This window comes from Pseudomonas sp. zbq_18 (assembly GCF_043102245.1).
Taxonomy (GTDB): domain Bacteria; phylum Pseudomonadota; class Gammaproteobacteria; order Pseudomonadales; family Pseudomonadaceae; genus Aquipseudomonas.
Genome location: NZ_JBICIT010000017.1, coordinates 163,458 through 216,377, shown reverse-complemented (window position 1 = coordinate 216,377; position 52,920 = coordinate 163,458). Strand labels below are relative to the sequence as shown.

General features: G+C 64.1%; 57 protein-coding genes (2 of these 57 running past the window's edge). 26 read left to right on the top strand and 31 right to left on the bottom strand.

Annotated elements, in window-relative coordinates:
* Together ACF8C6_RS14540 and ACF8C6_RS14535 are read right to left on the bottom strand one after the other, a co-directional pair.
* Nucleotides 1–82, bottom strand: partial view of a bifunctional diguanylate cyclase/phosphodiesterase gene (locus tag ACF8C6_RS14540; protein ID WP_392499941.1) — the 5' portion only. Its footprint begins 1,679 nt before the window's first position; 82 of the gene's 1,761 nt are visible here — the first part of the coding sequence; its start codon is at nucleotides 80–82; its stop codon lies off the left edge, out of view.
* Nucleotides 83–174: 92 nt separating this feature from the next.
* Nucleotides 175–2,253 (bottom strand): carboxy terminal-processing peptidase, encoded by a 2,079-nt coding sequence (locus ACF8C6_RS14535; protein ID WP_392499940.1) that lies wholly within the window; start codon nucleotides 2,251–2,253, stop codon nucleotides 175–177.
* Nucleotides 2,254–2,408: 155 nt separating this feature from the next.
* Between ACF8C6_RS14535 and ACF8C6_RS14530 the strand changes: the two genes are divergently transcribed.
* Nucleotides 2,409–3,371, top strand: a complete 963-nt coding sequence (locus tag ACF8C6_RS14530; RefSeq protein ID WP_392499939.1) for an NAD(P)H-quinone oxidoreductase — start codon at nucleotides 2,409–2,411, stop codon at nucleotides 3,369–3,371.
* Nucleotide 3,372: 1 nt separating this feature from the next.
* Here ACF8C6_RS14530 and ACF8C6_RS14525 read toward each other — a convergent pair whose 3' ends face one another.
* Genes ACF8C6_RS14525 through ACF8C6_RS14500 form a run of 6 tightly spaced genes read right to left on the bottom strand, consistent with a single transcriptional unit; the run spans nucleotide 3,373 to nucleotide 8,543 of the window.
* On the bottom strand, nucleotides 3,373–4,026 hold the full coding sequence (locus ACF8C6_RS14525; RefSeq protein WP_392499938.1) for an HAD family hydrolase: 654 nt from the start codon (nucleotides 4,024–4,026) through the stop codon (nucleotides 3,373–3,375).
* Nucleotides 4,026–5,015, bottom strand: coding sequence for an ABC transporter ATP-binding protein (locus ACF8C6_RS14520; RefSeq protein ID WP_392499937.1), 990 nt, complete (start codon nucleotides 5,013–5,015; stop codon nucleotides 4,026–4,028). Before ACF8C6_RS14520 ends, ACF8C6_RS14525 begins: the two co-directional genes overlap by 1 nt.
* Nucleotides 5,012–5,806: an ABC transporter permease gene (locus tag ACF8C6_RS14515; RefSeq protein WP_392499936.1), complete on the bottom strand. Its 795-nt coding sequence runs from the start codon at nucleotides 5,804–5,806 to the stop codon at nucleotides 5,012–5,014. The genes ACF8C6_RS14520 and ACF8C6_RS14515 overlap by 4 nt, the downstream gene beginning before the upstream one ends.
* A complete protein-coding gene (locus ACF8C6_RS14510) occupies nucleotides 5,796–6,635 on the bottom strand; it encodes an ABC transporter permease (RefSeq protein ID WP_392499935.1) in 840 nt (279 codons plus the stop codon). The genes ACF8C6_RS14515 and ACF8C6_RS14510 overlap by 11 nt, the downstream gene beginning before the upstream one ends.
* Nucleotides 6,635–7,441, bottom strand: coding sequence for an alkaline phosphatase family protein (locus ACF8C6_RS14505; protein WP_392499934.1), 807 nt, complete (start codon nucleotides 7,439–7,441; stop codon nucleotides 6,635–6,637). Before ACF8C6_RS14505 ends, ACF8C6_RS14510 begins: the two co-directional genes overlap by 1 nt.
* 46 nt (nucleotides 7,442–7,487) lie before the next feature.
* Nucleotides 7,488–8,543, bottom strand: a complete 1,056-nt coding sequence (locus tag ACF8C6_RS14500) for an ABC transporter substrate-binding protein (protein WP_392499933.1) — start codon at nucleotides 8,541–8,543, stop codon at nucleotides 7,488–7,490.
* Nucleotides 8,544–8,842: 299 nt separating this feature from the next.
* Here ACF8C6_RS14500 and ACF8C6_RS14495 point away from each other — a divergent pair, with 299 nt between their 5' ends.
* Complete coding sequence (locus ACF8C6_RS14495; protein ID WP_277691257.1) at nucleotides 8,843–9,559, top strand: UTRA domain-containing protein; 717 nt, start codon at nucleotides 8,843–8,845, stop codon at nucleotides 9,557–9,559.
* Between the two features lie 42 nt (nucleotides 9,560–9,601).
* Here ACF8C6_RS14495 and ACF8C6_RS14490 read toward each other — a convergent pair whose 3' ends face one another.
* The 4 genes from ACF8C6_RS14490 to ACF8C6_RS14475 all read right to left on the bottom strand — a co-directional run bounded on the left by ACF8C6_RS14490 (nucleotide 9,602) and on the right by ACF8C6_RS14475 (nucleotide 13,232).
* Nucleotides 9,602–10,891 carry a M18 family aminopeptidase gene (locus tag ACF8C6_RS14490; RefSeq protein ID WP_392499932.1) on the bottom strand — a complete coding sequence of 430 codons (1,290 nt, stop codon included), beginning with the start codon at nucleotides 10,889–10,891 and terminating at the stop codon, nucleotides 9,602–9,604.
* 131 nt (nucleotides 10,892–11,022) lie between these two features.
* Entirely contained in the window at nucleotides 11,023–11,493 is a 471-nt protein-coding gene (locus ACF8C6_RS14485; protein ID WP_392499931.1) for a MaoC family dehydratase, read from the bottom strand.
* 12 nt (nucleotides 11,494–11,505) lie between these two features.
* Complete coding sequence (locus ACF8C6_RS14480; protein ID WP_277691260.1) at nucleotides 11,506–12,450, bottom strand: alpha/beta hydrolase; 945 nt, start codon at nucleotides 12,448–12,450, stop codon at nucleotides 11,506–11,508.
* A gap of 47 nt (nucleotides 12,451–12,497) precedes the next feature.
* On the bottom strand, nucleotides 12,498–13,232 hold the full coding sequence (locus tag ACF8C6_RS14475) for a substrate-binding periplasmic protein (protein WP_392499930.1): 735 nt from the start codon (nucleotides 13,230–13,232) through the stop codon (nucleotides 12,498–12,500).
* A gap of 296 nt (nucleotides 13,233–13,528) precedes the next feature.
* On the opposite strand from ACF8C6_RS14475, the gene fadD2 reads away from it, so the two are divergent.
* Nucleotides 13,529–15,217 carry a long-chain-fatty-acid--CoA ligase FadD2 gene (gene fadD2 / locus ACF8C6_RS14470; protein WP_277691262.1) on the top strand — a complete coding sequence of 563 codons (1,689 nt, stop codon included), beginning with the start codon at nucleotides 13,529–13,531 and terminating at the stop codon, nucleotides 15,215–15,217.
* A gap of 231 nt (nucleotides 15,218–15,448) precedes the next feature.
* Nucleotides 15,449–17,134 carry a long-chain-fatty-acid--CoA ligase FadD1 gene (gene fadD1 / locus ACF8C6_RS14465; RefSeq protein ID WP_392499929.1) on the top strand — a complete coding sequence of 562 codons (1,686 nt, stop codon included), beginning with the start codon at nucleotides 15,449–15,451 and terminating at the stop codon, nucleotides 17,132–17,134.
* A 333-nt stretch (nucleotides 17,135–17,467) separates the two neighbouring features.
* Here the strand turns inward: fadD1 and ACF8C6_RS14460 are convergent, their stop codons facing one another.
* Both ACF8C6_RS14460 and ACF8C6_RS14455 read right to left on the bottom strand, forming a co-directional pair.
* A complete protein-coding gene (locus ACF8C6_RS14460; RefSeq protein WP_392499928.1) occupies nucleotides 17,468–18,721 on the bottom strand; it encodes a DUF2254 domain-containing protein in 1,254 nt (417 codons plus the stop codon).
* Nucleotides 18,722–18,783: 62 nt separating this feature from the next.
* On the bottom strand, nucleotides 18,784–20,247 hold the full coding sequence (locus ACF8C6_RS14455) for a methyl-accepting chemotaxis protein (protein ID WP_392499927.1): 1,464 nt from the start codon (nucleotides 20,245–20,247) through the stop codon (nucleotides 18,784–18,786).
* A 314-nt stretch (nucleotides 20,248–20,561) separates the two neighbouring features.
* Here ACF8C6_RS14455 and hrpA point away from each other — a divergent pair, with 314 nt between their 5' ends.
* The 3 genes from hrpA to ACF8C6_RS14440 all read left to right on the top strand — a co-directional run bounded on the left by hrpA (nucleotide 20,562) and on the right by ACF8C6_RS14440 (nucleotide 26,281).
* A complete protein-coding gene (hrpA, locus tag ACF8C6_RS14450; protein ID WP_392499926.1) occupies nucleotides 20,562–24,608 on the top strand; it encodes an ATP-dependent RNA helicase HrpA in 4,047 nt (1,348 codons plus the stop codon).
* A gap of 246 nt (nucleotides 24,609–24,854) precedes the next feature.
* On the top strand, nucleotides 24,855–25,382 hold the full coding sequence (locus tag ACF8C6_RS14445; RefSeq protein ID WP_392499925.1) for a DUF3087 domain-containing protein: 528 nt from the start codon (nucleotides 24,855–24,857) through the stop codon (nucleotides 25,380–25,382).
* Between the two features lie 20 nt (nucleotides 25,383–25,402).
* A complete protein-coding gene (locus ACF8C6_RS14440) occupies nucleotides 25,403–26,281 on the top strand; it encodes a serine hydrolase domain-containing protein (protein WP_392499924.1) in 879 nt (292 codons plus the stop codon).
* Nucleotides 26,282–26,369: 88 nt separating this feature from the next.
* On the opposite strand, the gene ACF8C6_RS14435 is transcribed toward ACF8C6_RS14440, so the two are convergent.
* The 5 genes from ACF8C6_RS14435 to ACF8C6_RS14415 all read right to left on the bottom strand — a co-directional run bounded on the left by ACF8C6_RS14435 (nucleotide 26,370) and on the right by ACF8C6_RS14415 (nucleotide 30,909).
* Nucleotides 26,370–26,603, bottom strand: coding sequence for a VF530 family DNA-binding protein (locus ACF8C6_RS14435; protein ID WP_392499923.1), 234 nt, complete (start codon nucleotides 26,601–26,603; stop codon nucleotides 26,370–26,372).
* A 179-nt stretch (nucleotides 26,604–26,782) separates the two neighbouring features.
* Entirely contained in the window at nucleotides 26,783–27,295 is a 513-nt protein-coding gene (locus ACF8C6_RS14430) for a hypothetical protein (RefSeq protein ID WP_392499922.1), read from the bottom strand.
* A gap of 489 nt (nucleotides 27,296–27,784) precedes the next feature.
* Nucleotides 27,785–29,227 (bottom strand): SulP family inorganic anion transporter, encoded by a 1,443-nt coding sequence (locus ACF8C6_RS14425; protein ID WP_392499921.1) that lies wholly within the window; start codon nucleotides 29,225–29,227, stop codon nucleotides 27,785–27,787.
* Nucleotides 29,228–29,543: 316 nt separating this feature from the next.
* The gene (locus ACF8C6_RS14420; protein ID WP_392499920.1) at nucleotides 29,544–30,110 is read right to left on the bottom strand and encodes a hypothetical protein; all 567 of its coding nucleotides are present in this window, start codon (nucleotides 30,108–30,110) and stop codon (nucleotides 29,544–29,546) included.
* 94 nt (nucleotides 30,111–30,204) lie between these two features.
* Nucleotides 30,205–30,909: a glutathione S-transferase N-terminal domain-containing protein gene (locus ACF8C6_RS14415; RefSeq protein ID WP_392499919.1), complete on the bottom strand. Its 705-nt coding sequence runs from the start codon at nucleotides 30,907–30,909 to the stop codon at nucleotides 30,205–30,207.
* 171 nt (nucleotides 30,910–31,080) lie between these two features.
* Between ACF8C6_RS14415 and ACF8C6_RS14410 the strand changes: the two genes are divergently transcribed.
* From ACF8C6_RS14410 to ACF8C6_RS14400, 3 genes are all read left to right on the top strand, one after another.
* Nucleotides 31,081–31,515, top strand: a complete 435-nt coding sequence (locus ACF8C6_RS14410; protein WP_392499918.1) for an HIT family protein — start codon at nucleotides 31,081–31,083, stop codon at nucleotides 31,513–31,515.
* 339 nt (nucleotides 31,516–31,854) lie between these two features.
* A complete protein-coding gene (locus ACF8C6_RS14405) occupies nucleotides 31,855–32,292 on the top strand; it encodes a 3-isopropylmalate dehydratase (RefSeq protein WP_277691280.1) in 438 nt (145 codons plus the stop codon).
* Nucleotides 32,293–32,312: 20 nt separating this feature from the next.
* Nucleotides 32,313–32,615, top strand: a complete 303-nt coding sequence (locus ACF8C6_RS14400) for a hypothetical protein (protein WP_392499917.1) — start codon at nucleotides 32,313–32,315, stop codon at nucleotides 32,613–32,615.
* Here ACF8C6_RS14400 and ACF8C6_RS14395 read toward each other — a convergent pair.
* Both ACF8C6_RS14395 and ACF8C6_RS14390 read right to left on the bottom strand, forming a co-directional pair.
* Nucleotides 32,606–33,328, bottom strand: a complete 723-nt coding sequence (locus ACF8C6_RS14395) for an ABC transporter substrate-binding protein (protein ID WP_277691283.1) — start codon at nucleotides 33,326–33,328, stop codon at nucleotides 32,606–32,608. The two genes, ACF8C6_RS14400 and ACF8C6_RS14395, sit on opposite strands and share 10 nt — an antisense overlap.
* A 67-nt stretch (nucleotides 33,329–33,395) precedes the next feature.
* Nucleotides 33,396–34,310 (bottom strand): LysR family transcriptional regulator, encoded by a 915-nt coding sequence (locus ACF8C6_RS14390; protein ID WP_277691284.1) that lies wholly within the window; start codon nucleotides 34,308–34,310, stop codon nucleotides 33,396–33,398.
* Nucleotides 34,311–34,422: 112 nt separating this feature from the next.
* Between ACF8C6_RS14390 and ACF8C6_RS14385 the strand changes: the two genes are divergently transcribed.
* Nucleotides 34,423–34,869 carry a carboxymuconolactone decarboxylase family protein gene (locus tag ACF8C6_RS14385; protein WP_392499916.1) on the top strand — a complete coding sequence of 149 codons (447 nt, stop codon included), beginning with the start codon at nucleotides 34,423–34,425 and terminating at the stop codon, nucleotides 34,867–34,869.
* A 23-nt stretch (nucleotides 34,870–34,892) separates the two neighbouring features.
* Nucleotides 34,893–35,102 (top strand): hypothetical protein, encoded by a 210-nt coding sequence (locus ACF8C6_RS14380; protein WP_392499915.1) that lies wholly within the window; start codon nucleotides 34,893–34,895, stop codon nucleotides 35,100–35,102.
* On the opposite strand, the gene ACF8C6_RS14375 is transcribed toward ACF8C6_RS14380, so the two are convergent.
* Nucleotides 35,091–35,702, bottom strand: a complete 612-nt coding sequence (locus tag ACF8C6_RS14375) for a LysE family translocator (RefSeq protein WP_392499914.1) — start codon at nucleotides 35,700–35,702, stop codon at nucleotides 35,091–35,093. The two genes, ACF8C6_RS14380 and ACF8C6_RS14375, sit on opposite strands and share 12 nt — an antisense overlap.
* Before the next feature lie 124 nt (nucleotides 35,703–35,826).
* The gene (locus ACF8C6_RS14370) at nucleotides 35,827–36,465 is read right to left on the bottom strand and encodes a LysE family translocator (RefSeq protein ID WP_392499913.1); all 639 of its coding nucleotides are present in this window, start codon (nucleotides 36,463–36,465) and stop codon (nucleotides 35,827–35,829) included.
* 409 nt (nucleotides 36,466–36,874) lie between these two features.
* On the opposite strand from ACF8C6_RS14370, the gene ACF8C6_RS14365 reads away from it, so the two are divergent.
* The 10 genes from ACF8C6_RS14365 to ACF8C6_RS14320 all read left to right on the top strand — a co-directional run bounded on the left by ACF8C6_RS14365 (nucleotide 36,875) and on the right by ACF8C6_RS14320 (nucleotide 44,804).
* A complete protein-coding gene (locus ACF8C6_RS14365; RefSeq protein WP_392499912.1) occupies nucleotides 36,875–37,999 on the top strand; it encodes a beta-ketoacyl-ACP synthase III in 1,125 nt (374 codons plus the stop codon).
* Nucleotides 38,000–38,008: 9 nt separating this feature from the next.
* Nucleotides 38,009–38,617, top strand: coding sequence for an RNA polymerase sigma factor (locus tag ACF8C6_RS14360; RefSeq protein WP_277691290.1), 609 nt, complete (start codon nucleotides 38,009–38,011; stop codon nucleotides 38,615–38,617).
* Nucleotides 38,611–38,841, top strand: coding sequence for an anti-sigma factor family protein (locus tag ACF8C6_RS14355; protein WP_392499911.1), 231 nt, complete (start codon nucleotides 38,611–38,613; stop codon nucleotides 38,839–38,841). Before ACF8C6_RS14360 ends, ACF8C6_RS14355 begins: the two co-directional genes overlap by 7 nt.
* Before the next feature lie 95 nt (nucleotides 38,842–38,936).
* Nucleotides 38,937–39,242 (top strand): hypothetical protein, encoded by a 306-nt coding sequence (locus ACF8C6_RS14350; RefSeq protein ID WP_392499910.1) that lies wholly within the window; start codon nucleotides 38,937–38,939, stop codon nucleotides 39,240–39,242.
* An 8-nt stretch (nucleotides 39,243–39,250) separates the two neighbouring features.
* Nucleotides 39,251–40,075 carry a DUF692 domain-containing protein gene (locus ACF8C6_RS14345; RefSeq protein WP_392499909.1) on the top strand — a complete coding sequence of 275 codons (825 nt, stop codon included), beginning with the start codon at nucleotides 39,251–39,253 and terminating at the stop codon, nucleotides 40,073–40,075.
* Nucleotides 40,072–40,776 (top strand): DUF2063 domain-containing protein, encoded by a 705-nt coding sequence (locus ACF8C6_RS14340; protein WP_392499908.1) that lies wholly within the window; start codon nucleotides 40,072–40,074, stop codon nucleotides 40,774–40,776. Before ACF8C6_RS14345 ends, ACF8C6_RS14340 begins: the two co-directional genes overlap by 4 nt.
* Nucleotides 40,777–40,815: 39 nt before the next feature.
* On the top strand, nucleotides 40,816–41,412 hold the full coding sequence (locus ACF8C6_RS14335; protein WP_392499907.1) for a DoxX family protein: 597 nt from the start codon (nucleotides 40,816–40,818) through the stop codon (nucleotides 41,410–41,412).
* Between the two features lie 191 nt (nucleotides 41,413–41,603).
* Nucleotides 41,604–42,899 (top strand): OprO/OprP family phosphate-selective porin, encoded by a 1,296-nt coding sequence (locus ACF8C6_RS14330; protein ID WP_277691297.1) that lies wholly within the window; start codon nucleotides 41,604–41,606, stop codon nucleotides 42,897–42,899.
* Between the two features lie 99 nt (nucleotides 42,900–42,998).
* A complete protein-coding gene (locus ACF8C6_RS14325) occupies nucleotides 42,999–44,129 on the top strand; it encodes a GNAT family N-acetyltransferase (RefSeq protein ID WP_392499906.1) in 1,131 nt (376 codons plus the stop codon).
* Nucleotides 44,130–44,297: 168 nt separating this feature from the next.
* A complete protein-coding gene (locus ACF8C6_RS14320) occupies nucleotides 44,298–44,804 on the top strand; it encodes an STM3941 family protein (protein ID WP_392499905.1) in 507 nt (168 codons plus the stop codon).
* On the opposite strand, the gene ACF8C6_RS14315 is transcribed toward ACF8C6_RS14320, so the two are convergent.
* Genes ACF8C6_RS14315 through ACF8C6_RS14305 form a run of 3 tightly spaced genes read right to left on the bottom strand, consistent with a single transcriptional unit; the run spans nucleotide 44,801 to nucleotide 47,113 of the window.
* Nucleotides 44,801–45,355, bottom strand: a complete 555-nt coding sequence (locus ACF8C6_RS14315; RefSeq protein ID WP_392499904.1) for a peptidylprolyl isomerase — start codon at nucleotides 45,353–45,355, stop codon at nucleotides 44,801–44,803. The two genes, ACF8C6_RS14320 and ACF8C6_RS14315, sit on opposite strands and share 4 nt — an antisense overlap.
* Entirely contained in the window at nucleotides 45,349–46,176 is an 828-nt protein-coding gene (locus ACF8C6_RS14310) for an alpha/beta fold hydrolase (RefSeq protein WP_392499903.1), read from the bottom strand. Before ACF8C6_RS14310 ends, ACF8C6_RS14315 begins: the two co-directional genes overlap by 7 nt.
* A 10-nt stretch (nucleotides 46,177–46,186) precedes the next feature.
* On the bottom strand, nucleotides 46,187–47,113 hold the full coding sequence (locus tag ACF8C6_RS14305) for a LysR family transcriptional regulator (protein ID WP_392499902.1): 927 nt from the start codon (nucleotides 47,111–47,113) through the stop codon (nucleotides 46,187–46,189).
* A 49-nt stretch (nucleotides 47,114–47,162) separates the two neighbouring features.
* Between ACF8C6_RS14305 and ACF8C6_RS14300 the strand changes: the two genes are divergently transcribed.
* Both ACF8C6_RS14300 and ACF8C6_RS14295 read left to right on the top strand, forming a co-directional pair.
* A complete protein-coding gene (locus ACF8C6_RS14300) occupies nucleotides 47,163–47,486 on the top strand; it encodes a 3-phosphoglycerate kinase (RefSeq protein ID WP_277691303.1) in 324 nt (107 codons plus the stop codon).
* A 122-nt stretch (nucleotides 47,487–47,608) separates the two neighbouring features.
* Nucleotides 47,609–48,208, top strand: a complete 600-nt coding sequence (locus ACF8C6_RS14295) for an FMN-dependent NADH-azoreductase (protein WP_392499901.1) — start codon at nucleotides 47,609–47,611, stop codon at nucleotides 48,206–48,208.
* Between the two features lie 90 nt (nucleotides 48,209–48,298).
* On the opposite strand, the gene ACF8C6_RS14290 is transcribed toward ACF8C6_RS14295, so the two are convergent.
* Together ACF8C6_RS14290 and ACF8C6_RS14285 are read right to left on the bottom strand one after the other, a co-directional pair.
* Entirely contained in the window at nucleotides 48,299–48,925 is a 627-nt protein-coding gene (locus ACF8C6_RS14290; RefSeq protein WP_392499900.1) for a LysE family translocator, read from the bottom strand.
* Between the two features lie 70 nt (nucleotides 48,926–48,995).
* Entirely contained in the window at nucleotides 48,996–49,823 is an 828-nt protein-coding gene (locus ACF8C6_RS14285; protein WP_392499899.1) for a helix-turn-helix domain-containing protein, read from the bottom strand.
* A 131-nt stretch (nucleotides 49,824–49,954) separates the two neighbouring features.
* Here ACF8C6_RS14285 and rarD point away from each other — a divergent pair, with 131 nt between their 5' ends.
* Nucleotides 49,955–50,863, top strand: a complete 909-nt coding sequence (rarD, locus tag ACF8C6_RS14280; RefSeq protein ID WP_392499898.1) for an EamA family transporter RarD — start codon at nucleotides 49,955–49,957, stop codon at nucleotides 50,861–50,863.
* 1 nt (nucleotide 50,864) lies between these two features.
* Here rarD and ACF8C6_RS14275 read toward each other — a convergent pair whose 3' ends face one another.
* The 3 genes from ACF8C6_RS14275 to ACF8C6_RS14265 form a co-directional block, all read right to left on the bottom strand.
* Nucleotides 50,865–51,365, bottom strand: a complete 501-nt coding sequence (locus tag ACF8C6_RS14275; protein WP_392499897.1) for a dihydrofolate reductase family protein — start codon at nucleotides 51,363–51,365, stop codon at nucleotides 50,865–50,867.
* A gap of 74 nt (nucleotides 51,366–51,439) precedes the next feature.
* A complete protein-coding gene (locus ACF8C6_RS14270; RefSeq protein ID WP_392499896.1) occupies nucleotides 51,440–51,838 on the bottom strand; it encodes an anti-virulence regulator CigR family protein in 399 nt (132 codons plus the stop codon).
* Between the two features lie 132 nt (nucleotides 51,839–51,970).
* A complete protein-coding gene (locus tag ACF8C6_RS14265) occupies nucleotides 51,971–52,624 on the bottom strand; it encodes a 7-cyano-7-deazaguanine/7-aminomethyl-7-deazaguanine transporter (RefSeq protein WP_392499895.1) in 654 nt (217 codons plus the stop codon).
* Nucleotides 52,625–52,809: 185 nt separating this feature from the next.
* Here ACF8C6_RS14265 and ACF8C6_RS14260 point away from each other — a divergent pair, with 185 nt between their 5' ends.
* Nucleotides 52,810–52,920, top strand: the beginning of a protein-coding gene (locus ACF8C6_RS14260) for a DEAD/DEAH box helicase (RefSeq protein WP_392499894.1). Its footprint extends 1,227 nt past the window's final position; only the first 111 of its 1,338 coding nucleotides appear in the window; the start codon lies at nucleotides 52,810–52,812; its stop codon lies beyond the right edge, outside the window.

Below are 52,920 nucleotides of genomic sequence, written 5' to 3'. Positions count from 1 at the left end.
TAATGATGGGCTGGAACAGGCTATGGAGGTCGCCGTGAGCAAGGATGGACTCCAGGGCGCTCAACTGCTCGGTGACGGTCATGGGGTGTCTCGATCTGGCGGAAAAGAAAAAGGCCGGTATCGCTACCGGCCTCTATTTCACGACAGTTCAGTGACTGTTTGATGACCGTTGCCTCAGTGCTTGGCGATGGTCGCCTCCAGCCCCAGGTAATCGAGCAGGATGCGCCCGCTCTCTGTCAGATAGGCATCGTCTTCCGGCTTGGTCTTCTCTGGCTCGACAGGGCTGGCGTCTTCATCTTCCGCCTTGATTTCCTTGAGCAATTCCTCGCCCTTGGCCTTGCGCTTGGTATTCTCCAGGGCCAGTTGACGCTTCTCGATATCGGCGTGCTGGGCGCGGCGTTTTTCCTCGTTGAGGCTGACGCTGGTCTCGGCCATCAGCTCCTGGGTCAGCGCCAGGCGCTCGCGAGTGAAGACGAAGTCCGGATCGTTTGCCGTGCGCGATTCGTGGCGGGCTTTGAGCTCAGCCAGGAAAGGTTTGTAGGGGTTGCTGTCCGGGCGCACGGCCGGTTTGATGCTGTCCCAGGGCATGGCCTCGGGCAGGGCGCTCTCGCCGATTTCCTGGGTGTCGACGATGTTCGGGTAGGCGATATCCGGCAGTACGCCCTGGTGCTGCGTGCTCTGCCCGGAAACCCGGTAGAACTTGGCCAGGGTCAGCTTCAGCTCGCCATGGTTGAGCGGCTGGATGGTCTGTACCGTACCCTTGCCGAAGGTCTGGCCCCCGAGGATCAGGGCACGATGGTAGTCCTGCATGGCGCCGGCGAAGATTTCCGAGGCGGAGGCGGACAGGCGATCCACCAGCACTGCCAGCGGGCCGCTGTAGAACACGCCGGGTTCCTCGTCGGCCAGGACGTCGACGCGGCCGTCGCTATTGCGCACCAGTACGGTCGGGCCCTGGTCGATGAACAGGCCGGTCAGCTCGGTGGCTTCCTGCAGGGAGCCGCCGCCGTTGTCGCGCAGGTCGATGACCACGCCGTCGACTTTTTCCTGCTTCAGCTCGCCGAGCAGGCGTTTCACGTCGCGGGTGGTGCTCTTGTAGTTCGGGTCCTGGGCGCGGTAGGCCTTGAAGTCGAGGTAGAAGGCCGGAACCTTGATCACCCCGAGTTTGTACTCACGGCCTTCGTGCTGCAGCTTGAGTACCGACTTTTGCGCCGCCTGTTCCTCCAGCTTGACCGCCTCGCGAACGATGGTGACCACCTTGCTGGTCAGGTCGCTCGGCGCGTTGCTGGCAGGGATTACCTCCAGGCGCACCTTGGAGCCTTTCGGGCCGCGGATCAGCTTGACCACTTCGTCCAGGCGCCAGCCGATCACGTCGACCATTTCCTTGTCGCCCTGGGCCACGCCGATGATCTTGTCGGCCGGGGCGATCAGCTTGCTTTTCTCAGCCGGGCCAGCCGGCACCAGGCGTACGACCTTGACGTACTCGTTGTCGTTTTGCAGGACGGCACCGATGCCTTCCAGCGACAGACTCATGTTGATGTCGAAGTTTTCCGCGTTGTCCGGGGAGAGGTAGTTGGTGTGCGGGTCGTAGGTCTGCGCGAAGGCGTTGATGTAGGCCTGGAACACGTCTTCGCCACGGGTCTGCGCCAGACGCTTGCGCTGATTCTTGTAGCGCTTTTGCAGCAGCTCCTGAATGTCCTTGGGCTCCTTGCCGGCGATCTTCAGGCGCAGTACTTCGTCCTTGACGCGCTTGCGCCAGAGGTCATCCAGTTCGGCGTTGTTCTTGGCCCAGGGGGCCTTTTCGCGATCCACCAGCAGGTTCTCGTCGATGCTGAAGTCGATCTTGTCGACCCCCTTGGCGAGCAGTGCGTCGACGTAGTCGAGACGCTCTTCGGAGCGCTGCAGGTAGGTGCGGTAGATGATGAAGCCTGGCTCCAGGTCGCCACCCTTGAGCAGGTCGTCGAAGCGCTTGCTCCAGCGGTCGAACTTCTCGATGTCGGTCGCCGTGAAATAGCTGCGCGCCGGGTCGAGCATCTGCAGGTAGCCCTCGTAGATTTTCTGCGAGCGGGCATCGTCCAGTGGCGGCTTGTTGTAGTGGTGGCGCTTGAGCAGCTCGACCACATTGAGGCTGGCGATCACCTGTTCGCGATCCGGCTGCAGGTAGGCCCAGTTCTCGGCAGCGGCCTTGGCGGCGGCGGGCAGGGCATTGAACCCAAGCAGCAGGGCAAGGGCGGTGGCGGGGATAAGTCTCTGCATGGTGGTTCGACGCGAAGGCAGGTGATAACGCATATTAGGCCGTCTAGTAGGGCGCCGGTTCCGTTGGAGCCGAGCGGCAAAATGCAAAAACCCGGAGTTCGGTGGCGCAAGCCGCGCGCCGTCTACGCCGGGGTCTCATTCACTATGGAGGCAGCATGAAGGCATTGCAAGGCGTTGAAGGGCAGTTGGAATGGGTGGAGCGGTCGCTTTCTGCCTGCGATGTGGGGCAGATCCGCATTCGTGTCGCCGCCGCTGGCCTTAACCGTGCGGATCTGCTGCAACGCGCCGGCCACTATCCGCCGCCGCCAGGGGCCAGCGATACGCTCGGCCTGGAATGCTCCGGGGTTGTGGTCGAGGCTGGTGCCGGTAGCCAGTGGCAGGTGGGTGAGCGGGTTTGCGCGCTGCTGGCGGGTGGCGGCATGGCCGAGGAGGTGCTGGTAGACGCGCGCCATGCGCTGCCGGTGCCGGAGGGTGTGTCCCTGGTCGAGGCTGCGGCGCTGCCAGAGGTGTATGCGACCGCCTGGCTCAACCTGTTCCAGCTGGCGGCGCTCAAACCCGGCGAGAAGGTGCTGCTGCACGCTGGCGCCAGCGGTGTGGGCTCTGCCGCGATCCAGCTGTGCAAGGCCTTCGGCAACCCCTGCTGGGTCAGCGTCGGTTCGGCCGAGCGCCTGGCCTACTGTGAGGCGCTGGGTGCCCAGGGCGGGGCGATTCGCAGTGAGGATCTGCAAAGTCTGCGCGACTTCGGTCCCTTCGATGCGATTCTCGATCCGGTCGGGGCCAGTTATGCCGACCTCAACCTGCAACTGCTGGCCCGTGACGGACGCTGGGTGTGCATCGGCTTGATGGGTGGCAGCAAGGCGCAGCTGGACATGGCGCTGCTGCTGGGCAAGCGTATCCAGCTGATCGGCTCGACCCTGCGCAACCGCGACGAGCAGTTCAAGGCCGAGCTGATGGCGGATTTGCAGCACCACGTCTGGCCGCTGTTCGGCGAAGGTCGATTGAAGCCGCAGCTGGAGCGTGCCTACGCGGCCAAGGACGCCGAAGCGGCCTTCGCCGCGCTGGCCAGCAATCAGGTCAGTGGCAAGCTGGTGCTGCAGTTCGACGATAGCCTGGTCTGAGTTAACGCCAGTGCAGGATGTCCCAGCCCTCGCGCTGCGCATGCTCGCGCAGCGTGGGATCGGGATTGACCGCATGCGGGTGCGGCACCTGCGCCAGCAACGGCAGGTCGTTGCGTGAATCCGAGTAGAAATGCGCCCCCTCCAGGGTTTCTCCCTCGGCCTGCAGCCAGGCGTCGAGGCGGGTGACCTTGCCTTCGCGGTAGGTCAGTACGCCCTGGGTGCGACCGCTGTAGCTGCCGTGTTGCAGCTCGCAGTCGATGGCCAGCACCTCTTCCACGCCCAGGCGCTCGCCGATGGCGCTGACCAGGAAGTGCGCCGAGGCGGAGATGATCAGCAGGCGATCGCCGGCGGCGCGGTGGCTGGCCAGGCAGCGCATGGCGTCGCTGTAGATGATCGGCTCGATCACGTCCTCGACGAAGGGTTCGACGACGAAGGCCACTTCCTCCGGTGTACGCCCGACCAGCGGCGACAGGGTGAAGGCCATGTAATCCTCCATGGCCAGCCGGCCCTGGGAATAGAGGGTCATCAGCTCCTGTTCGCGGGTCAGGAAGCTGTCGCGGTCGACCCACTGCAGGTCGACCATGTGCTCGGCCCACAGCGAGGCGCAGTCGCCGTGGATCAGGGTTTCGTCGAGATCGAAGATTGCCAGGGCCATCAGGCCACCTCCCGGATTGCGTTGGCGTCGATGGACAGGCCGATGCACTGGCCCTTGCCGATCAGCTCGCCTTCGCTGCGATTGAGTACGTCCACCAGCAGTTCCACGCCGTTGGCCTGTACCCGGTAGCGGATGACGTTGCCCAGCAGGCTGTGGCCGAGCACTTCGGCGGCAATGGCGCCGCTGTCGTGCAACTGGATGGCCTCGGGACGGATGGCGATGCGGCTGTGCACCGGGCGCAGCAGCAGGCGGCTGGCGGCGTCGGCGTCGAGCAGGTTGTAGTTGCCGATGAAGCCGGCGGCGAAGGCATCCACCGGGGCTGTATAGAGGGATTCCGCATTGCCGCTCTGGACGATCTTGCCGGCGTTCATCAGGAAGATGCGGTCGCTCATGGTCAGCGCTTCTTCCTGGTCGTGGGTGACGAAGATGGTGGTCAGACCCAGCTCCTGCTGAATGGCGCGGATCTGCTCGCGCAGATGCTTGCGGATGCGCGCATCCAGCGCCGACAGCGGCTCGTCGAGCAGCAACAGGCGCGGACGGGTGACCAGCGAGCGCGCCAGGGCCACGCGCTGGCACTGGCCGCCGGAGAGCTGGTGCGGGTAGCGCGCGGCGAACTCGTGCAGTTCCACCAGGCGCAGCACTTCGTCGACGCGCTGGGCGGTTTCGTCCTTGGCGACCTTCTGCATGCGCAGGCCGAAGGCGACGTTCTGCGCCACCGTCATGTTGGGGAACAGCGCATAGCTCTGGAACACCATGCCGATGCCGCGCTTTTGTGGCGCCAGCGGCACCAGGTCCTGCTCGCCGAGGAGGATCTGCCCGCCGTCGACTTCGGTCAGACCAGCGATGCAGCGCAGCAGGGTGGATTTGCCGCAGCCGGAGGGGCCGAGCAGGGTGACGAATTCGCCCTGTTCGATCTCGCAGTTGATGTCGCTGAAGATCGAGGTGCTGCCGTAGCTTTTGTGCAGATTACGGATGGAAAGGTAACTCATGCCTTGTCCTTATTCAGGCGCGTGGCCGCCCAGGTGAAGACCAGTACGAAGAAGAAGTAGGAGATGACTAGCGCGCTGTTGAAGTGCCCGCTGCTGTTGCGCATGTTGTTCAGGTACACCTGCAGGGTTTCGTAGCGGGTGCCGACCAGCAGGTTGGCGAATACGAACTCGCCGAACAGGAAGCTGAAGGAGAGGAACAGCGAGACCATCAGGCCGTTGCGCAGGTTGGGCAGCACCACCAGGAAGGCGGCCTTCCAGGTGCTGGCGCCGAGCAGGTGAGCGGCGTCCATCAGGTCGCGCAGGTTGATCGCCTGCAGGTTGTTGGTGATGGCGCGGTACATGAACGGCAGGGCCACGGTGAAGTAGCAGCCGATCAATATCCACGGCGTGCCGACCATCGCCAGTGGCCCGGAGCCATAAACCTGCAGCAGGCCCACCGAGGACACCACCGGAGGCACGGCGAACGGCAGGAGGATGAGGATGTTCATCACCCCGTCCAGCTTGGGGAAGTGGTAATGCACCACGAACAGCAACGGCAGGATCAATAGCGCCGACAGGGCCAGAGCGCCGAAACAGACCAGCAGCGACTGGCCGAAGGCGTTCAGAAAGCGGCTGTCGCTCCACAGCGCCAGGTACCACTTGAGGGTCAGGCCGTCCGGCAGGATGGTCGCGCCCCAGCTGGTGGACAGCGAGTAGAGCAGGGTCGCCGCCAGCGGCAATAGCAGGATCAGAAAAAGTAGCCAGACCACGATGCGGTGATAGAGGGCGGCGGGTTTGCTTTCAGCGCGCATCGTGATAGCTCCTGCGCAGCAGCCACTGGTGCACGACGGTGATCAGCGCCATCAGGCCGACCAGCACCATAGCCAGGGCACTGGCCAGGTTGGGGTCGAGGCTGATGTCGCCGGCGACCAGGCCGGCGATGCGGATCGGCATCACGTTGAAGTTGCCGGTGGTCAGGTAATAGACGGTGGCGTAGGCGCCGAGGGCGTTGGCCAGCAGGATGACGAAGGTGCCGAGCAGCGCCGGGGTCAGCACTGGCAGGCCGATGTGGCGCCAGAAATCCCAGGTGCCGGCGCCGAGCAACTGGGCCGACTCGCGCCAGTCCTGGCGCAGAGCGTCGAAGGCCGGGTAGAGCAGCAGCACGCCCAGGGGAATCTGGAAGTAGGTGTAAAGCACGATCAGGCCGGTCTTGGAGTAGAGGTTGAAGTCCTCAATCACCCCGGCCTGCTTGAGCAGCAGGGTCAGTGCGCCATTGAAGCCGAGCAGGATGATGAAGGCAAAGGCCAACGGCACGCCGGCGAAGTTGCTGGTCATGTTGGAGAAGGCCATGACGAAGTCGCGCAGCTTGGAGTCCACCTGGCGCAGCGAGTAGCTGCCGAGGATGGCGATGACGATGCCGAACAGGCTGGACCAGAAGGCGATCTGCAGGCTGTGCTTGATCGCCTGCAGGTAGAACTTGGACGAGAAGATTTTCTGGAAGTTGGCCAGGCTCCAGCTGTCGCCGACGATCAGGCTGTTGATCGCCACCCACAGCAGTGGGGCGATCTGGAAGGCGAAGAAAAAGAGGGCGAAGGGCAGCAGGCAGAGCAGGGGCAGCCATTTGCCGCGTAATGCAGGCATCACTTGAGCAGTTCCTTGCACAGGGTTTTGTCGTGGGGCGCGCCGAGCAGGGCGCAAAGGGTGCCGCACAGCTCGGTCTGGCGCGGTGCAGCTTCTGGATCGAGGCTGAAGGCATCGCCCAATACCAGCAGCGGCACTTCGCGTTCCTCGGGCAGCAGGCCGTTGTGCGAGCGGTCGGCGTTCATGCCGTGGTCGGCGGTCACCAGCACCTGGTAGCCGGCATCCAGCCAGCGCTGCAGGTAGTCGGCGAGGATCACGTCGGCGCGCCGGGCGGCGTTGCGGTATTCGGGCGACTGGCCGCCGTGGCGATGGCCGGCGTCGTCGATGTTCATCGGGTGCACCAGGAGGAAGTCCGGGCTGTGCGCCAGGCGCAGGCTCTCGGCATCGGCGAACAGGTGCGAATCCGGGTAATGGTCGGCCCAGTAGAACAGGCCCTGCTGGATCGGCAGGCTGCTGTCGCAGGTCAGGCGATCGCGGGCGCTGACGAAGGGCGCGCGGTTATACAGCTCGCTGACCCAGTGGTAGGCCGCGGCGGCGGTGGAGAGGCCGGCTGCGCGGGCGTAGTGGAACACGCTGCGCTGATTGGACAGGCGCACCACGTCGTTGTGCACCACGCCGCTGTCGATCGGTGCGACGCCGGTGAGGATGCATTCGTAGAGCGGGCGCGACAGCGCCGGCAGTTCGCATTCCAGCTTGTACAGCTGGGCGCGGCCAGCGTTGCGATAGGCGTACAGATGGCCCAGGGCGTGGCTGGCGACCTCGAAGTTGAGGCCGTCGAGCAGTACCAGGATGACTTTGTGCTTCATCGGGAATTCCTTGGTGAGTGCGGGGCCGGCAGACCCCGCATCACGATTACTGCATTTCGATGATCACGTTTTCCTGCCACTGCTGCGGCAGGGCCTTGGACGTGGCTTCCCAGGCGGCGGCATCCTTGATCGGCTGGACCTTGGCGTACTGCTCGTTGGGCAGCAGCTTGGCCTGCACCTCGGCTGGCAGGGTCAGGTGCTCGGCACGGATCGGCCGGGCGTTGCCCTTGGCCAGGTTGATCTGGCCGGCGTCGGAGAGGATGTACTCACGGGCCAGCTTGGCCGCGTTGGGGTGCTTGGCGTACTTGTTGATGATGGTGGTGTAGCCGGAAATCACCGAGCCGTCGGACGGGATTAGCACTTCGAAGCGGCTCGGGTCGATCTGGTCGCGGTAGGACAGGCCGTTGAAGTCCCATACCACACCGACTTCCACTTCACCCTTTTCCAGGGTCTGGATGGTCGGGTTGGACAGCGACAGGCGGCCCTGCTTGGCGATTTCGGCGAAGAAGTCCAGACCCGGCTGGATGTTCTTCTCGTCACCGCCGTTGGCGATGGCGGCGGCCAGCACGCCGTTGACCGCCTGGGCGGCAGCGCTGACGTCACCGATGGCGACCTTGTACTTGCCCTGTTTCAGCTCGGCCCAGGACTTGGGCACTTCCTTGACCAGATTCTTGTTGACGATGAAGGCGATGGAGCCGGTATAGGCCAGCATCCAGTGGCCGTCCTGATCCTTGGCCCAGGCCGGGATCTGCTCCCAGGTGCTTGGCTTGTACGGCTGGGTCACGCCCTTCTGCACGGCGATGGGGCCGAAGGCGGCGCCAACGTCGCCGATATCGGCAGTGGCGTTGTCCTTCTCGGCGTCGAACTTGGCGATTTCCTGCGCCGAGCTCATGTCGGTGTCCATATGCTTGAGGCCATACAGCTTGTTCAGGTCGGCCCAGGTGTCTTTCCAGTTGGCCCAGCTGTCGGGCATGCCGACACTGTTGACTTCGCCCTCGGCACGGGCGGCTTGTTCCAGCGCTTTCAAATCCTCATTGGCCATGGCCTGGTTACCCAGAATGACGGCCGATCCCAGCAGTGAAGCCAGCAGCAGGCGTTTCATGTGGTGCTCCTTGTCAGGTGAAAGGTTGGTCTAGATCAGCAAGACCCAGGCCAAATCTAGTAGCCTTCTGTGACGCTTTTATGGCGAATACGCGGCGATCTTCGTTCTTCGCGTGCCGCAGGAAAGCGTAGACCATGGCCAAGTGACTGATTTATCTGGAGGGTTCCAGGTGCTGTGGCACAGGGCATGCAGGCATCAGCGAGCATCGTCTGGCTGTCATCTGAGAGTCATCTAGGCTGCCTAGCATGGCCAGTTCAGGCACTGCTTTGGTGCTGGTCTATTCCAGAAGGGAGATTTGCATGCGCGAAGAAGCGCCGCGTACCGTGACTGCCATCTGCCGTGCCCTGCAGGAGCAGATCGACCACGGCCTGTTGCCTCAGGGCGGCAAGCTGCCGGCCGAGCGCAAGCTCAGCGAGCTGTTCGAGACTACCCGTATCACCCTGCGCGAGGCGCTGGGCCAGCTGGAGTCCGAGGGCTTGATCTACCGCGAGGAGCGCCGCGGCTGGTTCGTTTCACCGCGCCGGCTGGACTACAACCCGCTGGGGCGCAGCCACTATCACGCCATGGTGCGCGAGCAGGGGCGGGTGCCGTCTACCGAGCTGATCAGTGCGCGCAGCATGCCGGCGCCAGCGGATATTTGCGCACGCCTGGGGCTGCCGGCACTGTCCTCGGTGCTGCAGATCCGCAGGGTGCGGCGCATCGACGGGCGGCTGGTGCTGTATGTCGAGCACTACCTCAATCCGGCCTATTTCCCCGGCATTCTCGATAACGACCTGACCACTTCGCTGACCGAGATGTATGAGCGCCAGTACGACATTCATTACGGGCGGGTGGCTTTCGACATCCTGCCCACGGCACTGCCGGCCGAGGCGGCGTTCAACCTCAAGGCGGCAGCGGGCAGCCCGGGGCTGTGCATCACCCGGGTCAACCGCGACCAGCGCGGGCGGATCATCGATTGCGATGTGGAGTACTGGCGCCACGACGCGGTACGGGTACGGGTGGAAGTGCCGGATTGAGGGGGCTGATTCCCCTCTCCCTGTGGGAGAGGGGGCCAGATTTCACGCCAGCTCGGCGCTGGCGTAGAAGGCGCTGAGCACTTTCACCAGATGGGCCAGGTCCTGGCTGCCGGCCAGCTCGCGAATCGAGTGCATGGCGAAGGTTGGCAGGCCGATATCCACGGTGCGCACGCCCAGCTGGCTGGCGGTGATCGGGCCGATGGTCGAGCCGCAGCCCATGTCGCTGCGCACCACGAAGCTCTGCACCGGCACCTCCTCGGCCAGGCACAGGTGGCGGAAGAAGCCGGCGGTTTCGCTGTTGGTGGCGTAGCGCTGGTTGCTGTTGACCTTGATCACCGGGCCGGCGTTAAGTTTGGGGCCGTGGTTGGCGTCGTGTTTGTCGGGGTAGTTGGGGTGCACGCCATGGGCGTTGTCGGCCGAGACCAGCAGCGACTTCTGGATGCAGCGCACGAAATCTTCACCTTCCGGCAGTACGCGGCGCAGCACCTGTTCGAGGAAGGGACCGTCGGCGCCGCAGGCCGAGCAGGAGCCGATTTCCTCGTGGTCGGTGCACACCAGCACGCAGCTTTCCTCACCTTCTGCTGACAGCAGGGCCTGCAGGCCGGCGTAGCAGGACAGCAGGTTGTCCAGGCGCGCGCCGGCGATGAATTCCTGGTTGAGGCCGATCACGGCGGCGCTCTGCGTGTCGTAGAAGCTCAGTTCGTAATCCAGCACCGCGTCGGCGCTGACGCCATGTTCCTCGGCAAGACGCTCGGTGAGCAGGGCGCGGAAGTCGGCTTTCTCGTCGCCCAAGACCTGGGCCAGGATCGGTGGCAGTTCGGTCTGCGGGTTGATCGCCCAGCCCTGGTTGGCCTCGCGGTTGAGGTGGATGGCCAGGTTGGGAATCACCGCGATGGGCTGCTGGAAGTCGATCAGCAGGCTCTGCACCTTGCCGCTCTCGCGGAAGGTGACACGGCCGGCCAGTGACAGGTCGCGGTCGAACCAGGGGGCGAGCAGGGCGCCGCCGTAGACTTCCACGCCGAGCTGGAAAAAGCCCTGGCGCTGCAGTTCCGGTTGCGGCTTGACGCGCAGGCAGGGGCTGTCGGTATGCGCGCCGACCAGGCGCAGGCCGCCGTCCAGCGGCGCGCGGTTACCCAGTTTGAAGGCGATGATCGAGGAGTCGTTGCGGCTGACGTAGTAACGGCCACCGGGCTCTGTGTGCCAGGGCTCGCGCTCGTCCAGCGGCTTGTAGCCGGCGGCCTGCAGGCGTTGGGCCAGGCTGCGGGTGGCGTGGAAGGGGGTGGGCGAGGCCTTGAGGAAATCGATCAGGCCCTGGTTCAGCTCTGTGCGCATAACGGACTCCGGACAGCGATGCAGCGGAGTTTATCGGATTCGGCCCGATGATTGGCAGGAGAGTCCGGCTGTTGTGCGCCAGGTTTGGCGGGGCAGTCCCGGAGGTCATCCGGTAACTGCCCTGGTGGGCTTCAGCCGACGGTGACCTTGGGCATCTCCGGCATGTTCAGGGTCTGCTCGGCACGTGGGGCGAGGACTTCAGCTTCGCCGTCCACGACTTGCTCATTGTTCTGGTTGAACACCCGGGTGGCGATGCGCACGCGGTTCTTCGGCAGTTTTTCCAGCACTTCCAGCTGCACGGTGAGGGTGTCGCCAAGCTTCACCGGGCGGGTGAATTTGAGCTGCTGGCCCAGGTAGATGGTGCCGGGACCGGGCAGGTTGCAGGCGATGGCCGCACTGATCAGTGCGCCGCTGAACATGCCGTGGGCGATACGTTCCTTGAACATGGTTTCGGCGGCGAAGGTGGCGTCCAGGTGTACCGGGTTGTTGTCGCCGGAGACGGCGGCGAACAGCTGAACGTCGCGTTCATCGACCGTCTTGACCAGGCTGGCCTGCTGGCCGACTGCGAGTTTTTCGTAGGGAATGTTGGTGATCTGGCTCATGGAGCGGTCCTTTCAGGGAGTGGGGCACTGGCGGCTGCGGGCCAGGGCTCGCTCCAGCCAGTCGCGCAGGTAGTGGGTGACCTCGTTGCGGTTGCTCTCATTGAGCAGCTCGTGACGGGCTTCGGGGTAGATCTTCAGTTCGACCTCCTTGAGGCCGGCGGTACGCAAGGCGCCGGCCAGATCGCCCAGGCGTTTGCCAGCGCTGACTGGGTCGTGTGCGCCGCCGATCACCAGCAGCGGCAAGTCGTTATCGATCTGCGCCAGGTTTTCGACGGGGGTGATCTGCTGCAAGCCCTGCATCAGGTCACACCACAGCTGGGTGGTACAGACGAAGCCGCATTGCGGGTCATCGACGTACTTGTCGACTTCGTCCGGGTCGCGGCTGAGCCAATCGAAGGCAGTGCGGTTGGGTTTGAACGCCTTGTTGAAGGAGCCGAAGGAGAGAAAATCGATCAGCTTGCTGCGACCGGTCGGGCCCAGGCGCCAGCGCTCGAAGCGGGCAACCAGTGCTGCGGCCTTGTACACCGGCAGTGGCTGATAGTTGGAGCCAGACAGGATGGCGCCCTGCAGGCTGCAGCTGTGCTGCATCAGGTAGGCCATGCCGATGTAGCTGCCCATGCTGTGGCCGAGCAGGAAGATCGGCGTCTGCGGGTGTTGCTTACGGATATGGTGGTTGAGGCTGGCGAGGTCGCCGACCACCTTGCTCCAGCCGTCCCGCTCGGCGTAGTGGCCCTGGATGCCGCGCTGCGCCGTTTGGCCGTGACCACGCTGGTCGATGGCGTAGACCTCGTAGCCGTTGTCCACCAGCTCACCGGCCAGCCGGGCATAGCGCGCCGAGTGTTCGGCCATGCCGTGCGCGATCATCAGGGCTGCTTTCGGGGGGCGATCCGAGTACCAGCGGGTGAGGTGCAGGGCGGTGCCGTCACTGGCGCCAATCCAGGAGTTTTCTTGTTGCATGGCGGGTCCTTATGCCCGGGGTGTCGCGGCATTGTGCATCGCCGCGCTCATTGCGCAAAGGGCGGTGCCGCGTAGCGTTTGAGGATGCGTGTGTATTCCCCGCTGCCGTGCAGTTCGCGCAGGCCGCGCTCGAAGATGGCGGCCCAGTCTGGTTCACCCTCACGATGACTGGTGAAACCCACTACCAGGGGGATGCGCTCGAGCGCCGGCTCCTGCCACACCAGTCGGCCGCGTAGTTCACTGTCGTTGGCAATCAGGTGCTCGCCGACGATGCGCTCCAGTAGCACCAAATCGAAGCGGCGGGCCGCCAGCTTGCGCAGGTTGCTGATGTCATCAACTGCTTCTTCGGTAATAAGGCCTGAGGTGAGGAGACGCGGCGGGTAGCCATAACCGCGCACGATACCGACCTTGAGCCCACGCAGATCAGCGAGGCTGGAAAAGCGGACGGGATCTTGCTGGCGAGCAAACAGGCCAAGTTGGCTGTAGAACAATGGTCTTGAGGCGATCAGCTGTTCTTCCTTGATCTCCTGTGGCCACAGGGCCAGGGCCCCCTGATAAGTGCCTGCGCGCAACTCGGCGCGCACCCGTGCCCAGGGCAGGAAGTCGATCTGCGGTTGATAGCCCTGACTGGCAAAGGCGCGCCGGGTCAGCTCGACGATGCTGCCACCGCCTTCGAGCCCGCTGGAGCTGTAGGGTGGGTATTCCAGCGTCGCCAGGCGCGGTTCGGCCTGGAGTGGCAGGCAGAGCAGGGCGAGCAGGATCGGCAGGAGCAGGCGGGGCATGGCACGCTCAGCGGGTGATGAACTTCAGGGGCGGTTGACGTTTTGTCGCCAGTCGCATTGCAGCGAAGAATTGCGCAGCTCGCAGGGATGGGCCCGTTTTGGCTGTGGCAAAACCTCGTCAGACCCTAGCTATAGACCAAGGGGCGACGAATCGCTGTAAAGCATGGCAAAGATTCATACGGTCAATTGGCGCGTTCGGCTATTTGCCAGTGGGTGGGGAGCTGCTAAGTTCCGGCACAGCCCGGTCGCACTCGCAGGCGACCGGCCAGCACATTCAGGGCAAGGGGATAACAACAATGCAACCTGATTTCTGGGACGATAAGCGCCCGGCCGGAGTCGCCAACCACATTGATCTGACCGCCTACCGTTCGGTGGTCGAAGTGTTCGAACGATCCTGCAAGAAGTTCGCCGACCGTCCGGCCTTCAGCAACCTCGGGGTCACGCTCAGCTACGCAGAGGTTGAGCGCCAGTCGGCCGCCTTCGGTGCCTGGCTGCAGCAGAACACCGATCTCAAGCCGGGTGACCGCATCGCAGTGCAGATGCCCAACGTGCTGCATTACCCGATAGCGGTGTTCGGCGCCATGCGCGCCGGGCTGATCGTGGTCAACACCAACCCGCTGTACACCGTGCGCGAGATGCGTCATCAGTTCAATGACGCCGGCGTGCGTGCGCTGGTGTACCTCAATACCTTCGGCAAGTCGGTGCAGGAGGTACTGCCCGATACCCAGCTCGAATACCTGATCGAAGCGCGCATGGGCGATTTCATGCCGAGCCTGAAAGGCTGGCTGGTCAATACCGTGGTCAAGAAAGTGAAGAAGATGGTGCCGGATTACCACCTGCCCCAGGCCATCTCCTTCAAGGACGTGCTGCGTGGCGGCAAGGGGCATGCACTGAAACCGGCCCAGGTGGGTCTGGACGATGTGGCGGTGCTGCAATACACCGGCGGTACCACCGGCGTGGCCAAGGGCGCGATGCTCACCCATGGCAACCTGGTGGCCAACATGCAGCAGGTGCACAACTGCATGCAGCAGCTGGGCGACGACGGCCAGCCGCTGATGAAGGAAGGCAGCGAGATCATGATCGCGCCGCTGCCGCTCTATCACATCTATGCCTTCACCGCGAACTGCATGTGCATGATGGTCAGCGGCAACCACAATGTGCTGATCACCAACCCGCGCGACATCCCCGGTTTCGTCAAGGAACTGGGCAAGTGGAAGTTTTCCGCGCTGCTGGGCCTGAACACCCTGTTCGTCGCGCTGATGGACCATCCCGAGTTCAAGAACCTCGATTTCTCCAACTTCAAGCTGACCAACTCCGGCGGCACCGCGCTGGTCAAGGCCACGGCCGAGCGCTGGGAACAGATGACCGGCTGTGCGGTAGTCGAAGGCTACGGTCTGACCGAAACCTCGCCGGTGGCCACCACCAACTGCTATGGCGCGCTGTCGCGGCTGGGCACCGTGGGCATCCCGGTGGCCGGTACCGCACTGAAGGTGATCGACGATAACGGCGTGGAGCTGCCACTGGGCGAGCGTGGTGAGTTGTGCATCAAGGGCCCGCAGGTGATGAAGGGCTACTGGCAGCGCGAGGAAGCTACCGCCGAGGTGCTGGATGCCGAGGGCTGGTTCAAGACCGGTGATATCGCGGTAATCGATCCGGATGGCTATGTGCGCATCGTCGACCGCAAGAAGGACATGATCATCGTCTCCGGTTTCAACGTGTACCCCAATGAGATTGAGGATGTGGTCATGGCCCACCCGAAAGTTGCGGCTTGCGCGGCAATCGGCGTGCCGGACGAGAAGTCCGGCGAGGCGGTCAAGCTGTTCGTGGTACCGCGTGAGGGCGGCGTGACCGTCGATGAGCTCAAGGCCTTCTGCCGGGAGAACTTCACCGGCTACAAGGTCCCCAAGCACATCGTCCTCAAGGATGCGCTGCCGATGACCCCGGTTGGCAAGATCCTTCGCCGCGAGCTGCGCGATATCGCCTGAAGCACGATTCAGGCGACTTCCTTATCCGCTAATCAGGAAGTGACCGGTCGTTAATGATCGGTCATTTTTCTGACCGGGGTGGCCATGTTTGGTGCTAGGCGACCCCCGGCAAAGCTGCTACTCTCGGCACGCTTTGCGCCAGGCCCCACCTCGCGCCAAGGGCAAAACATCACAACAAATAGCCGCCATCATGCGCGGTGTAGACAAGCTGTTGCTCAGGAGTAGGCTTCCATGACCGATAACTTCTGGAAGGACAAATACCCTGTCGGGATCTCCTCCGAAATCGATGCCGACCAGTACCCCAACATCCAGGCCGTACTGAAAGAGTCCTGCCAACGCTTTGCCGATAAGCCTGCTTTCAGCAACATGGGCAAAACCCTGTCCTACGGCGAGCTGTACGAACTCTCTGGCGTTTTCGCCGCCTACCTGCAGAACCACACCGATCTCAAAGCCGGCGATCGCATCGCCGTACAACTGCCCAACGTTCTGCAATACCCGGTCGTGGTGTTCGGCGCCATGCGTGCCGGCATGATCGTGGTCAATACCAACCCGCTGTACACCGCGCGGGAGATGGAACACCAGTTCAACGACTCCGGTGCCAAGGCTCTGGTCTGCCTGGCCAACATGGCCCACCTGGCCGAGGAAGTGCTGCCCAAGACCGGCGTCAAGCACGTCATCGTCACTGAAGTGGGTGATCTGCTGCCCCCGCTCAAGCGCCTGCTGGTCAACGCCGTGGTCAAGCATGTGAAGAAGATGGTGCCGGCGTTCAACCTGCCGCAGGCCGTCAAGCTGAACAAGGCGCTGGCGCTGGGCCGTGGCAAGTCGTTCACCGAGGCCAACCCGAGCAATACCGAGATCGCCGTGCTGCAGTACACCGGCGGCACCACCGGCGTAGCCAAGGGCGCGATGCTGACCCACCGCAACCTGGTGGCCAACATGCTGCAGTCCAAGGCGCTGATGGGCTCCAACCTGGGTGAAGGCTGCGAGATCGTCATCTGCCCGCTGCCGCTGTACCACATCTACGCCTTCACCTTCCATTGCATGGCGATGATGCTGACCGGCAATCACAACATCCTGATCACCAACCCGCGCGACCTGCCGGGCACGGTGAAGGAGCTGTCGAACTGGAAGTTCACTGCTTTCGTCGGCCTCAACACCCTGTTTGTCGCCCTGTGCAACAACGAAGACTTCCGCCGTCTGGATCTGTCCAGCCTGAAGCTGACCCTGTCCGGTGGCATGGCCCTGCAACTCGCCACTGCCGAGCGTTGGAAGGAAGTCACTGGTTGTTCCATCTGTGAAGGCTACGGCATGACCGAGACCAGCCCGGTCGCCACCGTCAACCCGTACCAGAACATCCAGATCGGCACCATCGGCATCCCGGTTCCGTCGACCCTGTGCAAGGTGATCGATGACGAGGGCAACGATCTGCCGCTGGGCGAGCGTGGTGAACTGTGCGTCAAGGGCCCGCAGGTCATGAAGGGTTACTGGCAGCGCCAGGAAGCCACCGATGAAATCCTCAACGACGGCTGGCTGAAGACCGGCGATATCGCCGTGATTCAGGAAGATGGCTACCTGCGCATCGTTGACCGCAAGAAGGACATGATCCTGGTGTCCGGCTTCAACGTGTACCCGAACGAGCTGGAAGACGTGCTCGCCACCCTGCCGGGTGTGCTGCAGTGCGCCGCCATCGGTGTGCCGGACGAGAAGTCGGGTGAGGCGATCAAGGTGTTCATCGTGGTCAAGCCGGGCGAGAGCCTGAGCAAGGACCAGGTGATGGAGCACATGCGCTCCAACCTCACCGGCTACAAGGTGCCGCGCTTCGTCGAGTTCCGCGATGCGCTGCCGACCACCAACGTCGGCAAGATTCTGCGCCGTGAGCTGCGTGACGAGGAGCTGAAGAAACTGGCCGCGGCCTGATCTTCGCTAGCCAGAAAAGGCCCCGCTTCGGCGGGGCTTTTTCGTTTTTGCCTGATGCTCAGCCGTCATGTGCAGTACATGCGGCTGGGCAGTCGGCAGCATGCCCTTGGGGCTGTGCGCGCCCGAGGATCACCCCGGCCGAATATTCTCCCTGCGCAGCTGAACGAACTCATGAGGATGCCGAGGGCCTGCGTATCGGGGGATGCTTGAGTGCGTAGTGGGCTCAGCCTGGAATACTGCGCCGGCGTCAGGTGTGCCAGGTGGGGAGAGGATGCCGGTCAGAACTGCCGTCAGACGCGCCGTGAGTATGAATGACCTGGGGCGTCGCAGAGTCTAGACGGCCAGCACCTCGGCCGACAGCTCGCGCAGGCGTTGTTTGTCTTCCTCAAGGGTCAGTACCGCTTCAGCGCGCTTGAGTGCCAGGCAGGAGTGGCGCTGGGCGTCGGCGCGGTAGCAAGGGTCGAGCAGGGCCAGGGTCAGCAGGGCCTTTTGCAGGCGGATGCACACTTCGATCAGTGCTGCCCCGTCGCGGGCAACGGGCGTGAACAGATCGTCGAACAGGTCTGCCAGGCTGAGGTCCGGGGCATGAATGCGGCTGCAGTCGATGACGCGTTTCGCGTCGGCCTCTGTCTGGGTCCACAGGGCCAGTACGCGCACACTACGACCGAGAATGTCGATGGCGGTACCCGGGTCGTTGACTGCCGGGGACAAGGCGCGCGAGGCGATTTCTGCCAGTACCGCGGCACCGAAACGCGGGTCCTGCTGATAGGAGCGGCGCGTGCCGATGGTGAATGCGCCGCGCAGCCTCTCATCGCTGTCCTCGTCGATGCCCACCACGGCGGCCAGCGCTTCACCGGGCGCGATGAAGCTGCCGGGCACGGCTATCAGGTAGATGGCGCAATTCTCGTTCTGGCTCAGTTCGGCCAGAGCCGGCAGATCGATGTGCTGCACGTAGCCGATCTGTTGCGGGTAGATGCGGCGTGCCTCGCGCGGAATGGCTTCGGCCGAGGCCAGGCGGCTGCCACCCAGATTGGGCAGGCGCAGGCGCTCGACCAGGGCGTTGCAGGTGGCGTTTTCGACTCGGTCGCTGGTTTCGCCCACGCGGCCGAGCTGCGCCAGGTGGTCGACCCAGCGCAGCAGGGCGATGACGATCAGCACGATGACCACCAGGGTGACCAGGAACAGCAGCACACGTCCCTTGCTGCCATAGGCGCCCGTGCTCAGAGCGACGATGCCGACCAGGCTGAACAGAAAGGAGCCGATAAAGGTGCCCAGTGCGTTCTGCGTAATGCTGTCTTCGATGACCAGGGGCGTGGCGCGTGGGGTGACGGTGCTGGTGGCCGCGGAATAGGCGGCCACCATGATGCTCAAGGAGAAGGTGGTCACCGTGAGCATGCTGGTGGCGAGGATGCTGAGGATCTTGTCCACCGCGTCGGCGCCGACGCTGTTGGCCAGGCTATCCGGCACATAGTCCTTGAAGGCCAGGGCCAGCAGGGCACTGACCACGCCGAGCAGGGAAAACAGGCTGGCGCGGAACCACAGGCGCTTGCCGATCTTTCTGATAATCCATTGCCAGCGTGCGGTCATGGGCGGCTCGGCTCAGTCGATGAACCCCGATTCTGCCTGCCCATGCCGGGGATGAACAGGCGCTACAGCTTCAGCTTGCGAATTGCCTTGCCGAGCGCCTCGGCCAGCTCGACCAGTTCGGCGCTGGTACTGGCCGAGGCCTGGGTCTGCTGCACGGTCTGCTCGGTGACGTCGCGGATGCCCACCACCGAACGAGTCATTTCCTCGGCCACCTGGCTCTGCTGCTCGGCGGCCACGGCGATCTGCGTGTTGCTCTCGCGCATCAGGGCCACGGCGCGGGCGATGTCGCCCAGTGCAGCACCGGCGGCGTCGGCTTCCTGCACGCAGTGGTCGGCCTTGTGCGAGCTTTCCTGCATGAACTCAACGGCGTCGCGGCTGGTGGCCTGCAGGTTGCTGATCATGCGGGTGATTTCGTCGGTGGAGTCCTGTACGCGCTTGGCCAGGTTGCGCACTTCGTCGGCGACTACGGCGAAGCCGCGACCCATTTCGCCGGCACGGGCGGCCTCGATGGCAGCGTTGAGGGCGAGCAAATTGGTCTGCTCGGCGATGCCGTGGATGGTCTCGACCATGCTGCCGATGGTGTGGCTGTCATCGGCCAGCTTCTGAATCATCTCGGCGGTCTGCTGTACGCCTTGTGACAGGCTGGCAATGGCCTGGCTGGCGCGGCCCACTACCTGCTGGCCAACGCCGCTGAGGCGATCCGCCTCGGTGGACTGGTCGCGGGTGTCGGCGGCGTGCTGGGCGATGTGGTGCACGGTGGTGGACATCTCGTTGATCGCCGTGGCGGCCAGGTCGGTCTCGCTCTGCTGGCCGAGCATGCCGCTGCGGACCTGCTCCATGCTGCTGGCCAGGCGCCGCGCGCCATCGTCCAGGCTGGCCGCGGCCTGGGCTACGGTGCCGACCACGCGCTGGTAACCGGCCTGCATGGCGTTGAAGGCGCTGGCCATCTGGCCGACTTCGTCACGGCTGTCCAGTTCCACGCGGGCGGCCAGGTCACCGCTGCGCTCGACATGCAGCATCACGTCCTTGAGCTGGTTGAGATGGCTGAGGATAAAGCGGATCAGCAGCTGTGAGGCGCCGAGCAGCAACAGCATCAGCACGAATACGCACAGTGCATAGGCGCCGGCGCGGGCTTCGAACACCTGCCACAGGCTCGGTGCCCTGGCTGGCACGGCGACGCGCTGGCCGCCGACGTCCAGCACCCAAGCACCGATCACCGGCGAATCGCCCCACAGGTCGTCGTGCTGCACATCCACCCAGCCACGGGCGCTGGTGCTCAAACCCAGTGGCGGCGTGCCGCCCGCCGGGAAGGGCAGGGTTTGCGCGTCGCGCGGCAGCTCGCTGCCAACCGGCCAACTGGCCAGCAGGGCGGCGCGGGCCTGAGCCGATGCGCGCGCCTCCTCGGCGCGGCCGCTGTGCTCCTGTTGCATGGCGAACAGCACCAGCAGCAGCGTGGTGGCGAACGCCACCAGGTTGACGGCCCAGAACTTGTACTTCAGCGAGAGATCACGAATCCATGCAGCCATAGTGAGCTTCATCTGCGAGTGAGGAGGTGGCACAAGGCCGCTATCTTGCCTGCGACAATGCGACCGCGGTTGATCGGGGTCAAGCGAAGGTCATCTGTCCGGGTTAGCGGTCGCGCTTGGGCAATCTTTAAGGCGTTTGCGGTGTTGCTTGGGAACAACTTCAGTTGTGGTGACTCTTCGTGAGGCCCCTCGCGACTGAAGTCGCTCCGGCAAAAGCTGCACTTGGCGTTTTCCGGATGCCCGTCTCCGGTTAGGCCCGGCGCCGACAATCTGCGACAATCGCCGCCTTGCCGAATTTGCGCCGCTCCTGCCCGATGACCGATAACCACGCCTCTCTGCTGAAGAACCTCGACCAGGCCATGCAGGCCGACCGTCACCGCCTGCGCCGCCAGCTGCATGAACTGCAGAAGAAGCCCGACGAGGCCAAGCTGGCCCAGTGGCTGGAGCGCTTCCAGGCCTCCTGTGCCAAGGTCGAGGCGCGCCAGCGCAGCATTCCGGCGATCCGCTACGACGACGCCCTGCCGATTGCCGCCAAGCGTGACGAGATCAAGGCTGCGCTGGCCAAGAGCCAGGTGGTGGTAATCGCCGGCGAGACCGGCTCGGGCAAGACCACCCAGTTGCCGAAGATCTGCCTGGAGCTGGGCCGTGGTGTGCATGGGCTGATCGGCCATACCCAGCCGCGCCGCCTGGCCGCGCGCAGCGTCGCCACCCGCGTGGCCGAGGAGATCGGCTCGCCGCTCGGCGAGTTGGTCGGCTACCAGGTGCGCTTCGAGGATCAGAGCAAGGACAGCACGCTGATCAAGCTGATGACCGACGGCATCCTGCTGGCCGAGACCCAGCACGACCGCTTCCTGGAGAAGTACGACACCCTCATCGTCGACGAGGCGCATGAGCGCTCGCTGAACATCGACTTCCTGCTCGGCTACCTGAAGACCCTGCTGCCGCGCCGGCCCGATCTGAAGCTGATCATCACCTCGGCGACCATCGACCTGGAGCGCTTTTCCAAGCACTTCAACGACGCCCCGATCATCGAGGTGTCCGGCCGTACCTACCCGGTGGAAACCTGGTACCGCCCGCTGGCCGCCGAGGTGGACGAGGAGGGCGAGAGCCTGCTCGACGACCTCACCGTCGACCAGGGCATCCTCGCCGCACTGGACGAGATCGCCGCCCACGAACGGGCCGAAGGCAAGCGCCCTGGCGACGTGCTGGTGTTCCTCCCCGGCGAGCGCGAGATCCGCGAGGCCGCCGAGGTGCTGCGCAAGGCCAACCTGCGTTTCACCGAAGTGCTGCCGCTGTACGCACGCCTGACCCCGGCCGAGCAGCAGAAAATCTTCGCGCCGATGGCCGGGCGCAAGATCGTGCTGGCCACCAACGTGGCGGAAACCTCGCTGACCGTGCCGGGCATCCGCTATGTGATCGACTCCGGCACCGCGCGTATCAGCCGCTACAGCTACCGCGCCAAGGTCCAGCGCCTGCCCATCGAGGCCATTTCCCAGGCCAGCGCCAACCAGCGCAAGGGCCGCTGCGGCCGGGTCGAGCCGGGCATCTGCATCCGCCTGTACAGCGAAGAGGACTTCCTCGCCCGCCCCGAATTCACCGATCCGGAAATCCTGCGTACCAACCTGGCGGCGGTGATCCTGCAGATGCTGCACCTGCGCCTGGGCAGCATCGACGATTTCCCCTTTATCGAACCGCCGGATGGCAAGGCCATCAGCGACGGTTTCACCCTGTTGCAGGAGCTGTCGGCGGTCAACCGCGAGGGCCAGCTCACGCCCATTGGCCGCCAGCTGGCGCGCCTGCCCATCGACCCGCGCCTGGGCCGCATGGTGTTGGAGGCGGCCAAGCTCGGCAGCCTCGACGAAATCCTCATCGTCGCCTCGGCGCTGTCGGTGCAGGACCCACGCGAGCGGCCGATGGACCGCCAGCAGGCCGCCGACCAGGCGCATGCGCAGTGGAAGGACGTGGATTCCGACTTCGCGGCGCTGATCAACCTGTGGCGCGGCTTCGAGGAAAAACGCCAGGAGCTGGGCAGCAACCCGCTGCGCAGCTGGTGCAAGAAGAACTTCCTCAACTACCTGCGTCTGCGCGAGTGGCGCGACGCCCACCGCCAGCTGGTGCTGATCGCCCGTGACCTGCAGCTCGGCAATGCTCGTGGGAGCGACTTCAGTCGCGATAAAGGTCAGCAGGCCAATGATCGCGGACAAGGCCCCTCCCACAAGAGCGCGCCCAGCCCGACCAAGGACACCAAGGTCAACGTCATCGTTCGCGAGCAGGCCGAGGCCAGCGAGGCGGCGCAACGGGCCAAGAGCTACGCCGCCGTGCACAAGGCGATTCTCAGCGGCCTGCTTAGCCAGATCGGCCAGAAGACCGAGGATGGCGACTACCTCGGCGCGCGCCAGCGGCGTTTCTGGGTGCACCCATCGTCGGTATTGGGCCGCAAGAAACCGAGCTGGCTGATGACCGCCGAGCTGGTGGAAACCACCAAGCTGTTCGCCCGCATGGTGGCCAAGATCGAGCCGGACTGGATCGAGCCGCTGGCCGGCCACCTGATCAAGAAGAACCACTTTGAACCGCACTGGGAGAAGAAGCGCGGCCAGGTGGTGGCCTACGAGCAGGTCACCCTCTACGGCCTGATCGTGGTCGGTCGTCGCCCGGTGCATTTCGGCCCGGTTGATCCGGTGGCCGCACGCGAGCTGTTTATCCGCGAGGGCCTGGTGCGCGGCGAGATCAACAGCCGCGCAAGGTGCCTGGCGGCCAACCGCGAGCTGCTGGAGAAGCTCGACGAGCTGGAGGCCAAGGCGCGCCGCCGCGACATCCTGGCCGACGAGGAAACCCTCTACGCCTACTACGAGGCGCGCATCCCGGCGGAGATCCACCAGGCCGCCACCTTCGAGCACTGGTACAAGGCCGAGAGCGCGAAGAATCCGCAGCTGCTGATCATGCGCGAGGAAGACGTGCTGGCGCGCGAGGCCAAGGAAGTCACTGCCGCCCAGTACCCGGACATCCTCCAGCTCGGCGAGCTGCAACTGCCGCTGAGCTACCACTTCGAGCCCAATCACCCACGCGACGGCGTGACCCTGCGCGTGCCGGCGCCGCTGTTGCCGCAGTTGCCGACGGATCGGCTGGAATGGCTGGTGCCGGGCCTGATCGAGGCCAAGGCCATTGCCCTGGTGCGCGGCCTGCCCAAGGCCATTCGCAAGAACTTCGTGCCGGTGCCGGACTTCGTCGGCGCGGCGCTTTCCAAGATCGCCTTCGGCCAGGGCTCGCTGCCTGAATCGCTTGGTCGTGAGCTGACCCGCATGACCGGCGCCCGCGTGCCCGAGGAGGCCTGGCGTGATGCGGCTGCGCAGCTGGAAAACCATCTGAAGATGAACCTGGAAGTGGTCGATGCCCGTGGCAAGTTCCTCGGCGAAGGCCGCGACCTGGCTGAACTGACCGCGCGCTTCGCCGAGGCCAGCCAGGCCGCCCTGGCCATCCCGCAGCAGAAGCAGGAGCAGAAGCCGGTTGAGGCCAAGGCCTTCGCCCAGGTCGCCGAGAAGGCCCAGCAGAAGATCGCCGGCCTCTCCATGACCGTGTTCCCGGCGCTGGTGGAAGAGGGGAGCGTGGTTAAGGAAGGGCGCTTCCCGACCCAGGCCGAGGCCGACTTCCAGCACCGCCGCGCGCTGCAGAAACTGTTGCTGCAGCAACTGGCCGAGCCGGCCAAGTACCTGCGTGGCAAGCTGCCGGGGCTCACCGAACTGGGCCTGCTGTACCGCGAAATGGGCCGCTCCGAGGCGCTGGTTGAGGACATCCTGCTGGCCAGCCTGGACGCCTGCATCCTCGACGGCGAAGCCAGTCTGCCCCGTGACGGCGCTGCCCTGGCCGCCCTGGCCGAGAAGAAGCGTGGCGACTGGACGGCGCATGCCGAACGCATCGCCAAGCTCACCCTGGAGATCCTCAAGCTCGCCCACGGCCTGCAGAAGCGCTTCAAGGGCAAGATCGACCTGGCCCAGGCCATGGCGCTCAACGACATCAAGCAGCAGCTGGCCAACCTGGTCTACCCCGGCTTTGTACGCGAGACGCCGGGAGAGTGGCTGAAGGAAATCCCGCGCTATCTCAAGGCCATCGAACAGCGCCTGGACAAAATCGGCGGGCAGCTGCAGCGCGACCGCGTGTGGACTGGCGAACTCAGTGCCGCCTGGGAGCAGTACCAGGCCAGAGCCGCCAAGCACGCCCAGGAGGGCAAGCGCGACGCCGAGCTGGTGCTGTACCGCTGGATGCTGGAGGAGTACCGCGTGTCGCTGTTCGCCCAGCAGCTGGGTACGAAGATGGCGGTGTCAGACAAGCGCCTGAGCAAGCAGTGGAGTCAGGTCGAGGCCTGAGCCGTGCTCATCGCGGGCGGTCGCGAAAGGATCGGTCGCTCACTCAGGTGACGTGCCCGTACTGCTCCAGGGCTGGGCTCGGCGCCAATGCGCGGTCATGACTGCTACCTGTTTGGCGACGGGATGGCTATCGAGCAGGCCGGCGCGAAAAATCTCGAGACCATCGGGCTGCCTCGGCCCGACCACTGGCTGCCGGCAGCGGGCATAATGCGCGGCCTGTTATCGCGCCGTTCGGAGTTGCCCGTCATGTTCGAAATCCAGCCCATGAGCCCCGAGCTCTACCGCCAGCAGACTCGGCGCAGCACCCTGGTGATCGCCGTGCTATTTCTGGCGCTGGCCATGCTCTGTTCCACCCTCAGCACCCAGTTACTGGGCACGCCGGGCGGCGACAATTTCAAGTGGAACCTGCTCGGTGTACTCGCCGGCCTGGCGCTGACCGTGGCCATTGTGCGCCGGTTCTTGTGGTCGCAGCCGTTCATGGCGGCCGCCGCCTATGGCTGGGGCCTCAAACGCAGCCTGATGCGCGTCACCAACGTCATGCACCATGTGAAAGCCGGCGTGGCGGCAGGCGACGACAGCGCCTACAAGCTGCTGCGCTTCTACCACCTGGGTCTGCAGCAGATGTATCAGCTCGATGGCAACAGCAGCGAGCTGAGCCAGCTGGTGCGCGAGATCGATACCCATCGCGAATTGATGGAGCAACGCGGGCTGGAGCTGGAACAGAAACGTCTCGACCCGGCCTGGATCGAGACGGTCAAGGGCCTCAAGGTCTGAATCCGCCGAGTCGTCGAGCCATGCACGCCTGCCTCATCGTCGACGGCCACCTGCAGCCCGCTACCCAGCCTGCCCAGTACGTGCCCTGGTGGAGTTTCAGCAAGACGGCGCTCGCCGCCGCGGCCCTGAGCCTGGTACGCGACGGTCTGCTCGGCCTCGACGATGCGCTGCCCGCAGGCCCTTTCAGCCTGCGCCAGTTGCTGCGCCATGAAGCTGGGTTGGCCGACTACGGCGAGCTGGCCGAGTACCACGCCGCCGTCGCCCGCCATGACCCTCCCTGGTCGGCTGAGGACATGCTGCAGCGCCTCGAAGCCACGCGTCTGCGCTACCCTCCTGGCGCTGGCTGGCGTTACTCCAATGTCGGTTATCTGTATGTGGCGCAGCTTATTGAACGGACTACTGGTCTGGTGCTTGAACAGGCGCTGCGCCAACGCCTGTTTGCACCGCTGGGCCTGACCCAGGTGCGCCTGGCTGTTGCGCCCAGCGACCTGCTGAATGTGTGCATGGGCGAGGCGAGCGCCTACCACCCTGGCTGGGTCTACCATGGCCTGCTGGTCGGCCCGCTTAGCGAGGCCGCATGGCTGCTCGACCGCCTGCAAGCGGGTGAGCTGCTACCACCTGGCTTGCTGCAGACCATGCGCGAAGCCCGCGTGCTCGGTGGCCCCATCCCCGGGCGGCCGTGGGCCGCGCCCGGTTATGCCCTGGGTCTGATGCAGGGGCCGGCGAATAATGGCCTGCTGTTGAGTGGCCACACGGGTGGCGGGCCGGGGAGCGTGATTGCGGTTTACCACTGCGCTCAGGGTGAGCGCACAGCCACCGTGGCGGCGTTCGCCACGGATGCGGCGGAGGGGGCGGTCGAGTCGGCGGCCGTGCATCAGTTAACTGCCGCTCTGTGCTAGACCAGGATTGCCATCCGGGTCGAAATCAGGCGCAGCAGGCCATCCTGCTCAATTATCGTGCGTCGAGTCAGCCCGACTCGCACGCCGATCAGCGTCGCGGCGATGCTGGCGCGCGCCCCGCGATGTCCTTGATGTACAGCGCCTCGACCTTCTCTCGTGCCCAGGGCGTTTTGCGCAGGAACTTGAGGCTGGATTCGACACTGGGCTCATGCTGAAAGCAGCGGATGGTGATGAGCTGGCCGAGGCGCTCCCAGCCGTGCTTGTCGACCAGCGCCTGGAGGATGGCCTTTAGGCTTAGGCCGTGGAGGGGGTCGTTGCTCATCGATTGTTGCTCGGGGCTATGGGATTGGGCGGCACTGTAACGCGGGAGCTGTAACGGGGGGAGGGTCTTGCGCAGTAGCCTGTTCTCGATCTCCGACTCCCTGACTGCGGTGTAAATGACAGTCAGCCGCCCAGGGCTGTCACTGTCATTTACATACGCAGAGCCTGTTCAGATGGTTGTTAGTTGGAGGCTGGAGGAAGCGGCCCCAGGAACATGGCTTTCAGGCGGTCACGCCCTAATACCCTGGTCAATTCCGAGATGACGCAATACATGAAGATCAAGGTAATGAGCAGAATCTGAACCGCCCAGAATTGAGGCCAGTTCATAGACTCCCAAAGCATGGAGTTAGCTTCTGCGAGGCTTGTCGCTTCTTTTCCGAACTCGTACATCCGCTCCAGATAATGGATCGCGAGCGCGACCAGCGCATACATCAGTGTCTTCCAGGAGACATTCCAGATCAGCGGTTTCTCGGGAAAGCGATTGATAAAGGGCAGCATATCCGCGATCAAGACTGCCTTGCCCAGTACCAGTGATGCGATCAGAACGGAGGCAGAAACTGGAAGCGGAACACCTGTGCTTTTGATCATCAGCCCGCGAATGAGGGCCACGATATGCAGAATGATGAAAAAGAACAGGGTAGGCGGAAGCGCCTTCAGTGCTTCATGTTTTAGTTTGAGCAGCAGCGTTTTCATATTGCCCTCCGGTAGGCGTTGCAAACATGGCGTCTATGAATTGACTGAGCTTAGTGCAGTATTTGAATTCACCCCTTGTACGTGCATGCCGGCATCTTTTCGGCGTGACGCTCTGTTCTCGGGTGTCCGGCGTTGTGACCAGCCTGGCCGGCCGCCTCCAAGCCCCCCAAGGAGCCGCCCGCGGAGCACGGCCAAGCGGGCGAGGCCACTGCCCGCGGGCAGCTCCTCGAGCGAGGGCGCCCCGCTGAACGCATCAGGCTGATCGGTCGCGACGGCGTTGTGTCGTCTGGCCGGGTTGGGGCGCGCGATGCCACAGCGCAGACCTATGCCGGGCGCGCCGCACGAGGCGGCTCTTGTGACGTTGTCTATCTGACGTGCCCTGGATTTTCCTTATGCACTGGCTGGCAAGTCTCAGTGGCTTGCTCTGCCGCGCTTTTCCAGCATGTGCCTGGCCTGCCTTGGCACGCAGTGCCCTAGGCCTGGTAAGTGTCAGTCATGGGCGCCGGCGCGCTTGAGCAGCTGCTTGCAGCGCTCGGACAGATGCACCACGCGCAGGTGCTTGCCGGCGCGTTCGTAGCGTTCGCGCAGGGTCTTCAGCGCGGCGATGGCCGAGTAGTCGACGAAGCTCAGGTGGCGGCAATCCAGGGTCACCTGGGCGGGGTCATTGGCCACGTCGAACAGGTTGAGGAAGGGCGTGGTGCTGGCGAAGAACAGCGTGCCGTGGGCGCGGTACAGCTTGCTGCCGTCGGCCTGCGCGTCGCTGTCGGCATACAGCTCGCGGGCGTGGTGCCAGGCGAAGTTGAGCGCGGCGATGACGATGCCGCAGAGCACGGCGGTGGCCAGGTCGGTGAACACGGTGATCACCGTCACCGCGCCGATCACCAACACGTCGCTGGTCGGCACCTTGCCGAGCACGCGCAGCGAGCCCCAGGCGAAGGTCTGCTGCGACACCACGAACATCACCCCGACCAGCGCGGCCAGCGGGATCAGCTCGATCAACGGCGAGAGGAACAGCACGAACAGCAGGATCATCACGCCGCTGACCACACCGGACAGGCGGCCACGGCCGCCGGAGCTGAGGTTGATCACGGTCTGGCCGATCATCGCGCAGCCGCCCATGCCGCCGAATGCACCGGAGACCATGTTGGCCGCGCCCAGGGCCACGCACTCGCGGTTGGTGTGGCCGCGGCTCTGGGTGATCTCGTCGGTGAGGTTGAGCGTCAGCAGGGTTTCCAGCAGGCCGACCAGGGCCATCAGGGTGGCGTAGGGTGCGATGATGCGCAGGGTTTCCAGGTTCCAGGGAATATCCGGCAGGGCGAACTGCGGCAGGCCGCCGGCGATGTGCGCCATGTCGCCGAGGGTGCGGGTTGGTAGGTCGAGCAGGTAGACCAGCAGGCCGACGCCGAGGATGGCCACCAGCGCTGCCGGCACGGCGCGGGTCAATTTCGGCAGCAGGTAGACCACCGCCATGGTCAGCGCCACCAGGCCGAGCATCCAGTACAGCGGCGCGCCACTCAGCCAGCCTTCTTCGCTGTGGAAGTGTTCCAGCTGGGACAGGGCAATGACGATGGCCAGGCCGTTGACGAAGCCGAGCATCACCGGGTGCGGCACCATGCGCACCAGCTTGCCCAGGCGCAGTACGCCGAACAGGATCATCAGCAGGCCGCCGAGCAGTACCGTGGCCAGCAGGTATTGCGCGCCGTGCTGTACCACCAGCGCGACGATCACCACGGCCATCGAGCCTGCCGCGCCGGAGATCATCCCCGGCCGGCCGCCGAACAGGGCGGTAATGGTGCAGATGATGAAGGCGCCGTACAGGCCCATCAGCGGGTTGAGCTGAGCGACCAGGGCGAAGGCGATGCACTCGGGCACCAGGGCGAAAGACGAGGTGAGGCCGGCGAGAACGTCGGCGCGCAGACGGGCGATTTTCATGGGCTTCCAGAAACGATGGCAGCCGGTTTGCCCGGCCGTGGTCAACATGCGAGGGGCGCTATGGTACGCAACCCTGCCCGGTGGGCCAACCGCGAGGGTATGAGTGGCGCTGGCGCTAGCGCTGTTCTATCCAGCCTACTCGCCTCAGGGCCTGCCCCGCAGACGGCCTGGGCACCGGTTTTTTGTGGGAGTGGCTTTAGCCACGATTGGGGCCCGGCAAAAAAGCATCGCGGCTGAAGCGGATGCCGCCCAGCCGCTCCCACACAAGCCTGTCTGCACACCGTAGGTGGGGCCTTGGCCGCGACAGCTTCTGCGCTCAATTCAACCGATAGCGCGCCAGTTCCTGTGGCGTAAGCACCTTCATGCGCTGCGGCTCGATGGCTTGCATGTCGCTGGCCAGGCTGGGTGAGACGCCCATGCTGCTCAGGTAGCCTGCCGCGTTGTAGGGCATTCCGGCGCGGCTGGCCTGGGCCGACTCGCCAGCGGGAAAGTGTGGGCGGTGGATGGCGACGTGCCCCTTTACCATTCTTTTGCGCCCGGCGGCCAGCAGGTATACGCAGCTGCCCTGGCACACGCCGGTGGAGGGTACCAGCGTTTCAAAGCCGGTCTCGCGCAGCAGGCGACCTATGCGCATGGCCTCGGCGGTGCTGCCGCCGATGCTGTCGAGCAGGGCGATCCGCCGAGCGAACTTGCCGGGGTGGGCACGCAGGCCCTTGAGCAGGGCGTCGTAGTCGCCGGGGGCGATATCCTCGGAAATCTTGGCGACCAGCACGTGGCCGAGGGGTTTCTGTTCACCGGACTCGACCTCGACCTTGGCCAGGGCGCTGGTGCTGATGAGCGCCGCGAGGCAAAAGAGGGCGGCGCGCAGTAAGGAACGGCTCATGGGGACTACGGGTTCTGGCTGATACGACGGCGCAGAAGATACCCGGAGCGCGCGCCGTGTGCACCTGCTCTGGTGCACCGGCGCGATGGCTGGCTCAGTTGCGGCTGGGAATGCTCAGGCCACGCTGTACGGCGGGGCGGGCGAGGAAGGCGTCGAGCACGCGGCGCACGTTGGCGAAGCGCTCGAACTGCACCAAATCGCCTGCTTCGTAGAAGCCGATCAGGTTGCGAATCCAGGGGAAGGTGGCGATGTCGGCGATGCTGTAGTCGTCGCCCATGATCCACTGGCGACCTTGCAGGTGCGTGTCCAGCACGCCGAGCAAACGTGCGGATTCGGCGACGTAGCGGTCACGCGGGCGCTTGTCCTCGTAGTCGCGGCCGGCGAATTTGTGGAAGAAACCGAGCTGGCCGAACATCGGGCCGATGCCGCCCATCTGCCACATCAGCCACTGGATGGTCTGGTAGCGCTGGGCCGGATCGTGCGGCAACAACTGGCCGGTTTTCTCGGCCAGGTAGATGAGGATGGCGCCGGACTCGAACAGGGCCAGCGGTTCGCCGTTCGGGCCATTGGGGTCGAGGATGGCCGGGATCTTGTTGTTCGGGTTGAGGGAGAGAAACTCGGGGCTGAGCTGGTCGTTGGTTTCAAAACTGACCAGATGCGGCTCGTAGGCCAGGCCGAGCTCCTCCAGCATGATCGACACCTTGACGCCGTTGGGCGTGGGCAGCGAATACAGCTGCAGGCGCTCGGGATGCTGGGCGGGCCATTTGCGGGTGATGGCGAAGGCGGACAGGTCGGTCATGGGATTCCCTGGTGAAGTTGGCTGTGCGGCGATCAGAACATTTCGCGCACACAGGGTGAAATTGAACGTCATGCTAATGTCCATCGACAGGGCTGATTCACGCCTGGTTCCCTGCGCGCAGCCGAGCCGGTATGGTGCGAGCTTTCTCAACCGGGTCACGGAGCTTTCACCATGAGCCTGCACGGCCAATACGATGCGCAGAACATCTTCGCCAAGATCATTCGTGGCGAGGCCCCCTGCTACAAGCTGTATGAGGACGACGACGTACTCGCTTTTCTCGACCTGTTTCCGCAGTCCTACGGCCATTGCCTGGTGATTCCGAAGAAGGTCGAGGCACGCAATATCCTGGAAATCGATGACGCCAATCTGGCCAAGTTGATGGCTGCCGTGCGCAAGGTCGCCCAGGCTGTGGTCGACGAACTTCAACCTGCCGGCGTACAGGTGGCCCAGTTCAACGGCGCCCCGGCGGGGCAGACTGTGTTCCATATCCATGTGCACATCGTGCCGCGTTACGACGGCGAACAACTCGGCATCCACGCTGCCAAGCAGGGTGATGCCGAAGCGCTCAAGGCGTTGCAGGCGCGACTGGTCAAGCGTCTCGGCTGATCACTTGCCCATGCCGCCAGGGGCGGACAGGGTCCGTCCGGCGAAAACGCCGCGCTCCTTTACCGGGTGCGGCGTTTTTTGTTGTGTACCAGCGGGCTGCCCTCGTGGCTACGCGCCCATCGTGCCTGTGCTCATGGCGCGTCCGGCAGCTTGTGAACTCTGAGCCGCGCGGTATATCGCCATCAGCAGGCTGTAAATCCTGCCCGGAACGGTGGCTCTCGCTGGCATCGAGAGATGGCGTTACATCTGCGCGTCGAGCGATGCCTGGATCAAGGCTTGAGTGGCGGCGACTTAGCGCCAATACTGCATCGACTCCACGCACGCCCAAGGAGGGCTCCCATGCGTTCGTTCCTCGCTGTTCTTCCCCTGGTTGTTCTGGCTGGTTGCTCCTCGTTCCGCCCCGATCCCGAGAACATCACTGAGGTGCCGGGCGACCGCCTGCTGGCCTATCAGGACGAATTCCAGAACGGTGGGCAACTGGTGGTGAATCGCGACATGGGCTTGATGGGCGGTGGCTGCTACGTGGCCATCGAGGTGGACCGCAAGCTTGCTGCGCGCATTGGCATGGCCGAGGTGGCCAGCTTCCAGGTGCCGGCCGGCACCCGGGTGCTGGGTCTGAAGATCGATCCACTGGACGATACCCTGTGCGGCATGGGTCGCCTGCACAAGGAGCTGGCGGTCAAGGTCGAGCCGGGCAGCGTGCAGTATTTCCAGGTGGTGAGTGAAAACACGGGCGGCTTCGATATTCGTCCGGATAACGCGCCGCCCCAGCGCTAGGCCAACAAGAGGAAGGCTGCATGGTTAAGTTCGCGCGTTTCCCGCTGGTTTTCGCGCTGCTAGGCAGCCTGTCCGCCCAGGCCGGCGAGTGGCCGCCGGACGTTCGCCATACCTTCCGCCAAAGCTGTATCGACAGCGCCAGCCAGGCACTGGGCAAACAGCGGGCGCTGCTCTATTGCGAGTGCACCGTGGCGCGTATCGGCACTGACTTCACTACGGCGCAGATCGCCGAGCTGGACAAGGCGCAACTGCCGGAGCCGCTGGTCAAGCGCTTGCAACAGGTCTCCCAGCAATGCCTGGGATCGCTGGGCGCTCAGCGATAGCGGGCGAGGATGGCGTCGAATTCGCCGTCCTGTTTCATCTGCACCATGGCCCTCAGCAGGCGTTGCGTGGGCACATCCGGTTCGTCGCGTACCAGGCAGGAAATCAGATCGGCGGCCAGCTCGCCAATCGGGCGCAGGCGCTTTGCCGGGGGCTGATTGCGGTTGAACCAGTCCAGTGTCAGCTGGTTGCTCACGGCAAAGCGGTAGCGGCCGGCGATGAGCTTTTCCAAAGCCAGTTCCTGGGTGCGGGCATCGTCGCGCTGAATCAGGCCGCTGGCGATTTGTGGCTCCAACGTAGGGTAGATAAAGCCCAGTACCGTGCCGATGCGCTCACCGCTGTGGCTGCCGGGCAGGGCCGTTTCGTCGTGGCGGGAGACCAGCAGATCGCGCTGCACCATGAATGGCAGGCTCCAGATGTATTGATGGTGGGACTCCTTGACCCAGTCCGGGTTGACGTAGCAACGCACATCAATTTCGCCGCGCAGCAGCACCTGCTGCACGCGTTGGCGCGGCAGCACCAGTTGCTGTGCCTGGCGGCCGATCTTCTCGGCCAGGCGCTGGTGCAGGTCGAACAGGATGCCGCCAGCGGCACGGCCCTGCTCGTAGCGCATCATGGGCATGCCCCAGCTTTCGTTTACCGAAAAGCGTAGGGGGCGCTCGGCAGCGAAGCTCTGGTGGCAGAGCAGCAACAGGACGACAGCAATCAGGCGCATGCAATGACCGAACCGGATGGCGGCAAGGGTGATCGCAGCTTACCCAAGAATGGTGCTGGCCAGTTCATTAACTGCGCCACAGCGGATTAGCGGCCATCAGTTCGCTGGCCCAGTCAGCGAAGGCACGCACCCGTGCCGAGAGATGGCGTGAGTAGGGGTAGACCAGACTCATGGTCATACTTTCCAGGCGCCATTCGGGTAGCAGCTCCACCAGTCGCCCTTCGGCCAAGGGTTGCTGCGCTTCTGCATGCGGCACGGTGACGAAACCCAGGCCGGCTTCGGCGGCGGCGATATAGGCGCCTCCGCTGTTGAAGCGCATGGCCGGTGTCTGTTCAAGGACGAAACGCTCCTCGCCGCGCTGCAAAATATTGGTCTTCTGCCGCCCGGTGGCGGGGTAGACGAAGGCCAGGTAGCGCAGCGCAGCCAGGTCGCTCGGGTGCCGGGGCATGGGCTTGTCGGCCAGGTAGGCCGCCGAGGCGCAGAGGGTGAAATGCATCTGGCCTATGGGCTTGCACACCAGATCCGGGGTATGCACGGGGCCGCCGCGAATGGCGCAGTCCACGCTTTCCTGAACCAGGTCAACAACCCGCTCACTGCAACCGACATCCAGATTTACCTGTGGGTATCGGGCAACGAAGTCGGGCAAGGCAGGGATCACCAGAAAGCGGCCGACTGGTGTCGGCATTTCCACGCGTACGCGACCGCGCGCCAGGCTGCGATGCTGCGCCATCGTGGTTTCCAGCTCATCGAGGTCATCGAGCACAACGCGGGCGCGTTCGTAATAGGCGGCGCCATCTGTGGTGGGAGAAACGCGGCGAGTGGTGCGGTGCAGCAGCTTGACTCCGAGCTGCACTTCCAACGCGGCAACCTGGCCGGACACCGTGGTTTTGGCCAGGCCCAGCGCCTCAGCTGCGCGGGTGAAGCTGCCAAGCTCAACGATGCGGCAGAAGGCGCGCATCGCTTCCAGGCGGTCTAAGGCCATTGTCCGTTTACTCGCATAATGTTTGCGTGTCTGGATAATTTATCTAGATTTTTCGAGCAATACAGTGGCGATCAATCCTGTTACGACATCGGACCACTTCGGAGGAATCGCCATGATGACCAGCCAGCGCAACAACTATCACCTGACCGCTCCGCATGTGTTCAAGGCTGTCTACGCCCTGGAGCAGACACAGGCCGCCTTCACTCTGGAAACCTCGCTACGCGAGCTGATCAAGGTACGTGCCTCGCAGCTCAACGGCTGCGCCCTGTGCCTGGACATGCACAGTGCCGAAGCGTTGAAGCATGGCGAGTCGGCGCGCCGGCTGTTGGCATTGGCAGCCAGGGAGGATGCGCCGTTCTTCAGCGAACGCGAGCGCGCCGCTCTGCTATGGACCGATAGCCTGACTCGCTTGCCCTCGCAGCACGTCTCGGACGCGCTGTACGACCAGGTGGCGGCGCATTTCAATGAGGTGGAAATGGCCGAGCTGACCTTGGCTATTGCCACCATCAACCTGTGGAACCGCTTCGGCGTCGGTTTTGCCATGCAGCCCACCCAATAAGGCATTGCCTGCGGGAGGTCGATATGTTGCGCGAGGTACTGATTGAGACGGCTCATCTGGATGAACACGCCCTGCGCCAGCGCCTGGTGGTGCTGGTCGAGCAGGGTTGGCAACTGGAGGCTTGTGGACGGTGCTGGCTGCTGCGCCTGGACGAGCCGCGAGAGGCGGCGCGTCTGTATGGCAAGCTGCTGGCCTGTCGCTGGGTACGTCGGCTGGACTTCTCAGCGGGTTAGCGGCAAGGCCAGGCCCATGGCGCCGAACAGCCCCCCGCAGCAGCGGTTAAAACCACGCCCGGCACGTTCCAGCCAGGGGCGGGTGCGCTGGGCAGTACGTGCCAGCAGGTACTCCACCAAGCCTTCGACTACGGCGAAGGTCGCCGCCATGATCGCGAACTGCAGCCACAGGCTGCGCCCCGGGTCGAGAAATTGCGGCAGGAAGGCGCCGAAGAACAGGATCACCTTGGGGTTGGATAACGCCGACAGCAGTCCCTGGCGGAACAACTGTACACCCGGGCGTGGCGCGGCCGACTGCAGTGGCGTGAGGTACAGCGGTGGCGAGCGCCACAACTGGATACCGAGCCAGATCAGGTAGGCGGCGCCGACCCATTTGAGAATCAGCAGGGCGTCGGCCGAGGCTTTGAGCAGGGCAGCCAGGCCGAACATCGACAGGGCCATCAGCAGGACGAAACCGAGCATGCCGCCGCTGACTGTCCACAGGGTGCGGCGATGGCCGTAAAGCGCACCGTGGGTGAGGGCAAGCAGGCCGTTGGGGCCTGGCGTCAGCGACAGTCCGAAGACGGCAGTGAGATAGATCAGCCAGGTATGCAGGGCCATGGTGGTTGCCAGTCAGAAGAGCGAAGCGCAGACGCTAACCGATAGGCGACACCGCTCACAAGCGGCTATCCCGTAGGTTGGTGCTGAGCATCGCGAAGCCCAACACCAAAACCCAACGCCACGATCAAACCCGATCAGCTAAAGCCAGCTTGACGCCCAGCAGGGTGAACAATCCACCCGTGCAGCGCTCCAGCCAGAGTCCCACGCGGCGGCTTACCTGCAGGCGCTGCTGGGCAAAGGCGCTGGAGAGCGCCAACAGGTGGCACCAGAGCATGCCGTTGAGGTTGAAGATGGCGCCCAGCAGAAGGAAGGCCAGGGCCTTGTGTTCGGCGTCCGGGCTGATGAACTGCGGCACGAAGGCCAGGAAGAACAGCGCCACCTTGGGGTTGAGCACGTTGGTCAGGAAACCCTGGGCGAAGATACGCCCGTAGGACTGTGCCGCTAGCGTGTCGATAGCGGCCTCGGTGGCTTCCTTGTGCTTGGCCAGCAGCATGTTGATGCCGATATACAGCAGGTAGGCAGCACCCACCAGCTTGACCACCATGAATGCCGTCGCCGAGGTGGCCAGCAGGGCGGACATGCCCAGGGCGGCTGCGACTATGTGCACGCAGGTACCGGCGCCGATGCCCAGAGCCGCCGCCGAGCCGGCGCGCCAGCCCTGAGTGGCACTGCGGGCCATGACCAGTAGTGAGTCGGGGCCGGGTGCCATGTTCAACAGCAGGCCGGAAATGATGAAGAGCGTGAGGTCATGGGTGCCGAGCATGGCGGGTTCCTGGGTAGCGGGTGCGGTGACGCTGTTATTTCCGGAATGATCGGTCAAAAAATCGCCCGGAGTGGCTATTCTGGGTCGTTAAAGGTGCGCTTTGCCAGGCTTTTGATCGAGCTTTGACGATGAGTGATGATGTCGTCGCGTTTGCCGATGATCCTGCTTTAAATATGTGTCTTCGCCTCTTTTGCGTGCATCTTCACAGGATCGTGCAAGGGCCTGCCACCAGTCTGTTGTCATGCTGCCGCGGCAGCGCAGGCCGGCCGGCTGTGGCACACTTCGCAGCCTACTGCGCAGTGCTTGCCTGGTTTCTTGCGCACCTGCAACCGAATTCGCGCTTTGGCCCTGGCGCCGAGTGCCATCGATCAGTCAGCCGCCTATGGCGGTATACAAAGAGGAATGTCCTGTGCACAACGCCGTAATCAGTGGCACTGGTCTGTACACCCCGGCCAACAGCATCTCCAACGACGAACTGGTGGCTTCCTTCAATGCCTACGTGCAGCTGTTCAACAGCGAGAATGCCGAGGCCATCGAGCGTGGCGAAGTCGAGGCGCTGAGCGAGTCGAGCAGCGCCTTTATCGAGAAGGCGTCCGGCATCAAGAGCCGCTATGTCACCGACAAGGACGGCATTCTCGATCCGCGGCGCATGACCCCGCGTATCCCCGAGCGCTCCAACGACGAGTGGGGCATCCTCTGCGAAATGTCCGTCGCCGCGGCCAAGCAGGCTCTGCAGCGTGCCGGGCGTACTGTCGCCGATATCGACGGCGTGATTGTCGCCTGTTCCAACCTGCAGCGTGCCTACCCGGCCGTGGCCATCGAAGTGCAGGCGGCGCTGGGTATCGACGGCTGGGGCTACGACATGAACGTGGCCTGCTCCTCAGCCACCTTCGGCATCCAGGCCGCGACCAACGCCATCGCCACCGGCCAGGCCCGTGCCGTACTGATGGTCAACCCGGAGATCTGCACCGGCCACCTCAACTTCCGTGACCGCGACAGCCACTTCATCTTCGGTGACGCGGCCACCGCCGTGATCATCGAGCGCGCCGACCAGGCCACCTCGAAGCATCAGTGGGGCATCGTCGGCACCAAGCTGCTGACCCAGTTCTCCAACAACATCCGCAACAACTTCGGTTTCCTCAACCGCGCCGCGGAAGAGGGTATTGGTGCCAAGGACAAGCTGTTTGTTCAGGAAGGGCGCAAGGTGTTCAAGGACGTCTGTCCGATGGTCGCCGAGTTGATCGGCGCGCACCTGCAGGAGAATGAGCTGAATGTCGCCGACGTCAAGCGTTTCTGGCTGCACCAGGCCAACCTCAACATGAACCTGCTGATCGCCCGCAAGCTGCTCGGCCGCGACGCCGAACCACACGAGGCGCCGGTGATCCTCGACACCTACGCCAACACCAGTTCGGCCGGTTCGGTGATCGCCTTCCACAAACACCAGGACGACCTGCCGGCCGGTACTGTGGGCGTGCTCAGCTCCTTTGGTGCCGGGTATTCCATCGGCAGTGTGATCCTGCGCCGCAAGGCCTGACCCCAAGGTATGTCAGGTGCTGACGGCGAACTGCTCGCACGCCTGCTGGCCGGCGAGCAGCGGGCCTTCCGCGAGCTGGTGGCGACCTACCAGGGCGCCATGCGCGCGGTGGCCTACGCCATCGTCGGCAGTCGCAATGCCGACGAAGTGGTGCAGGACGCCTGGCTGGCCGTGGTGCGTAATCTGGAAGGTTTCCAGCAGCGCTCCAGCCTCAAGACCTGGCTGCTGACCATCACCGCCAATACCGCCAAGAGCCGGCTCAAGCAGCAGCGCCGTGAGCCGCTTTTGGATGACCTGCCGGCGCCCCATGGCACCGTCGGGGGCGAGCGTTTCGCCGAGGATGGCCACTGGCAGATGCCGCCCAGTCAGTGGGAGCAGGACACTCCCGAGGCCTTGCTGGCCGAAGGTGAGCTGCGCGAGTGCCTGGAGAAAACCATTGCCAGCCTGTCCGAGCTGCAGTCCAGTGTGCTGCTGTTGCGTGAGCGCCAGGGATTGGAGCTGGAAGAGATCTGTAATCTTCTCGACATCTCGCTCTCCAATGTCCGGGTGCTTCTGCATCGCGCCCGACTCAAGGTATTTGCCACTCTGGAGCATTTCGAGGAGACCGGTCAATGTTGAGCTGTAAGGAACTGGTGGCCCATTCCAGCGACTATCTCGACGGCCAGCTGCGCCTGCGCGAGCGCATCAGCGTGCGTGCCCACTTGGCATTGTGCAGCCACTGCCGGCGTTTCATCCGCCAGCTGAAGCTGAGCCAGGCCGTGTTGCGCAAACTGCCGGAGCAGCAGATTCCCGAGCTGGATGCCCTGGCCGAGCGCCTGGCGCAGCAGCAACGCCAGCGCTGATCGAAAAAAATTCAGCGCCTGCTGTAACGTCGCACAGCCTTCTCCGTCTAGTGGGTAACGGGGCAATCAGGCCCCATGACCGACGGAGCAATCCTATGAAACAGCGCAATACCCTGATCGTCACCCTGGGCGCTGCCCTGCTGGGTACCACCCTTGCCGCCCAGGCTGACAGCAACCCCTTCGCGGCTCAGGAGCTGAACAGCGGCTACAACCTGGCGGCTCACGAAAAGGGCCACGAGGGTTCCTGTGGTGAAGGCAAGTGCGGCGGAGAAATGAAGGAGCAGGGTAAGAACGCCGAAGGCAAGTGTGGCGAAGGCAAATGCGGTGGTGAAGCCGGTGCCGACAAGGCCGCAGAGGGCAAGTGCGGCGAAGGCAAGTGTGGCGCGGACAAGGCCGAGTAAGCTCGTCCATGCTCAATCAATTTGTCGAGGGCGCGGGCCTTGGCCTGCGCCGCGGCTTGCTCGCAGCGTTGCAGGCTGACGCTGCCGAGCCGCTGGACTTTCTTGAAGTGGCCCCGGAAAACTGGATCGACGTTGGCGGCCGTTTCGGCCGCCAACTGCGCGCGTTGAGTGAGCGCACGCCTTTCCTTTGTCATGGTCTTTCACTCAACCTGGGTGGCACCGCGCCGCTCGACCTGCAGCTGCTGCTGGCCATCAAGGCTTTTCTCGACCAGCACGATGTTCGCGGCTACAGCGAGCACCTGTCGGCCTGCGCCGATGATGGACAGCTGTATGACCTGATGCCACTGCCTTTCAACGATGAGACAGTGCGTCGCGTCGCGGCGCGCATCCGTACCGTCGAGGAGGTGCTGGAGCGGCCGCTGATCATCGAGAACGTCTCGGCCTATGCCCGTCTGCCCGGCGCACTGGACGAGGTGCAGTTCGTTCGCGCGGTGCTGGAGGAGGCCGACTGCCAGCTGTTGCTGGATCTCAACAACGTCTTCGTCAATGCCCACAACTTCGGCTTCGATGCCGTCGCGTATGTGGCGGCGATGCCGAGCGAGCGTATTGCCTATCTGCACATGGCCGGGCATTTCGACGAGAGCGCCCAGCTGAAGATCGACACCCACGGCGCGCCGGTGTGCGACCCGCTGTGGGATTTGCTCAGGCACTGCTATGCCACTCATGGCGTACGTCCGACCCTGCTGGAACGCGACTTCAACTTTCCCCCTGTGACCGAGCTGTACGCCGAGGTTGCGCGCATCAGAGCGCTGCAACAGGAGGCCGGACGATGAGCCAGTCGGACCAGGCCTGTTTTGCCGCGCGCATTCGCAGCCCCGAAAGCGTGGCGCTGCTGCCGGGCATCAGCAACGAGCGCATGCGGGTCTACGAGCAGTTGTTCTTCAATAATCTGGAGGGCTTTCTGGCCAGCGGCTTTCCAGTGCTGCGCAGCCTGCTCAGCGATGAGCGCTGGCAGCGTCTGGTGCGTGCTTTCCTGGTTAGCTACCGCTGCCGTACACCCTACTTTCTGCAGATCGGCGAGGAGTTCGTCGCCTGGCTGGAGCAGGGCTTCGTCGCCGAGACGGATGATCCGGCCTTCCTGGCGGAGTTGGCGCACTACGAGCGGGTCGAACTGGCGTTGGACGTATCGACCGACGAGTTGCCCGCCTGCGGCTGGTCGCCATTGGCCTGGCCGCTGGCCTATGCCTGGCCGGTGCAGCGTTTGGGGCACGACTACCGCCCCCTCGTGCCGCCGCCTGAGCCAACCTGCCTGCTGGCCTGGCGTGACCGGGATGACCGGGTGCGTTTCCAGTTGCTGTCGGCTTTTGCCTATCACCTGGCGCTGCGTCTGCAGGCGGGTGAGCCGAGTCACGCAGCGCTACTCGATCTGGCCGAGAGCAATGGCCTGCCCGCCGACAATCACTACTTCGCCAATGCCCGGATGCTGCTGGATGAATGGCAGCGCCAGGACATCTGGTTTCCCCCGGCAACGTGAAGCCTCGTCATCAGGGACGAAGCGACTCTGGAGATCTCCATGCTGACCCTATTCAACCGCTTGCAGGACTGCCTGGATGCCACGCGCCGCGTGGACTTTATCGGCCCGTTGCTGCTGCGTCTGTACCTGGTGCCGATCTTCTGGATGGCGGGTACGCACAAGCTGGCCGACATGCCATCGACCATCGCCTGGTTCGGTAATCCGGACTGGGGGCTGGGGCTGCCGTTCCCCACGCTGCTGGCCTGGCTGGCGGCGTTGACCGAGGCGGGCGGAGCGATTCTGCTGCTGTTCGGCCTGGCCGTGCGCTGGATCAGCATTCCGCTGATCGTCACCATGCTGGTGGCCATCGCCGCCGTGCACTGGCCCTATGGCTGGCAGGCGATCGCTGACCCGTCCGCGCCCTTTGCCAATGAGCGAGTGCTGGCGTCGGCGGAGAAGATCGAGCGGGCGCGGGCGATCCTCAAGGAGCACGGCAACTACGACTGGCTGACCGCCAGCGGCAAGTTCGTGGTGCTGAACAATGGCATCGAGTTCGCCGTGACCTACCTGGTGATGCTGGTTAGCCTGTTCTTCACCGGGGCGGGGCGCTGGCTGAGCATCGACCATTGGCTGGCGCATTTCTGGCGCAAGCGCTGACTTGGTAAAAAGCGGCCAACCCGGCTGCGGCAAGGGGTTGGTTGCTTATTTCTAATAGAAGTAAAAAGTTCCTTTGTAATTAAACTTTCATGCTAAAGAAACCGGTCTGAAATAACCCCCCGCCAAGATTCCCCCCCAACACCAAGGGCCAGCGCCCAGTGTTTTCTTATGACCAATAGGGGAATCCTTCAATGATCCGTAAGCACCTTGCCGGTTTCGTCGCCAGTGCTCTGGCCCTGGCCGTTTCCGCCCAGGCTTTCGCGGGTACCGTTACGACTGACGGCGCCGACCTTGTGATCAAGACCAAAGGCGGACTGGAAGTCGGTACCACCGACAAGCAGTTCAGCTTCAAGGTCGGTGGCCGTCTGCAGGCCGACTACAGCACCTTCGATGGCTTCTACACCAAGGACGGTGATGCCGCTGATGCCGCCTACTTCCGTCGCGCTTTCCTGGAAATCGGTGGCGTGGCTTACGGCGACTGGGCTTACCAGATCAACTACGACTTCTCGCACAACGCCGGTAGCGAAGAAGATGGTTACTTCGACGAAGCCTCCATCGCCTACAACGGGTTTGCTCCGGTACAGATCAAAATGGGCCGTTTCGACCCGGAATTCGGTCTGGAAAAAGCCACCAGCTCCAAGTGGGTGACTGCCCAGGAGCGTAACGCCGCCTACGACCTGGCCAGCTGGTCCAACAGCAGCGAAAACGGTCTGGGTGTGCAGATCTCCGGCAGCGCCATGGATTCCCTGTACGGTTCCGCCGGCGTTTTCGCCAAGGACGCCAACGACGAAGATGGCGAGAGCGTCAAGCAGGTCAACCTGCGTGGCGTATTTGCCCCGCTGCACGAAGCCGGCAATGTCCTGCACTTCGGCGTGAACTACGCCCAGCGCGGCCTGGACGATACCGAAGTCGACGGTCGTATCCGCAGCCGTCTGGGCATGCGCGGTGTTTCCACCAACGGCGGCAACGATGCCGGTGACAACGGCAACCGCCTGCTGCTGGGCGGCGCTGACGCCCCCGCCGGTGCGTATGACGACGACAGCGCCTGGGCCTTCGAAGCGGCCTGGGCCATGGGGCCGTTCTCCATCCAGGGCGAATACATCAAGCGCGACCTGCAGGCTGATTCCGATGCCTTCGAAGACGTGGAAGGCGATGGCTACTACGCCCAGGTGGCCTACACCCTGACCGGCGAAGCGCGTGGCTACAAGCTCGGCAAGTTCGACAGCATCAAGCCGGCTGACAAGTCCATCGGCGCCTGGGAAGTCTTCTACCGCTACGACTCCCTGAGCGTTGAAGACAGCACCGTGGGTATCGACCCGCAAGACGACGTCGAAGGCAAGGTGCACAACGTGGGTGTCAACTGGTACGCCAACGATGCCGTCAAGCTGAGCGGCGTGTACGTCAAGTCCACCGTCGACAACCAGGAAAACGGCAACGGCGATGACGATGGCGACGGCTTCGTGGTACGCGCCCAGTACGTCTTCTAATTAAAAGCACTACAGCTGCTCCTTCCTGGCCCCGCCTCGTGCGGGGCTTTTTTGTTCCGCGATATAGTGCGGCCTGGTTTTTTGCTTGGAGCACCGTCGATGCCCTTGCTTCAGCTGCCCTCATTGCACGAAATCGCGCCTGCCGCCTGGGATGCGCTGCTATCCAGGCAGCAGCCGTTCCTGCGCCATGCCTTTCTCAGCAGCCTGGAGGACAGCGGCAGTCTGGGCGCCGGTTCGGGCTGGCAGGCGGCGCATCGCCTGATGTGCGACGAGCAGGGCAGGGCGCTGGCGGCCTTGCCGAGCTATGTGAAGCTGCACTCCTACGGCGAGTATGTGTTCGACATGGCCTGGGCCGATGCCTGCCACCGTGCCGGCATCGCCTATTACCCCAAGCTGCTCGGCGCCGTGCCCTTCAGCCCGGTGGCCGGCCCGCGTCTGCTGGGTAACGCCGTGGCCGCCGATCTGTTGCTGGCCGAGGTGGAGGCCGAGCTTGAGGCGCAGGGACTGTCAGGCCTGCATATCAATTTCACCGAGGCTGCTGATGACAGCCTGTTGGCGCAACGTGATGGCTGGCTGGCTCGCGATGGTTGCCAGTTCCACTGGTTCAACCGCGGCTACCGGGATTTCCAGGATTTTCTCGACGGGCTCACCTCGCGTAAACGCAAGCAGCTGCGCAAGGAGCGCGAACAGGTCGCCGGGCAGGGTATCGAATTCGCCTGGCGAGGCGGCGCCGAGCTGGCCGAGACGGACTGGGACTTCGTCTATGCCTGCTATGCCAATACCTATCACGTGCGCGGACGCGCGCCCTATCTGACGCGGGTGTTTTTCAGCCTGTTGGCCGAACGCATGCCCGAGGCGATCCGCGTGGTTACCGCTCACTGCCAGGGGCGCCCGGTGGCGATGGCATTCAGCCTGGTGGATGAAGATACCTTCTATGGTCGCTACTGGGGCTGCCTGGGGGATTTCGACCGTCTGCATTTTGAAACCTGCTTCTATCAGGGCATCGACTACGCCATCGCCGAGGGCCTGCAGCGTTTCGATGCCGGCGCCCAGGGCGAGCACAAACTGATACGTGGTTTCGAGCCGGTACTGACGCGCTCCTGGCATTACCTGCGGCATCCAGGCTTGCGCGCGGCGGTGGCTGACTTCCTCGATCAGGAGCGTGCGGGCGTGCAGGCTTACATGGAGGAGGCGCGTCGTCTTCTACCTTACCGTTGCGTCGAGAGCTGAGATGAACGCTGATTATCTGCCACCGCAATCGCCTGCTCAGCTGTTCAGCCGCTGCCGCAAGCGCTTCGGCCGGTCTGACCACAGCGGCCGGGGCGCACTGCCCGGCCGACAGCCAGGGTGTGGCGCGCTGGTCGAGTGGCAGCAGCGCCAGGCTGGGGGCCGTCTGATATGAGTCGCACGTTACGGCCCAGGCCCTGGAAGTGGCTGGGCATCCTGCTGTTGTGCCTGGGGTTGTGCGTGATCGCCGTGCTGATGCTGCGCGACGGGCGCGCGATGGGCTGGTTCTGCCTGGCGGTCTTCGGCCTGGGCAGCCTGATTGCCGCGCTGGCGCTGCTGCCAGGCGCCAACTACCTGCGCCTGGAGAATGAAGGCTTCACCTTCAGTTCGCTGTTCCGCGCACACTTTGTGCGCTGGGACGAGGTGGACGGCTTCGGCCTGGTTCGCGTGGCGTCGAACGACATGGTCGGCTGGCGGTATCGGGAAGGACGCCAGCCGCCGGGGCGGGGTGTGCGCCTGTCGCAGGCGCTGGCGGGCTGTCATGCGGCGTTGCCGGAAAACTACGGTCTGTCCGCCGAGGAGCTGGCACGGTGCATGGAACGGCTGCGCCTGGCTCATGCTGCTGGGGATGGCGCAGCCGCCCTGGAACTGCTGCAGTCCCAGGGCGAGCGTGCTTAGAGTTTCTTCGCGCTGAGGATCAGCACCGGCTCGGTCGGCACGTTCTGGTGCATGCCGCGGTTGCCGGTACGCACCTTGGCGATACGGTCGACCACGTCCATGCCGCGCACTACCTTGCCGAAGACGGCGTAGCCGAAGTCGCGACCGCCGTGGTTGAGGAAGTCGTTGTTCTTGTGGTTGATGAAGAACTGGCTGGTGGCCGAGTCCACTACCTGGGTGCGGGCCATGGCGATGGTGCCGCGGTCGTTGCGCAGGCCGTTGTCGGCTTCGTTCTTGATCGGCTTGAAGGTGTCCTTCTCGCGCATGTTGGCATCGAAGCCGCCGCCCTGGATCATGAAGTTGGGGATGACCCGGTGGAACTGGGTGCCGTTGTAGAAGCCGGCGTCGACGTAGCCGAGGAAGTTCTGCACGCTGATCGGTGCCTTCTCGGCGTTCAGTTCCAGTTCGATGTCGCCGTAGCTGGTGGTCAGCACGACGCGCGGGTTTTCCGCAGCCAGCAGGCTGGTGCTCAGCAGTAGGCCGCAGGCAGCGAGAAGCAGTTGTTTCAGCATGGTTGTGGGTCCTTGTTTTCGGGTTGCGGTTGGGTCTGCCTGACCTGGGCGAGGAATTCGTCCAGGGCAGCGTTGAAGCGTTGTGGCTGGTCCATCGGCGTGGCGTGACGTGAACGCTCGATCACCAGCAGGCGAGCGTTGCGCATCTCGGCCACATAGGCCTCCTTGAGGCTGACCGGGGTGTAGTCACGATCGCCGCTGATGACCAGCGTAGGACAGGTGATGCTGTGCAGGCGTTCGCGCACGCCCCAGCCGATGATGGCGTCGAGGCTGGCCAGGTAGGCGCGCTTGTCGTTCTGCGGCCAGCGCTGTTCGACCTTGGCGCGCAGCTCGGCCTGCTCGGGGTGGGGGAACAGCAGACGGGCCAGGCCCTTGGCGATGCTGTTGAGGCTGAGGACGCGCGACAGGGTCCAGCGCTTGGCCAGCATCCACCAGTCGGCGGCACTTTTGGCTTTCACCTCGGGGCCGCTGTTGACGATGGTCAGGCTGCGCAGCAGCTGCGGCTGGTCAACGCCCAGCTGGAAGCCGACCATGCCGCCCATGGAGATGCCGACCAGGTGCACCTGCTGCAGGCCCAGGTGTTCGATCAGCGCCGCTACGTCGGCGGCGAACTGGCTGATGCTGTAGCGCTCGCGCGGTTTGCCGGAGCGGCCGTGGCCACGCAGGTCGATGGCCACGACCCGGTAGTGCCGTTGCAGATGCGGGATCTGATACTCCCAGTCCTGAATGCTCGAACCCAGGCCGTGTACCAGCAGTACGGGTTCACCCTGGCCGCGGTCTTCGTAGTGCAGCTGACAGCCGGCGTGCTCGAAATAGGACATGGGGTGTTCCTCAATCCGTGGACAGTGGGGCGGCGAAAGGTGTGGCCAGCGGCGCGGCATCGAAGCTCTTGATCAGCTCGACGAGGATCTGCGTGGCCGGGCCGAGTACCTTGTCCTTGTTACTGTAGAGGCAGAAGCGTGGCTGGCGGGTGCCGCCTTGCTCCATCGGCAGGGGCTTGAGCAGACCTTCCTCCAGTTCGCGGGTGATCAGGTGGCGCGGCAGCCAGGCGAAGCCCAGGCCGCTGCAGACGAAGGTGCGGGCGGTAGGCAGGCTGCCGACCGTCCAGCGCTGCTCGGCGCCGAGCCAGCCGGAGTCGCGCGGCTGCACGCGACCGCTGTCGCGGATCACCACCTGCATCTGGCTTTCCAGGTCCTGAAAGGTGATCTCGCGCTGCATGCGGTGCAGGGCATGTTCCGGATGCGCCACGGCGATGAACTCCACCTCGCTCAGTTCAATCGGCAGGTAACCGGTGATGTTCAGCGCGCTGATGGCCAGGTCGGCCGAACCTTCATGCAGCACTTCCTCGACCCCGGACAGTACCTCCTCGCGCAGGCGCACGCGGCAACCCCGGCTTTGCGGCATGAAGGCGGTCAGCGCGCGCACGATGTTGGCGGTGGGATAGGCGGCATCCACCACCAGGCGTACTTCCGCCTCCCAGCCCTGCTCCATGTGGTGAGCCAACTCTTCCAGCTGGGTGGCCTGCTTGACCAGTTGCCGCGAGCGGCGCAGCAGCACTTCGCCGGCTTCGGTCAGTACCGCCTTGCGTCCGTCGATGCGCAGCAGCGGCGCGCCGAGCTGCTCCTGCATGCGCGCCACGGTGTAGCTCACCGACGACTGCGAGCGGTGCATGGCCTCGGCGGCCTGGGCGAAGCCGCCGTGGTCGACCACCGCCTGCAGGGTGCGCCATTGTTCCAGGGTGACACGGGGCGCTTTCATCGCCGCTTCCTCTTCTCTACTCTGGGCACCTTCAAAAAGGAGAGTGCCAATGAAAAAGACCTGCCTGGCCCTGGCCGTCACACTGCTGCCGCTGACCGCATTCGCTTATCCGAGCGAACTGGAGAAACAGCTCAATGGTGCCGAGGTATCCGCCGAAGTCCAGGAGATCGATAGCAATATCGGCGGCCTCATTCTGTACAACTACGGGCAGATGGACGCCAAGTGCAAGGCACGCTTTCGCAACGGTCCCGAGGCACCCCGTACCCGCTCGGCGGACCTGAAAGCCGGCGAGCGCAAACTGGTGACCATGAAGTTCGCCCGCAACATCATCAAGCTGCGGGTCGACCTGACCTGCGAACAGAATGGAGCCTAGGGGCGTTCATTCGACAAATCAACATTGTCGATTGTTTTGTGTTGATCTTTGCGCTTTTTTATCTCTTTGACTGACCATAACCTGACTCCATCGAAGCTAACCACTCTGATGGAGTCAGCCATATGTCCCGCATCCTCGTTATCGAAAGCAGTGCCCGCCAGGAAGGTTCCGTTTCCCGTCAGCTGACTGCCGATTTCATCGGCCAGTGGCAAGCGGCTCACCCGCAAGATCAAGTCACCGTTCGCGACCTGGCCAAGCAGCCGGTGCCGCACCTGGACGAAGCCCTGCTGGCCGGCTGGATGAAACCTGCCGACCAGCAGAGCGAGGCGGAGAAGGCCGCCGCCGCGCGCTCCAATCAGTTGACCGATGAACTGCTGGCTGCCGACGTACTGGTGCTGGCCGCGCCGATGTACAACTTCGCCATCCCCAGCACCCTCAAGTCCTGGCTGGACCATGTGCTGCGCGCCGGCGTCACCTTCAAGTACACCGAAACCGGCCCGCAGGGCCTGCTCACCGGCAAGCGCGCCTATGTGCTGACCGCCCGTGGCGGCATCTATGCCGGCAGTGGCCTGGATCACCAGGAACCCTACCTGCGTCAGGCGCTGGCCTTCATCGGTATTCACGATGTGCAGTTCATCCATGCCGAAGGCCTGAACATGGGCGCGGAGTTCTCGGAAAAGGGCCTGGCCAAGGCACGCGAGCAACTGGCTCAGGTCGCCTGATTCACCCTATCTCCCTGGGGCCGCTATGTCCGGCCCAACCTCCACGGCTCGCCTGGGTGCTCCTCCCGGTGGGCCGTTTTTTATGGGCGGTTACCCAGCATTGAGCCCCGCCCGGCCGAGTACCCCGAGTGCCAGCAGGATCAGCAACATGCCTGATACCCGCTCCAGCCACGGCAGCGCCCGATTGAAGCGGCGCAACACCCGCCGGTTGCCGATTAGCACGGCGATCAGCAGGTCCCACACCAGCACCACCGCAAACATCCACAGGCCATAGACCAGCTTCCAGCCGGCACTGGCATAGGGGCCGCTGAGCATGGCGGCGAGGCTGGCGTAGAACAGGGCGTTCTTCGGATTGAGCAGGGCCGAGAGCAGGCCCATGCCGGTGGCGCGGCACCAGCTCGCGGTACTGCCGGCAGTACCTGTCAGCGTCAGCTCACTGCGTTCGGCGTGGCGAATGAACAGCACGCCCAGGTACAGCAGGTAGCCACAGCCGGCCAGTTGCAGGGCGAGGAACCAAGGGCTATCGGCCTTTAGCGCGCCCGTGCCGAGGAACGCCAGCAGGATGAACAGGCCATTACCCAGAGCAATGCCCAGGCAGGCGCCAGTGGCGATGCGCCAGCCATGGGCCAGAGAACTGCGGGCGATCAGAAAGAAATCGGGGCCCGGAGAAAGCAGGGCGAGGAAGTGGGCGGCGGCGATCAGGAGAAAAACGTGCATGGCGAGGCTTCTGGCAGGGTTTGCCGCAGTCTGCCGAGGTGCCTGTGCCGGGTATTGAAGGAAATTGCGACTAGGCGCGATAGCGTCCGGGCGTCACGCCGGTATGCGCCTTGAATACCCGTTGGAGATGCGCCTGGTCGGCGAAGCCCAGGTCCTGGGCAACGGTGGCGATATCCGCGCCGGCGCGCATGTGCTCGCGGGCCAGGTTGATGCGCTGGTTCAGTTGCCAGGCGTGCGGCGTCAAACCGGTGCTGCGGCGAAAGGCACGTATCAGCTGATAGCGGCTCATGCCGGCCAGGCTGGCCAACTCGTCCAGCGGTACGTCCGCGCCTGGCGTCTTGGCCAAGCGCCGCAGGGCAGGTTGCAAGCGTTCGCGGCTGACGTTGTCCGGCAATGGCAGGTGGATGCCGGCGAGGTGAGTGAGATCCTGATCACCGATGAACTCGATCAGCGCCGTTTCCTTTTCGGCAGTGTCCGCGGTGGAAAACAGCACGTCGTTGAGCCGGCAGAACTGCCGGTACAGCCCAGACTCGTCGAGGATGCGGATGGGTTCGTCGGTCAGGGTTGTGGCGTATTCCGCACGAGTGGCCTGTAGCCAGGCGGCGTCCAGGTGCAGCATCTGGTAGCTCCATGAGGCGTCTGGAGCCGGATTGCAAGCATGCACGCGGCTGGCCGGCACGAACACCAGCATGCCGGGATGCAGGGCGATGGGCTGTTCGCCAGCGCCGCTGAACACGCTGCGTCCGGCATCCACCGCGCCGATGGAGAAGGTCGGGTGGCTGTGTGCGCGGTAGCAGGCGCGGCTATGGCAGGCGCGGCGGCTTTCGACGAAAGGCAGTGCCGGGTCGCGCCAAAAAGCCTGCTGCTGGTGCGACTCGCGGGTGTTTATACGCGGCATCTCGACGGCTCCTGACGGTGGACGGGGAGTGTAACGCAGGCTGTATGGCCAATCCGCTGGCTGACTGTGTTTGAAATACTGAACGCACTGTGTTGCCATAGCCGCCTTTCCTCTTGGTGTCGGAGGCTGCCGTGCAGCTGTCGGGTCGTGGTGTGGGGCTGTCAGTGACGGCCTCGGTGCTGTTCGTGCTGATTCCCGGCTATGTCCTGTGGCTGCAGCCACTGGATGGCTTGCAGGTGTTCGCCCAGCGGATTCTCTGGTCGATCCCGGCCGTTTTGTTGCTGGTGCTGCTGAGCCGGCAGTTCGGCGTGCTGGCAGAGAGCTTTGCCCGCCTGCGCCGCGAGCCACTGCTGCTGGCTGCTTTGCCGCTGGCCGCCGCGCTGATGGGCGTGCAGTGGTACCTGTTCGTCTGGGCGCCATTGGCCGGGCGCATGCTGGATGTCTCGTTGGGCTACTTCCTCCTGCCGCTGGCCATGGTGTTGTGCGGGCGCGTGTTCTATGGCGAACGCCTGCGCCCGCTGCAGAGCCTCGCCGTGGGCTGTGCGCTAATCGGGGTGCTGCACGAGCTGTGGCTGACCCGTGCCTTCTCCTGGGTGACGCTGGTGGCGGCGCTGGGGTATCCGCCGTATTTCATGCTGCGCCGCTGGATGCGCCTGGACGCGCTGTCCGGCTTCGTGCTGGAAATGCTGGTGCTGGCGCCATTGGCGATCTGGCTGATCATGCGTTTCAGCCCTCCCGAGGTCTTCACCCTGCAACCTCAGCTGTGGTGGCTGCTGCCGGGCCTCGGCCTGCTCAGCGCACTGGCCTTCGGCGCCATGATGGCGGCCAGCCGCCTGCTGCCGCTGGGGCTGTTCGGCATTCTCAGTTATGTGGAGCCGGTCTTGCTGTTCGGCGTGGCGGTGGTGGTGCTGGGCGAGGCTTTTGATGTGCGTCAGTTGTGGACTTACGGGCCGATCTGGCTGGCGATCGTGCTGACCGGCTGGGACAGTGTGCGCCTGTTGCGCAAGCAGGCCAGGCAGGGCGTGGTTGTTACTCCGTGAACTACTGCGGCTCGGGCAAGACCCGGTAGTGCAGGTGAATGCCGCCGCCGTTGATCTTGTAGGTATCGATTAGCTGCAGCTGGCGTTCCATGCCGCCGGCGAACAGCGGTACGCCCGCGCCCAACAGGTGCGGCATCAGCCGGACCACCAGTTCGTCCAGTAGGCCGGCGGCGGAGCAGTTGCCGGCCAGGCTGCTGCCGCCGAGCAGGCGTACTCGCCGGCAACCGAGCGCGGCCAGTTCGTCGAGGGCTGCGCTGGGGGTGCAATGCCGGGCGCGTACCTGCTCCGGCGGGTGTGTGGGGCGGTGGCGGGTCAACAGCAGGGTGGGCTTTTTCGGTAGCGGCCAGTACGCGCTGAGGGCGTCATAAGTGGCGCGGCCCAGCAGCAGACCGTCGCAGGCAATGGCTTCGTCATCACCGGCCAGCCAGTCGCTGCTGCCGTCCGGGCGGGCAATGTAGCCGTCCAGGCTGGCGGCTACGCAATAGATCAGCGTCGGTTTCATGGGCCCCCGTGATGGCCTGTGGACAGTGGCCGTCACGGGTTGGAGTCGAGGTGGCGGGTTGAAGTTTCCGCCGCTCAGTCGAGGACGTTATCCAGAATCTCGTAGATCAGGCCAGTGGCCAGGGTTACCAGTACCACGTCGGTGCCGACCTGGCGCCATTCGTAGCCGTCGTAGTGCGGCAGCTTGCCCAGCAGGCGGTTGTCGAAGCGTTTGGCGATGCCCGGTGGCAGCGGCTTGCCGCGTGCCAGGTTCTTGCGGATGCCGGGCGGCAGTGACTGCGTCGGGCCGATCAGGTCGCGGTTATCGCCGAGCACCACGCGTACCCGGCCGATATCGATGCTCGGCCCACGTAGATCGACGGTCACGTCCGGCTCGCCACCGTGCTTGTCGTGTTTGTCATGCTTGGGGGCGGCCTGTGCGGATAGCGTAGGCAGGGCGAGCAGGCCGGCGAGGACGAAAGGCACAATGCGCATGGTCAACTCCTGAGTTGTGTGCACTTGGATGCGTGCAGACGCGTGTGGTTCCCCGCTCAGTATGGACGAGCCCTGAGGGTCGGCGTACTGACGACTGCCGTCGAGCGCCGGATTCAGGGCGGGGTCAGCGTCTCAGGCGACTGCACCACGGCGCCCGTCGAGCAGGCGCAGGATGGCGTTGAGCAGCATGCCGTATAGCGGTACGAACAACATCAGGCTGATGGCCAGCTTGACGCCGTAGTCCACCGTGGCGATTTCCACCCAGTGCTCGGCCATGAAGGGGTTTTCGCTGCGCCAGAAGGCCACCGAGAAGAAGGCGAAGGTATCCAGCAGGTTGCCCAGCACAGTGGAAGCGACCGGGGCGATCCACCACTGGCGTAACTGGCGCAGGCGGTCGAACACCTGGATATCCAGTACCTGACCGAGCACATAGGCGAGGAAGCTGGCCACCGATATGCGCAGAACAAACTCGTTGTACTCGGTGAGCGCACCCAGACCGCGGAATGCGCCTTCCTGGAACACTACCGATACCACGTAGGAGGCGACCAGCGCCGGGATCATGACCCGGGCGATCACCTGGCGCGCCGGGCGCTTGCCGAGCAGGCGTACGGTCAGGTCGGTGGCGAGGAAGATGAACGGGAAGCTGAACGCGCCCCAGGTGGTATGCCAGCCGAACAGGGTGATCGGCAGCTGCACCAGGTAGTTGCTGGCGATGATGATCAGGATGTGGAAGGCAATCAGCGCCGGGAGGGCGAAGCGCGGACGAGAAGCGGCGAGCGGCGGCATGGCACGGACCTTTTTAGTGAATGGGGTTAGGGAACCCATGCCCACGGGATGCAGGGCGGCGCGCATTCTAACTACGGGGTCAGCTTTGTGCAAATGTTGTACAGCTGTGGACGCCGACAGTGCGGCGCGGCGGTCGAGCGAGTAACCTATGCAGCTGTTTTTTCGATTGTGCCGAGGTAAGCCCCGTGTTCTCCCAATTCGCCCTGCATGAACGCCTGCTCAAGGCCGTCGCCGAGCTCAATTTCACCGAGCCGACGCCGGTGCAGGTGGCGGCCATTCCGCCGGCGCTGGAAGGA

Excerpts from the sequence above, each read along its gene's own strand:
- ACF8C6_RS14535 (WP_392499940.1), bottom strand. The coding sequence starts at position 2,253 with ATGCAGAGACTTATCCCCGCCACCGCCCTTGCCCTGCTGCTTGGGTTC.
- ACF8C6_RS14530 (WP_392499939.1), top strand. The coding sequence starts at position 2,409 with ATGAAGGCATTGCAAGGCGTTGAAGGGCAGTTGGAATGGGTGGAGCGG.
- ACF8C6_RS14525 (WP_392499938.1), bottom strand. The coding sequence starts at position 4,026 with ATGGCCCTGGCAATCTTCGATCTCGACGAAACCCTGATCCACGGCGAC.
- ACF8C6_RS14520 (WP_392499937.1), bottom strand. The coding sequence starts at position 5,015 with ATGAGTTACCTTTCCATCCGTAATCTGCACAAAAGCTACGGCAGCACC.
- ACF8C6_RS14515 (WP_392499936.1), bottom strand. The coding sequence starts at position 5,806 with ATGCGCGCTGAAAGCAAACCCGCCGCCCTCTATCACCGCATCGTGGTC.
- ACF8C6_RS14510 (WP_392499935.1), bottom strand. The coding sequence starts at position 6,635 with ATGCCTGCATTACGCGGCAAATGGCTGCCCCTGCTCTGCCTGCTGCCC.
- ACF8C6_RS14505 (WP_392499934.1), bottom strand. The coding sequence starts at position 7,441 with ATGAAGCACAAAGTCATCCTGGTACTGCTCGACGGCCTCAACTTCGAG.
- ACF8C6_RS14500 (WP_392499933.1), bottom strand. The coding sequence starts at position 8,543 with ATGAAACGCCTGCTGCTGGCTTCACTGCTGGGATCGGCCGTCATTCTG.
- ACF8C6_RS14495 (WP_277691257.1), top strand. The coding sequence starts at position 8,843 with ATGCGCGAAGAAGCGCCGCGTACCGTGACTGCCATCTGCCGTGCCCTG.
- ACF8C6_RS14490 (WP_392499932.1), bottom strand. The coding sequence starts at position 10,891 with ATGCGCACAGAGCTGAACCAGGGCCTGATCGATTTCCTCAAGGCCTCG.
- ACF8C6_RS14485 (WP_392499931.1), bottom strand. The coding sequence starts at position 11,493 with ATGAGCCAGATCACCAACATTCCCTACGAAAAACTCGCAGTCGGCCAG.
- ACF8C6_RS14480 (WP_277691260.1), bottom strand. The coding sequence starts at position 12,450 with ATGCAACAAGAAAACTCCTGGATTGGCGCCAGTGACGGCACCGCCCTG.
- ACF8C6_RS14475 (WP_392499930.1), bottom strand. The coding sequence starts at position 13,232 with ATGCCCCGCCTGCTCCTGCCGATCCTGCTCGCCCTGCTCTGCCTGCCA.
- fadD2 (WP_277691262.1), top strand. The coding sequence starts at position 13,529 with ATGCAACCTGATTTCTGGGACGATAAGCGCCCGGCCGGAGTCGCCAAC.
- fadD1 (WP_392499929.1), top strand. The coding sequence starts at position 15,449 with ATGACCGATAACTTCTGGAAGGACAAATACCCTGTCGGGATCTCCTCC.
- ACF8C6_RS14460 (WP_392499928.1), bottom strand. The coding sequence starts at position 18,721 with ATGACCGCACGCTGGCAATGGATTATCAGAAAGATCGGCAAGCGCCTG.
- ACF8C6_RS14455 (WP_392499927.1), bottom strand. The coding sequence starts at position 20,247 with ATGGCTGCATGGATTCGTGATCTCTCGCTGAAGTACAAGTTCTGGGCC.
- hrpA (WP_392499926.1), top strand. The coding sequence starts at position 20,562 with ATGACCGATAACCACGCCTCTCTGCTGAAGAACCTCGACCAGGCCATG.
- ACF8C6_RS14445 (WP_392499925.1), top strand. The coding sequence starts at position 24,855 with ATGTTCGAAATCCAGCCCATGAGCCCCGAGCTCTACCGCCAGCAGACT.
- ACF8C6_RS14440 (WP_392499924.1), top strand. The coding sequence starts at position 25,403 with ATGCACGCCTGCCTCATCGTCGACGGCCACCTGCAGCCCGCTACCCAG.
- ACF8C6_RS14435 (WP_392499923.1), bottom strand. The coding sequence starts at position 26,603 with ATGAGCAACGACCCCCTCCACGGCCTAAGCCTAAAGGCCATCCTCCAG.
- ACF8C6_RS14430 (WP_392499922.1), bottom strand. The coding sequence starts at position 27,295 with ATGAAAACGCTGCTGCTCAAACTAAAACATGAAGCACTGAAGGCGCTT.
- ACF8C6_RS14425 (WP_392499921.1), bottom strand. The coding sequence starts at position 29,227 with ATGAAAATCGCCCGTCTGCGCGCCGACGTTCTCGCCGGCCTCACCTCG.
- ACF8C6_RS14420 (WP_392499920.1), bottom strand. The coding sequence starts at position 30,110 with ATGAGCCGTTCCTTACTGCGCGCCGCCCTCTTTTGCCTCGCGGCGCTC.
- ACF8C6_RS14415 (WP_392499919.1), bottom strand. The coding sequence starts at position 30,909 with ATGACCGACCTGTCCGCCTTCGCCATCACCCGCAAATGGCCCGCCCAG.
- ACF8C6_RS14410 (WP_392499918.1), top strand. The coding sequence starts at position 31,081 with ATGAGCCTGCACGGCCAATACGATGCGCAGAACATCTTCGCCAAGATC.
- ACF8C6_RS14405 (WP_277691280.1), top strand. The coding sequence starts at position 31,855 with ATGCGTTCGTTCCTCGCTGTTCTTCCCCTGGTTGTTCTGGCTGGTTGC.
- ACF8C6_RS14400 (WP_392499917.1), top strand. The coding sequence starts at position 32,313 with ATGGTTAAGTTCGCGCGTTTCCCGCTGGTTTTCGCGCTGCTAGGCAGC.
- ACF8C6_RS14395 (WP_277691283.1), bottom strand. The coding sequence starts at position 33,328 with ATGCGCCTGATTGCTGTCGTCCTGTTGCTGCTCTGCCACCAGAGCTTC.
- ACF8C6_RS14390 (WP_277691284.1), bottom strand. The coding sequence starts at position 34,310 with ATGGCCTTAGACCGCCTGGAAGCGATGCGCGCCTTCTGCCGCATCGTT.
- ACF8C6_RS14385 (WP_392499916.1), top strand. The coding sequence starts at position 34,423 with ATGATGACCAGCCAGCGCAACAACTATCACCTGACCGCTCCGCATGTG.
- ACF8C6_RS14380 (WP_392499915.1), top strand. The coding sequence starts at position 34,893 with ATGTTGCGCGAGGTACTGATTGAGACGGCTCATCTGGATGAACACGCC.
- ACF8C6_RS14375 (WP_392499914.1), bottom strand. The coding sequence starts at position 35,702 with ATGGCCCTGCATACCTGGCTGATCTATCTCACTGCCGTCTTCGGACTG.
- ACF8C6_RS14370 (WP_392499913.1), bottom strand. The coding sequence starts at position 36,465 with ATGCTCGGCACCCATGACCTCACGCTCTTCATCATTTCCGGCCTGCTG.
- ACF8C6_RS14360 (WP_277691290.1), top strand. The coding sequence starts at position 38,009 with ATGTCAGGTGCTGACGGCGAACTGCTCGCACGCCTGCTGGCCGGCGAG.
- ACF8C6_RS14355 (WP_392499911.1), top strand. The coding sequence starts at position 38,611 with ATGTTGAGCTGTAAGGAACTGGTGGCCCATTCCAGCGACTATCTCGAC.
- ACF8C6_RS14350 (WP_392499910.1), top strand. The coding sequence starts at position 38,937 with ATGAAACAGCGCAATACCCTGATCGTCACCCTGGGCGCTGCCCTGCTG.
- ACF8C6_RS14345 (WP_392499909.1), top strand. The coding sequence starts at position 39,251 with ATGCTCAATCAATTTGTCGAGGGCGCGGGCCTTGGCCTGCGCCGCGGC.
- ACF8C6_RS14340 (WP_392499908.1), top strand. The coding sequence starts at position 40,072 with ATGAGCCAGTCGGACCAGGCCTGTTTTGCCGCGCGCATTCGCAGCCCC.
- ACF8C6_RS14335 (WP_392499907.1), top strand. The coding sequence starts at position 40,816 with ATGCTGACCCTATTCAACCGCTTGCAGGACTGCCTGGATGCCACGCGC.
- ACF8C6_RS14330 (WP_277691297.1), top strand. The coding sequence starts at position 41,604 with ATGATCCGTAAGCACCTTGCCGGTTTCGTCGCCAGTGCTCTGGCCCTG.
- ACF8C6_RS14325 (WP_392499906.1), top strand. The coding sequence starts at position 42,999 with ATGCCCTTGCTTCAGCTGCCCTCATTGCACGAAATCGCGCCTGCCGCC.
- ACF8C6_RS14320 (WP_392499905.1), top strand. The coding sequence starts at position 44,298 with ATGAGTCGCACGTTACGGCCCAGGCCCTGGAAGTGGCTGGGCATCCTG.
- ACF8C6_RS14315 (WP_392499904.1), bottom strand. The coding sequence starts at position 45,355 with ATGCTGAAACAACTGCTTCTCGCTGCCTGCGGCCTACTGCTGAGCACC.
- ACF8C6_RS14310 (WP_392499903.1), bottom strand. The coding sequence starts at position 46,176 with ATGTCCTATTTCGAGCACGCCGGCTGTCAGCTGCACTACGAAGACCGC.
- ACF8C6_RS14305 (WP_392499902.1), bottom strand. The coding sequence starts at position 47,113 with ATGAAAGCGCCCCGTGTCACCCTGGAACAATGGCGCACCCTGCAGGCG.
- ACF8C6_RS14300 (WP_277691303.1), top strand. The coding sequence starts at position 47,163 with ATGAAAAAGACCTGCCTGGCCCTGGCCGTCACACTGCTGCCGCTGACC.
- ACF8C6_RS14295 (WP_392499901.1), top strand. The coding sequence starts at position 47,609 with ATGTCCCGCATCCTCGTTATCGAAAGCAGTGCCCGCCAGGAAGGTTCC.
- ACF8C6_RS14290 (WP_392499900.1), bottom strand. The coding sequence starts at position 48,925 with ATGCACGTTTTTCTCCTGATCGCCGCCGCCCACTTCCTCGCCCTGCTT.
- ACF8C6_RS14285 (WP_392499899.1), bottom strand. The coding sequence starts at position 49,823 with ATGCCGCGTATAAACACCCGCGAGTCGCACCAGCAGCAGGCTTTTTGG.
- ACF8C6_RS14275 (WP_392499897.1), bottom strand. The coding sequence starts at position 51,365 with ATGAAACCGACGCTGATCTATTGCGTAGCCGCCAGCCTGGACGGCTAC.
- ACF8C6_RS14270 (WP_392499896.1), bottom strand. The coding sequence starts at position 51,838 with ATGCGCATTGTGCCTTTCGTCCTCGCCGGCCTGCTCGCCCTGCCTACG.
- ACF8C6_RS14265 (WP_392499895.1), bottom strand. The coding sequence starts at position 52,624 with ATGCCGCCGCTCGCCGCTTCTCGTCCGCGCTTCGCCCTCCCGGCGCTG.